This is a genomic window from Sphingobium sp. CFD-1 (assembly GCF_024611115.1).
Lineage (GTDB): Bacteria > Pseudomonadota > Alphaproteobacteria > Sphingomonadales > Sphingomonadaceae > Sphingobium > Sphingobium baderi_A.
This window is the reverse complement of sequence record NZ_CP084398.1, coordinates 778,240-835,910: the sequence shown is the minus strand read 5'-3', so window position 1 is coordinate 835,910 and position 57,671 is coordinate 778,240. Positions and strand designations below refer to the sequence as shown.

At 59.1% G+C, this 57,671-nt stretch carries 49 protein-coding genes, 1 tRNA gene and 1 pseudogene (1 of these 51 running past the window's edge); 27 read left to right on the top strand and 24 right to left on the bottom strand.

Features of this window, described 5'->3' with window-relative positions; translation table 11 throughout:
* Both istA and LDB26_RS04130 read right to left on the bottom strand, forming a co-directional pair.
* Positions 1-514 carry the 5' portion of an IS21 family transposase gene (istA, locus tag LDB26_RS04135; RefSeq protein WP_257541944.1) on the bottom strand. It extends 980 nt beyond the left edge of the window, so the window shows 514 of its 1,494 coding nt (coding positions 1-514); the start codon lies at positions 512-514; its stop codon lies beyond the left edge, outside the window.
* Between the two features lie 76 nt (positions 515-590).
* Positions 591-1,613 (bottom strand): TonB-dependent receptor plug domain-containing protein, encoded by a 1,023-nt coding sequence (locus tag LDB26_RS04130; RefSeq protein WP_257540520.1) that lies wholly within the window; start codon positions 1,611-1,613, stop codon positions 591-593.
* Here LDB26_RS04130 and LDB26_RS04125 point away from each other — a divergent pair.
* The 3 genes from LDB26_RS04125 (at position 1,600) to LDB26_RS04115 (ending at position 3,642) form a co-directional block, all read left to right on the top strand.
* Complete coding sequence (locus LDB26_RS04125; protein ID WP_257540518.1) at positions 1,600-1,800, top strand: hypothetical protein; 201 nt, start codon at positions 1,600-1,602, stop codon at positions 1,798-1,800. The two genes, LDB26_RS04130 and LDB26_RS04125, sit on opposite strands and share 14 nt — an antisense overlap.
* Before the next feature lie 323 nt (positions 1,801-2,123).
* Positions 2,124-2,888, top strand: coding sequence for an IS6 family transposase (locus LDB26_RS04120; RefSeq protein ID WP_006949122.1), 765 nt, complete (start codon positions 2,124-2,126; stop codon positions 2,886-2,888).
* Between the two features lie 28 nt (positions 2,889-2,916).
* Positions 2,917-3,642 carry a TonB-dependent receptor gene (locus tag LDB26_RS04115; protein WP_257540516.1) on the top strand — a complete coding sequence of 242 codons (726 nt, stop codon included), beginning with the start codon at positions 2,917-2,919 and terminating at the stop codon, positions 3,640-3,642.
* Positions 3,643-3,991: 349 nt separating this feature from the next.
* On the opposite strand, the gene LDB26_RS04110 is transcribed toward LDB26_RS04115, so the two are convergent.
* Positions 3,992-5,269 (bottom strand): MFS transporter, encoded by a 1,278-nt coding sequence (locus LDB26_RS04110; protein ID WP_257541968.1) that lies wholly within the window; start codon positions 5,267-5,269, stop codon positions 3,992-3,994.
* Between the two features lie 242 nt (positions 5,270-5,511).
* Between LDB26_RS04110 and LDB26_RS04105 the strand changes: the two genes are divergently transcribed.
* Positions 5,512-6,909 (top strand): phosphotransferase, encoded by a 1,398-nt coding sequence (locus LDB26_RS04105; RefSeq protein ID WP_257540514.1) that lies wholly within the window; start codon positions 5,512-5,514, stop codon positions 6,907-6,909.
* Positions 6,910-6,936: 27 nt separating this feature from the next.
* On the opposite strand, the gene LDB26_RS04100 is transcribed toward LDB26_RS04105, so the two are convergent.
* The gene (locus LDB26_RS04100; protein WP_257540511.1) at positions 6,937-9,153 is read right to left on the bottom strand and encodes a molybdopterin-dependent oxidoreductase; all 2,217 of its coding nucleotides are present in this window, start codon (positions 9,151-9,153) and stop codon (positions 6,937-6,939) included.
* Positions 9,154-9,245: 92 nt separating this feature from the next.
* Here LDB26_RS04100 and LDB26_RS04095 point away from each other — a divergent pair, with 92 nt between their 5' ends.
* A complete protein-coding gene (locus LDB26_RS04095) occupies positions 9,246-9,632 on the top strand; it encodes a nuclear transport factor 2 family protein (protein WP_062064300.1) in 387 nt (128 codons plus the stop codon).
* A gap of 78 nt (positions 9,633-9,710) precedes the next feature.
* Here the strand turns inward: LDB26_RS04095 and LDB26_RS04090 are convergent, their stop codons facing one another.
* The 5 genes from LDB26_RS04090 to LDB26_RS04070 form a co-directional block, all read right to left on the bottom strand.
* On the bottom strand, positions 9,711-12,110 hold the full coding sequence (locus tag LDB26_RS04090) for a TonB-dependent receptor (protein ID WP_257540509.1): 2,400 nt from the start codon (positions 12,108-12,110) through the stop codon (positions 9,711-9,713).
* A gap of 181 nt (positions 12,111-12,291) precedes the next feature.
* Positions 12,292-12,735 carry a limonene-1,2-epoxide hydrolase family protein gene (locus LDB26_RS04085; protein ID WP_257540507.1) on the bottom strand — a complete coding sequence of 148 codons (444 nt, stop codon included), beginning with the start codon at positions 12,733-12,735 and terminating at the stop codon, positions 12,292-12,294.
* A gap of 52 nt (positions 12,736-12,787) precedes the next feature.
* Positions 12,788-13,222, bottom strand: coding sequence for a limonene-1,2-epoxide hydrolase family protein (locus LDB26_RS04080; protein ID WP_062064295.1), 435 nt, complete (start codon positions 13,220-13,222; stop codon positions 12,788-12,790).
* A gap of 117 nt (positions 13,223-13,339) precedes the next feature.
* On the bottom strand, positions 13,340-14,209 hold the full coding sequence (locus LDB26_RS04075) for a helix-turn-helix transcriptional regulator (RefSeq protein WP_257540505.1): 870 nt from the start codon (positions 14,207-14,209) through the stop codon (positions 13,340-13,342).
* Between the two features lie 170 nt (positions 14,210-14,379).
* A complete protein-coding gene (locus tag LDB26_RS04070; protein ID WP_257540503.1) occupies positions 14,380-16,785 on the bottom strand; it encodes a TonB-dependent receptor in 2,406 nt (801 codons plus the stop codon).
* Positions 16,786-16,908: 123 nt separating this feature from the next.
* Here LDB26_RS04070 and LDB26_RS04065 point away from each other — a divergent pair, with 123 nt between their 5' ends.
* The 3 genes from LDB26_RS04065 (at position 16,909) to LDB26_RS04055 (ending at position 18,470) form a co-directional block, all read left to right on the top strand.
* Positions 16,909-17,064 carry a hypothetical protein gene (locus LDB26_RS04065; protein ID WP_257540501.1) on the top strand — a complete coding sequence of 52 codons (156 nt, stop codon included), beginning with the start codon at positions 16,909-16,911 and terminating at the stop codon, positions 17,062-17,064.
* Positions 17,065-17,136: 72 nt separating this feature from the next.
* Positions 17,137-17,268 (top strand): hypothetical protein, encoded by a 132-nt coding sequence (locus LDB26_RS04060; protein WP_257540499.1) that lies wholly within the window; start codon positions 17,137-17,139, stop codon positions 17,266-17,268.
* Positions 17,265-18,470 carry a cytochrome P450 gene (locus LDB26_RS04055; RefSeq protein ID WP_257540496.1) on the top strand — a complete coding sequence of 402 codons (1,206 nt, stop codon included), beginning with the start codon at positions 17,265-17,267 and terminating at the stop codon, positions 18,468-18,470. Before LDB26_RS04060 ends, LDB26_RS04055 begins: the two co-directional genes overlap by 4 nt.
* Before the next feature lie 156 nt (positions 18,471-18,626).
* Here the strand turns inward: LDB26_RS04055 and LDB26_RS04050 are convergent, their stop codons facing one another.
* The 4 genes from LDB26_RS04050 to LDB26_RS04035 all read right to left on the bottom strand — a co-directional run bounded on the left by LDB26_RS04050 (position 18,627) and on the right by LDB26_RS04035 (position 26,276).
* Positions 18,627-20,795: a PKD domain-containing protein gene (locus LDB26_RS04050; protein ID WP_257540494.1), complete on the bottom strand. Its 2,169-nt coding sequence runs from the start codon at positions 20,793-20,795 to the stop codon at positions 18,627-18,629.
* 98 nt (positions 20,796-20,893) lie between these two features.
* Positions 20,894-22,564, bottom strand: coding sequence for a tannase/feruloyl esterase family alpha/beta hydrolase (locus LDB26_RS04045; RefSeq protein WP_257540492.1), 1,671 nt, complete (start codon positions 22,562-22,564; stop codon positions 20,894-20,896).
* Between the two features lie 49 nt (positions 22,565-22,613).
* Positions 22,614-24,710, bottom strand: coding sequence for a PKD domain-containing protein (locus LDB26_RS04040; RefSeq protein ID WP_257540490.1), 2,097 nt, complete (start codon positions 24,708-24,710; stop codon positions 22,614-22,616).
* A gap of 114 nt (positions 24,711-24,824) precedes the next feature.
* Positions 24,825-26,276, bottom strand: coding sequence for a TonB-dependent receptor (locus LDB26_RS04035; RefSeq protein ID WP_257540488.1), 1,452 nt, complete (start codon positions 26,274-26,276; stop codon positions 24,825-24,827).
* A gap of 56 nt (positions 26,277-26,332) precedes the next feature.
* On the opposite strand from LDB26_RS04035, the pseudogene LDB26_RS04025 reads away from it, so the two are divergent.
* Positions 26,333-27,114, top strand: a pseudogene (locus LDB26_RS04025) (IS5 family transposase).
* Here the strand turns inward: LDB26_RS04025 and LDB26_RS04020 are convergent.
* Entirely contained in the window at positions 27,101-28,213 is a 1,113-nt protein-coding gene (locus LDB26_RS04020; protein ID WP_257540484.1) for a TonB-dependent receptor, read from the bottom strand. The pseudogene LDB26_RS04025 and the gene LDB26_RS04020 sit on opposite strands and share 14 nt — an antisense overlap.
* Positions 28,214-28,848: 635 nt before the next feature.
* Between LDB26_RS04020 and LDB26_RS04015 the strand changes: the two genes are divergently transcribed.
* The 7 genes from LDB26_RS04015 to LDB26_RS03985 all read left to right on the top strand — a co-directional run bounded on the left by LDB26_RS04015 (position 28,849) and on the right by LDB26_RS03985 (position 38,858).
* A complete protein-coding gene (locus tag LDB26_RS04015) occupies positions 28,849-30,099 on the top strand; it encodes a GntR family transcriptional regulator (protein WP_257540482.1) in 1,251 nt (416 codons plus the stop codon).
* Positions 30,100-30,323: 224 nt separating this feature from the next.
* Entirely contained in the window at positions 30,324-31,427 is a 1,104-nt protein-coding gene (locus LDB26_RS04010) for a phosphotransferase (protein WP_062064279.1), read from the top strand.
* A gap of 8 nt (positions 31,428-31,435) precedes the next feature.
* Positions 31,436-32,431, top strand: a complete 996-nt coding sequence (locus tag LDB26_RS04005) for a zinc-dependent alcohol dehydrogenase family protein (RefSeq protein ID WP_082635158.1) — start codon at positions 31,436-31,438, stop codon at positions 32,429-32,431.
* A 167-nt stretch (positions 32,432-32,598) separates the two neighbouring features.
* Positions 32,599-33,513 (top strand): AraC family transcriptional regulator, encoded by a 915-nt coding sequence (locus LDB26_RS04000; RefSeq protein WP_257540480.1) that lies wholly within the window; start codon positions 32,599-32,601, stop codon positions 33,511-33,513.
* 502 nt (positions 33,514-34,015) lie between these two features.
* Positions 34,016-36,571: a TonB-dependent receptor gene (locus tag LDB26_RS03995; RefSeq protein ID WP_257540478.1), complete on the top strand. Its 2,556-nt coding sequence runs from the start codon at positions 34,016-34,018 to the stop codon at positions 36,569-36,571.
* A gap of 352 nt (positions 36,572-36,923) precedes the next feature.
* Complete coding sequence (locus LDB26_RS03990; RefSeq protein WP_062064273.1) at positions 36,924-37,709, top strand: NAD(P)-dependent oxidoreductase; 786 nt, start codon at positions 36,924-36,926, stop codon at positions 37,707-37,709.
* Positions 37,710-37,784: 75 nt separating this feature from the next.
* Positions 37,785-38,858 carry a serine aminopeptidase domain-containing protein gene (locus LDB26_RS03985; RefSeq protein ID WP_257540476.1) on the top strand — a complete coding sequence of 358 codons (1,074 nt, stop codon included), beginning with the start codon at positions 37,785-37,787 and terminating at the stop codon, positions 38,856-38,858.
* 282 nt (positions 38,859-39,140) lie between these two features.
* Here LDB26_RS03985 and LDB26_RS03980 read toward each other — a convergent pair whose 3' ends face one another.
* A complete protein-coding gene (locus LDB26_RS03980) occupies positions 39,141-39,341 on the bottom strand; it encodes a hypothetical protein (RefSeq protein WP_257540474.1) in 201 nt (66 codons plus the stop codon).
* 93 nt (positions 39,342-39,434) lie between these two features.
* A complete protein-coding gene (locus LDB26_RS03975) occupies positions 39,435-41,024 on the bottom strand; it encodes an NAD(P)/FAD-dependent oxidoreductase (RefSeq protein WP_062064268.1) in 1,590 nt (529 codons plus the stop codon).
* Positions 41,025-41,147: 123 nt separating this feature from the next.
* On the opposite strand from LDB26_RS03975, the gene LDB26_RS03970 reads away from it, so the two are divergent.
* Together LDB26_RS03970 and LDB26_RS03965 are read left to right on the top strand one after the other, a co-directional pair.
* Positions 41,148-41,825 (top strand): TetR/AcrR family transcriptional regulator, encoded by a 678-nt coding sequence (locus LDB26_RS03970; protein ID WP_082635157.1) that lies wholly within the window; start codon positions 41,148-41,150, stop codon positions 41,823-41,825.
* 64 nt (positions 41,826-41,889) lie between these two features.
* Positions 41,890-43,137, top strand: a complete 1,248-nt coding sequence (locus LDB26_RS03965) for an FAD-dependent oxidoreductase (RefSeq protein WP_257540472.1) — start codon at positions 41,890-41,892, stop codon at positions 43,135-43,137.
* 44 nt (positions 43,138-43,181) lie between these two features.
* On the opposite strand, the gene egtD is transcribed toward LDB26_RS03965, so the two are convergent.
* From egtD to LDB26_RS03935, 6 genes are all read right to left on the bottom strand, one after another.
* A complete protein-coding gene (gene egtD, locus LDB26_RS03960) occupies positions 43,182-44,168 on the bottom strand; it encodes an L-histidine N(alpha)-methyltransferase (RefSeq protein ID WP_257540470.1) in 987 nt (328 codons plus the stop codon).
* A complete protein-coding gene (gene egtB, locus LDB26_RS03955) occupies positions 44,165-45,448 on the bottom strand; it encodes an ergothioneine biosynthesis protein EgtB (RefSeq protein WP_373886188.1) in 1,284 nt (427 codons plus the stop codon). The genes egtD and egtB overlap by 4 nt, the downstream gene beginning before the upstream one ends.
* Before the next feature lie 341 nt (positions 45,449-45,789).
* Positions 45,790-46,122 carry a flavodoxin family protein gene (locus tag LDB26_RS21510; RefSeq protein ID WP_306812049.1) on the bottom strand — a complete coding sequence of 111 codons (333 nt, stop codon included), beginning with the start codon at positions 46,120-46,122 and terminating at the stop codon, positions 45,790-45,792.
* 80 nt (positions 46,123-46,202) lie between these two features.
* The gene (locus LDB26_RS03945; protein ID WP_257540465.1) at positions 46,203-47,156 is read right to left on the bottom strand and encodes a cation diffusion facilitator family transporter; all 954 of its coding nucleotides are present in this window, start codon (positions 47,154-47,156) and stop codon (positions 46,203-46,205) included.
* A gap of 76 nt (positions 47,157-47,232) precedes the next feature.
* A complete protein-coding gene (locus LDB26_RS03940) occupies positions 47,233-47,469 on the bottom strand; it encodes a hypothetical protein (protein WP_257540463.1) in 237 nt (78 codons plus the stop codon).
* A 21-nt stretch (positions 47,470-47,490) separates the two neighbouring features.
* Positions 47,491-47,634: a hypothetical protein gene (locus LDB26_RS03935; protein ID WP_257540461.1), complete on the bottom strand. Its 144-nt coding sequence runs from the start codon at positions 47,632-47,634 to the stop codon at positions 47,491-47,493.
* Positions 47,635-47,830: 196 nt separating this feature from the next.
* Between LDB26_RS03935 and LDB26_RS03930 the strand changes: the two genes are divergently transcribed.
* The 9 genes from LDB26_RS03930 (at position 47,831) to LDB26_RS03890 (ending at position 55,616) form a co-directional block, all read left to right on the top strand.
* Positions 47,831-48,826 carry an aspartate carbamoyltransferase catalytic subunit gene (locus LDB26_RS03930; protein ID WP_257540459.1) on the top strand — a complete coding sequence of 332 codons (996 nt, stop codon included), beginning with the start codon at positions 47,831-47,833 and terminating at the stop codon, positions 48,824-48,826.
* A gap of 32 nt (positions 48,827-48,858) precedes the next feature.
* On the top strand, positions 48,859-50,082 hold the full coding sequence (locus LDB26_RS03925) for a dihydroorotase family protein (protein ID WP_257541966.1): 1,224 nt from the start codon (positions 48,859-48,861) through the stop codon (positions 50,080-50,082).
* Between the two features lie 222 nt (positions 50,083-50,304).
* The gene (locus LDB26_RS03920) at positions 50,305-51,222 is read left to right on the top strand and encodes a YihY/virulence factor BrkB family protein (protein WP_062064254.1); all 918 of its coding nucleotides are present in this window, start codon (positions 50,305-50,307) and stop codon (positions 51,220-51,222) included.
* 53 nt (positions 51,223-51,275) lie between these two features.
* Positions 51,276-51,351 (top strand) — tRNA-Trp (locus LDB26_RS03915).
* A gap of 169 nt (positions 51,352-51,520) precedes the next feature.
* Positions 51,521-51,727 carry a preprotein translocase subunit SecE gene (gene secE, locus LDB26_RS03910; RefSeq protein WP_062064252.1) on the top strand — a complete coding sequence of 69 codons (207 nt, stop codon included), beginning with the start codon at positions 51,521-51,523 and terminating at the stop codon, positions 51,725-51,727.
* 34 nt (positions 51,728-51,761) lie between these two features.
* Positions 51,762-52,298, top strand: coding sequence for a transcription termination/antitermination protein NusG (gene nusG / locus LDB26_RS03905; RefSeq protein ID WP_062064250.1), 537 nt, complete (start codon positions 51,762-51,764; stop codon positions 52,296-52,298).
* 120 nt (positions 52,299-52,418) lie between these two features.
* The gene (rplK, locus tag LDB26_RS03900; protein ID WP_257540457.1) at positions 52,419-52,850 is read left to right on the top strand and encodes a 50S ribosomal protein L11; all 432 of its coding nucleotides are present in this window, start codon (positions 52,419-52,421) and stop codon (positions 52,848-52,850) included.
* A gap of 4 nt (positions 52,851-52,854) precedes the next feature.
* On the top strand, positions 52,855-53,553 hold the full coding sequence (gene rplA / locus LDB26_RS03895; protein WP_257540455.1) for a 50S ribosomal protein L1: 699 nt from the start codon (positions 52,855-52,857) through the stop codon (positions 53,551-53,553).
* Positions 53,554-53,879: 326 nt separating this feature from the next.
* A complete protein-coding gene (locus tag LDB26_RS03890) occupies positions 53,880-55,616 on the top strand; it encodes a DEAD/DEAH box helicase (protein WP_257540453.1) in 1,737 nt (578 codons plus the stop codon).
* Between the two features lie 183 nt (positions 55,617-55,799).
* Here LDB26_RS03890 and ybaL read toward each other — a convergent pair whose 3' ends face one another.
* Both ybaL and LDB26_RS03880 read right to left on the bottom strand, forming a co-directional pair.
* Positions 55,800-57,434, bottom strand: a complete 1,635-nt coding sequence (gene ybaL, locus LDB26_RS03885) for a YbaL family putative K(+) efflux transporter (protein WP_257540451.1) — start codon at positions 57,432-57,434, stop codon at positions 55,800-55,802.
* 60 nt (positions 57,435-57,494) lie between these two features.
* Positions 57,495-57,632: a hypothetical protein gene (locus LDB26_RS03880; protein WP_197413711.1), complete on the bottom strand. Its 138-nt coding sequence runs from the start codon at positions 57,630-57,632 to the stop codon at positions 57,495-57,497.
* Positions 57,633-57,671 lie beyond the last annotated feature (39 nt).

Sequence of the window (57,671 nt, the reverse complement as noted above, 5' to 3'; positions counted from 1 at the left end):
GTCCGTCAACCCAAGCCTCCGCCACCGCCGCCGGATAGGCCCGCACATAGCAGGCATCACTGTGCGGCAGATCGAGTGCGAAGAAGTAGGCCTTCTGCTGCACCCCGCCGATCTCCACCAGCGCTTCCCCGAAATCGGCCTGCGCATCCCCCGCCGGGTGGGCCAGCGGCACGAACATCTCCCGGCTGCGTTGCTCACGCTCGCGGATGTAATCCTTGATGATCGTATAGCCGCCGGTGAAACCATGCTCGGCGCGCAAGCGGTCGAATACCCGCTTCGCCGTATGGCGCTGTTTGCGCGGGACGCAGCGGTCCCCTTCAAGCCATCCATCAATGATCGCCACAAACCCGTCCAGCTTCGGGCGCTGCGGGACAGATTGACGCCGGTAACCCGGTGGCGATGAAAACGACAGCATCTTGCGCACCGTGTCGCGCGACACATTGAAACGCTTCGCCGCCGCCCGCTGGCTCATGCCATCCGCGCAAGCCAAACGGACCTGAAGATAAAGTTCCACGCTGTAGATCCCCACACCTCCCTGACTTGGCAGAAAGGCTTCAAGGTGGACGACTTTTACGCCGCCCGCAGCAGGACTATCCCGCCGCTAGCGTGGTCGAATATTGCTCCGCCGTTCTCATGCTGCCAAGAATTTCCAGTTCATGGGTGTGCTGGCGCGATTTCGATTCATTATCACCGACAATGACTGGCAAGGCGATCGACAACTGGCTGGTAAACTGATCCTGCTTGTTGCCGCCATAGCCAGCAATATATTTGAACGTGATATCCCCGGCCTGTGCGGACAGGATATTTGTAAGCAGCCAAGGTTCATCATATTGCCGCGTATCGAGTGGGATGGATACGGTTCTGATGCCACGAGCATGCTGGTCCAGCAGTTCTTCGTTATATGTAGCGCCATAGACACAACTGGGGATACTGGTCGGACAGGAGACGACAACGCCATCGGACCCGCTGATCTGGGCCAGCGGCCGCTCATCGCGGTGCGAATAGAGGAACACGGTATAGTTGGAAAGCCAACTGTTCGGTTCGAACAATACCGAGGCCCGCACGACCGTCCGATCTTGCGTGTTCATGTCCGGGCCGGAGATATTCTTCGTCAAGGCATCGCGCTTGGTACGCTGAACGCCGAGACGGACCTTCAACACATCAGCGATCGGGACATTGATCACACCCGTCACTTCGCGCAAATTATAGCTGCCGATCCGGCCATCGACATAGCCGCCAAATTCATCCTTTGGCCGCTGCGGAACGAACAATACCGCGCCGCCAGTGCTGTTGCGCCCGAACAATGTGCCTTGCGGGCCCGCAATCGCCTGAACGGATTGCAGATCCCAGAGCTGGAGATCAGCGGCACTGGTCGAAACCGGCACTTCATTGAAATAGGTCACCACTCCCGTTCGAACGCCGCGCAGGGAATATTGCTGACTTGAACCGAAGATGCTTACCCCGACGTTCAGCGTGGGGACCAGCTTCTGAAGGTCGGTGCCGGTGGTGACGGTGGTCGCTGACAATTGAGCGTTGGACACGGCGGTAATGCTGAGTGGAACGGATTGCAGCCGTTCCTCGCTACGCCGTGCGACGACTATGATGTCAGCCATCGGGTTCGCCGGATTGGTGGCGTCGGCCGGCGTCTGCGCCGCGGACGTGTCCTTCGAAGCCAACGATCCGGTTTGCGCCGCCGCACCGACCGCAACGACCGAACAGCCGGCCATCAACGCAAGCCTGGCGATCATACTTGAAGAAAGTGCTGCATTCATCATGATTTCCCTTCAGCCAAATGGCTGACCGGTCGTCGTCCTGTCGCAGGCACGGCTTCGCAGCTCGAAAAACCGAGTTCCGTTGCGCGGCGCCGTCGGCATTGTCGCCGGTCAGCCTTCCTCACCTTGTCCGTGGAGGTCACCGCCAGTGGCGGCGCCTCCCTTCATTCATTACGCCAGATATTTATTGTAGTTCGGGCGTGGGTATCAGCCGCCATAGGCTGCGTCGTTGAGGTCTCCGCCCTGTTTCTTCAACAGGTCCATCATGTCGAGATATTCGCGCCAGGGCTCTGTTGCAAACTCTGACACGGTTTCCAAGATTGGGCTCATGTACTGTCAAGGTCAGTTGCGATGAACGATTTCAAAGGACGGCATTTTACCGGCGAGGTCATCCTATGGGCGGTGCGCTGGTATTGTCGATACGGCATCAGCTACCGTGATCTCGAGGAAATGCTGTCCGAGCGTGGGATCGATGTCGATCATACGACGATCTATCGCTGGGTGCAGCGCTACGCGCCGGAGATGGAGAAGCGTCTCCGCTGGTTCTGGCGGCGCGGCTTTGATCCGAGCTGGCGTCTGGATGAGACCTACGTAAAGGTGCGGGGCAAATGGACCTACCTGTACCGGGCGGTCGACAAACGGGGCGACACGATTGATTTCTATCTGTCATCGACACGCAGCGCCAAAGCGGCGAAGCGCTTTCTGGGCAAAGCTCTTCGTGGCCTGAAGGACTGGGAAAAGCCGGCCAAACTCAATACCGACAAGGCACCCAGCTACGGCGCAGCAATCGCTGAGCTGAAACGCGAAGGCAAACTGGCGGCGGAAACCGAGCACCGGCAGGTGAAATATCTGAACAACGTGCTCGAGGCCGACCACGGCAAGCTGAAGATGCTGATCAAGCCGGTACGTGGCTTCAAGTCGATGCCAACGGCCTACGCCACGATCAAGGGCTTCGAGGTCATGCGCGCCCTACGCAAAGGACAGGCCCAGGCATGGTGCCTGCAGCCAGGTATCATGGGGGAGGTGCGCCTGGTTGAAAGAGCATTCGGAATTGGACCCTCGGCCCTGACCGAAACCATGATTATGCTCAATAAGCATTTCGCCAATGCTGCCTAATCCCCCAACTGGGTGACGCCGCGCGGCCGTGCCCCATGTTTGCAACAGAGCCCACACATGGAAATCGGACGTTCAGGCCATCGTCAATGCCGTCGGGCCAGCAGGCGTGACGCAATATCTCCAGAATAACGGTAACGCACGCATCTGGGGCGCCGAACTCGAAATCACCGCTGTGCCTTGGAAGGGCATGGAGATCACGGCGAGCGGCAATCTTTCTGACGGCAAATATGAAAAGGGTACCTTCACCGAAACCCAGGTGATCAACGGAGTGACGGGAGCAACTCCCGCAGGATGTGCACAAGGGGCAAATGCAACCCAAATCCTGTGCACCGTCGACTTGAGCAATCTGCCGCTGATCCAGTTGCCGAAGAGGCAGTTCAATATCAGCGCGACGCAGACGTTCATCCTTTCCACCGGCGAACTGTCGGTCAATGCCAGCTATGCTTATGTAAGCGGGCAGCAATTCTTCGCCTCGCGCGCTGCCGACGCCCAGTCGGATGCGGTGAAGGCACAATATGCTGCGGAAAACGAGTTGGGACGGATTCCGGGCTATGGTCTGATCAATGGCCGGATTTCCTATAAGGTTGAAAATCCGAACGTCGAAATTTCGATTTTCGCTCGCAATCTGGCGAACAAGAAATATCTGACCCGCCGCTTTTCCGATCTCTACCGTTCACTGGGTATCGCAACCGAGTTCTCCGGTGAATCGCGCACCTACGGATTGGGCATGACGTGGCGGTTCGGGCAGAACTGACAACCTCACGATCTTTTGATTGCCGAGGGATTTTTAATGTGGGTTACAATGCCGGGGTAAAGTATCGGAAAAACCTCTCCCTTAAATCCTAAGGCATCAGATCGCTCTATCGCATCGGGGCGGCCAGTTCGGTCGGCATTTCGCCGTCTCGATCTGGCCGCCCCAGATTATGTGGCAAGACTGACAGGAGAGTATGCTGCCGGGCGATATCGCCGCAGAAACATCATCGATAGGCTCTTTTGTGTCAAAGCCGCCGCCGATACGATAGGAAACCTACTTCGCCACTATCGTCCTCATTGCGGAGTGGAGCCTCATCCGCGTCGGTTTACCGGCTCGGCCCTCGTTGGCGCTAATCGCGAACGGCAAGCGCCGCGCGAATGACAGCATGACGTGCGCCGGTCAGTGGATAATATAGCAGATTCAGCGCCGCGACGAGAGATAGCGACAGCGGCACGAAACAGTAAAGCAGTTGCAAGCGCTCAAGGGCTTCAACGGTGTTTTTCGCATCCAGCGCGGGATTGAAATCAATCCATTCGAGGATCGAGAACAGCAAGCCGACCGACAGCGCCTGCCCGATCTTCCAGATACCGATCAACAAGGCGAACAGCAGACCGGTGCTGTCATGCCCAGTATCCAACCGATTCGCGTCTGCACAGTCCGCGATCATGGCACGCGGCAGCATCGCTATCGCACCATAGAAAAGCCCCACCAGCGAAAAGATGGCAATCGCTATCAAAAGATTGCCGCCTGGCATCAGGTAGAGCGGGATTTGGACGAAACCGGAACCGACCGCTGCGAGTGCGAGGGCGCGATGCTTGCCGAGACGACCGGCGAGCCGTGTCCACATGGGCGTCACCAGTAAGGCCACAGCAAATTGCCCGATCAGGATAAGTCCAACATCGGCAGGCGCTATTCCCTTGCCAAGCGCGAAGAAGAAGATCGCCAGCGTCGTCGTCGTGCCCGCCGCCAGCCCAAGCAGCAATTCCCCGAGGAGCACGATCCTGACGTCTGCGCGCCGCGCGAGGCGAAGATAGACCCCTATGCCACCGCCATGGGAAGCCCCGGCTTCGCCCCGTTCACGAACCATAAGAAGGGTAAAGCCTGTCATGAGTGGGGTCACGACGAACACGAACCATGCCATCATGCTCATCGCGCTGGCTTGCCCCGGCCGCCCCGCAAGTGCCAGAAGCTTGGGGATCAACATGGTCGCGACCATGCCCAGCATGAAGGCGAACTGCCACCATGCATAGATGCGCGATCGTTCCTGATAGTCGGGTGATGCATTGGCGGCCAGCGCCAGTTGCGCGAGGCCCAGGATGGACCAGCCACCATAGGCAACGATAAGCCAGCCCATGAGATAGATCGGCCCCACACCAGGCGATGCGGTAAAAAGCATCAACATACCGACCATGATCATCGGTGCTCCCGCGGCGAGCCAGGGCCGATAGCGGCCCATACGGGTGCGGGTCCTGTCCATCGACCCGCCAATCAGCGGGTCAAACGTGATATCGATGATCCTGACGATCATGAATACCGCCCCTACAACTCCAAGGTCGAGATGGAGGCTGCCCGAATAGTAGCTGGGCAGGTAGACGACGAGCGGCAGGCTGAGCGCCGAAAGCGCAATACTCGGCGCTGAAAGCGCCGCTAATGTGCAGGCGGGCAGCGACGAATTCTGCGGCTGGGACTGGATGAGTGAAATCGCTGGAGCCCTTTCGGCGCTGAACCTGTGAATCCACAGTGCACATCGGCCAATGTGAATCGGAAGCTTTGCACGTTTCTCTAGGATACGGATTCCATCGCCGACATACGGAAAGAGGCGACAGCGAGCGAAGCCATGCTAACCTTAAAGGCGAGAGGATGTTCGAAATGACCGACAGCAGCGTGGCCGAAGATGGAAGAACCACAGGGTTCGATCCAACTGCACTGGAACCGTTCGACCGGCGTGTGTTTGACTGGCTCACCAACAATCTGGGCATCGTGACTCAATTTGAACGTCATCCGCGCTGGCGGCCCGGCTGGGACGTCGAAGTCGTCGCAAATGGCAAGACACTACCGCTTTATATTCGCGGGCCGCGTGGTGACAGTTATGTGTCGCCTGTGGACATGATGCAGGAAGGCGCGATCCATCGCGCGCTGGAAGCGCAAGGCATCCCCGCGCCGCGCCTGCTGGGCGTGATCGACGATCCGCTATCGCTGGTGCTGGAACGCCTCCCCGGAACGATCAACACCGCAACCATTGTCGATGAGGAGATACGCCGCAAGGTGCGCGAGGACTATGTCGCTCTCATTGCGCGCCTGCACCAGTTACCGCTCGAAGCCTTTGCCGAAGTCGGGCTTCCAGCCCCGACATCGGCCGAGGATATTGCACTGGGGCTTTACGAGCCCGCGATCCGCATCTTCCACGACACGATCGGACGCCCGTTCCCCCTGATGCGCTTCATCGCCGGCTGGCTTCGCCGCAACGTGCCGCGGGATCGGATGCGAGCCGCCTTCATCAACCCGGATGCCGGCCAGTTCCTGTTCGATGGCGATCACGTGACCGGCCTCATCGATTTCGAAGTCTCCAGCTTCGGTGACCCGGCAGCCGAGCTGGCTGGCTTGCGAATCCGCGACACGGCCGAGCCGCTGGGCGACATCTCCGCCCTGATCGACCATTATGAGACGCTGACCGGCGACAGGATTAGCAAGCAGTTGATCGAATATCATACCGCTGGCTTCTGCGGCGTAAACGGCTTCCTTCTGTGGCCACTCGCATTCCAGTCCTCACCCGAACAGGATTATGTCGCCTATTTGCAGTTCGCAGTGTCCGCCACGCGTTTTTCCATCAGCGCGATGGCCGAGCATGACAGCGTGACGCTGATCGACCCGGCCCCGCCGGTGGCACAAGCGATCGGCTATGTCGAAGCCGGCCGCAAGCTGATCGAACAGATCGACGCCTTTCCCGGCGATGGCGCGGGGATGACGTATCAGCGCAATTCCGCGGCGGCGCTCGCCCGCTACATGCAACGCTGGGCGACCTATGGCGCTGCGGTCGTAGCGGCGGACATGGACGATGTCGAACAGCTACTGGGTCACCGCCCGGATAATGGCGATGCCGCGATGGCGGCGCTCGATACGTTCGTCGCTAATGCCGGACCAGCGGACGATGCGCGGCTGATCCAGCATTTCCATCGCTGGCTGAAGCGCCAAAACTTCCTGCTGCGGGCATGTGGCAAGGGATATGACTATATCGACATGGATCTTCAGCCAATCCCGCCCCGCTGACAAACGGAGCATCGGTCAGGTCATATTTCATGCCTGCGCCTCTATTCGTCGGACCGTGACCGGAATGCCGTTCAGTACGGCATTGCCTGACGCGGCATCGAGCATTCTGGCCGGGCTGAGTTCATTGATATTCGTGCCCGCGTGCAGTCTCGCAATGCCGAGGCGCGCGTCCCGGCGATCATGACCCCAGCCATGCGGCAGACTGACGACGCCGGGCATGATATCGTCCGTAATTTCGACCGGTGCGGTGACCGTGCCGCCCTCGCTCGCCACTTCGCAAATGTCACCGCTGGCGATCTCCAGCCGCAGCGCATCCTGGCTATGGATCTGGAGCGTGCATCGCTCCTTACCCTTCACCAGCGTATTAAGATTGTGCATCCAGCTGTTGAGCGAGCGCAACTGACGCCGACTGACCAGAACCAGGTCGGCATCCGTATCGTCCATCGCCGCTTCCAGCCGGGAAAGATCGGCCAGGAAATGCGGATGGGCCAGTTCGATAAGGCCGCTTGGGGTTTTGATAGCCTTGCCGCCCCACGGCACGGCGGGTCCGAGCAATATGCCATCCGGTGCGGCCTTGAAGTCGTCGAGCTTCAGCCCCTGCGGATTCGCGCCAAACCGATCCCCGAACGGTCCTGAACGGATGCACAGGTCGAGGACGCGTTCGGGACCGTTTACGGGCAGCGCATCGAAAGCGACCTTCCGGTCGATCCCCGCACGATCGCACATTCCAGCGAAAAATTCGTCGTCCAGTGCGCCGAGATCAGGACCATCCACTCCGCCCATGATCGCGCCGACCCGCGCCATCACCTGCCATTCTGGCGGGCGATCCACCGGATCGAACAAGGCTGGCGAATAATGGCCGCCGCTCGTCAACGCCCAGGGCCAGCCCCAAACATCCCAATGCGGCTGTTCCAGCAGCGATGGGCTAGGAAAGATGACATGGGCATGTCGTGTGGTTTCGTTGATATAGATGTCGATGCTGATCATGCATTCGAGCTGTCCGAGCGCCGCATCAAGCCGGGCTGTGCCAGGAACGGACAACACCGGATTGGCGCCTAGCGTCATCAATGCATGAATCTGTCCCGCACCCGGCGTATCAATTTCCTCGGCCAGACAGGACGCCGGATATTGCCCCAGAATCGCCGGCACACCACGCACACGCGATGGTTTGCCGGTAACGGATGCGTTGCTGGGATAGGGCGGCGCGAGATCCAGATGGGGAGCGACCTGCGTGCTCCACATCGATCCGCCGGGACGATCCAGATTGCCCGTCAGGATTGCGATCACGTCCACAAGCCAGGATGCCAATGTCCCGAAAGTCTGAGTACAGGTACCGATCCGACCATAAATGGCGGCGGCGCGCGCATTCGCGATCTCCAGCGCTAGGTCGCGAATAATCTTTGCCTCGACACCACAGAACCGCTCTACGCGTTCGGGCGAGAAGTCGGCAGCGACGTCGCGCAACGTCTCGACCCCCGCCACCAACGACGCGAGATGGCCGAGACGAACCCTGTCCTCGGCGAACAGCACATGAACGATAGCCAGCAAGAACGCTGCATCGCTGCCGGGACGCAGCGGCACCCATTGATCGGCCGCCGCCGCCGTCCGTGTACGCACGGGGTCCACCACCACCAGCTTCCCGCCCCGCGCGCGCAGATCACGGAGCGCGCCCATGACATCGCGATGCGAGAAGATGCTGCCTTTCGATTCCGCAGGGTTCGCCCCAAGCATGACGAAGAGGTCGGTCCGATCCACGTCTGGGATCGGGATCTTCCACATATTGCCGTAGAGCAGATGGGAGCTGACATTCTTGGGCAGTTGGTCGACACTCGACGAAGAGAAGCTCTGCGCGAAGCGAGCGAGGCCATGAAGCAGCATCATGTAGCGGCCGCTCGCAAAGCCCTTCCCCGACATATTGCCGCCGAAGCTGGCAAAGGCGGATTGGCCATATTTCTCGCGAACGCCGCGCGCCAGGCACTCCGCATGCGCGAAGGCTTCTTCCCAGGAAGCTGCGCGCCATTCTGTCCCTTCACGGATCATTGGCGTGTGCAGACGGTCGGGATCATGGTGCAGATCGCCGAGTGTCGTGCCCTTGGGGCAGATATGGCCCCGGCTCCAGACATTCGCCTTGTTCGGACGGATCATCGTCACCTTGTCACCCTCGACACTCACGTCGATTCCGCACATCCCTTCGCATAAAGGGCAGGTGCGCTGATGTAGACCAACCTTCTCTGCCGCAGTCATACCATGTTCCCTCTCCTCAAGCTTCGGTCCCTACGATAGCGCAATGGCCTCTCCTTGTTGACAGACCAATGCGCCATAGGTTCAACAGTCGCATGAATATCGGTATCCCCCCCACGCAGACCGGACCCAGCTTTCTGGAAGCTATTGCGGCAGGCGATCTTGCCACTCTGGACGCCATGCTCGCACCGACGGCGACCTGGTGGGTTCAAGGTTGGGGCGAACTGGACCGCAACGCCCTGCTGCAGGGGCTGGCCAACACGATCCGGCGATCGAACGAACGGATGCTCACCATATCGCGCATGACGGCCGAGGGCGACCGGATCGCGATAGAAGCGGAAGGTCGTTTCAGCTTTGCCGAGGGCCTCTATTGCAACAGCTATGTCTATATATTCGTCATCGACCGGCTGGGCCGGATCGTGGAGGGCCGGGAATATCTCGATACCGCCGTGGCCGCCCAATTTTATCCGGGGAGCGATTGAACAAGATTGGCCGACAAGGAAGCGGGGCAAAGATGTCCCGCTTCCTCGACAATGGAAGGCGCCCAATCCCGGCATCATTTAGAAATCATAGCGCACCCGGACACCGTAAGTGCGCGGCGGCGCGTAGCTGCCCGAATTGATGCCGAAGCTCGTCGCGCTGATGATGATGTTCTGGATATATTGATGGTTCGTCAGATTATCCACATAAGCGGTGACAGTGATCGGCAGGCCCTTCAGATTACTGACCTGTGCATTGAGACTGATCAGATTATAGCCCGGCAGGCGCACCGGCCCCTGTAGATAATGATCGATATGGTAATAATCGCCGTGCAGCGACATCTGACCAAAATCACCCAGATCGAAGCTGTAATCGGCGGCGAACTGATAGCTCCATTTCGGCGCCCCGGTGAAGCCGCCCGGTGAATGGAAGAAGGGTGTCAGAATGGCCGGCGCTTCCAGACGGTCGAACTTCTGAAGGAGGTGTGCGCCGGCGAAGCTGAACGTCAGGCCGCGCATCGGCGAAATATCACCGTCGAACTCGAAACCCTTGGAGGTCGCCGTGCCCGCATTGATCTGCAGAGCGGAGCCCGATGGCGCATTAGTGGAATCCACACCGGGCAGGCCGGAGCCAGCCGTTATCCCAGTTGCCTGCAATTGCAACTTGTCGAAATGGCTGATGAACCCGGCAATATTGAAATGCCCGCTCCATGAACCGGCACGGAACTTCGTATGGGCACCCATTTCATAATCGGTCACGGTTTGCGGATCGAAGGTCTGGAAATCGCTCAGGACTGGCGCGAGGACGGGCGCATTCAGGCCGCCGGCGCGATAGCCGCGCCGGGTCGTGAAGTAGAAGAAAATGTCATCGCTCGCCTTGTAGTCGATGCCCAGCGTCCATGTCGGTGCCTTCGATTTGGCTGCCCCATCGAAGCTCGCGCGGCCATATGGGCTTCCGGTATCGGCACGACATGCAGCCAGACCCGAATATGGCGGAACGATCGTGTTGCCTGTCGCCAGTGACACGGATGCACGGCTGTTGCTGCAAATCGACTGCTTGTCCCAAGTGTAGCGAAAGCCGCCATTGAGTGTGACACCCACTAGCCCAACATCATCAAGCGCATAGGACAGGTTTGCGAATACGGCATGGCTTTCATCGCCATAAAGCGTGTCTGACAGCGATCCGACCGGCCATACGCCACCCAGAGCGCCATTGACGATCGCCTCGGTAGTCGGGCTGGGCGGTGTCGGCCGGAAAAGATCGAGCACCAGATAGTTTACGCCAGCGGGCTGGGCCTTGAGATAGAAGGCACCGGCGAGCCAGGTCAGCCGGTCGTTGAATAGCGATCCAGCGATCTGCAACTCATTCGAATATTGTTCCGACACGCTCTTGTTGCGGGTCGTGATGAGCGTTCCGGGCTGTCCCGGAATCAAGCCAAGGGCGGCCAGACCGGGCCCCAGATCAGGGAGGGGCGCGGCCGGCAACCCGATCGCATTCTGCAGATTGTCGACCTTGGTATAGCGATAGCCGAAGATATTCTTGATCGTGATGTCCCCGACGTCGATCGATGTCGTGTTCGAAATGCCCCAGAAAGTTTCATTGTCGAAGGGATCGACCGTGCTGGCTGCAGTTCGCCGTCCCAGCGCGCGCAGGGAATCGACCAGCGGCTGAAGATCGGGGCGCAGAACAACCACAGGGAAATATGCCTGCGCTCGACTCTCGATCCGCGTATGGTCGATCACCAGGCTGTTACTGATCCCATCCGTTGGCTCGAACAGGATCGACGCCCGCAGCGCATCCATGTGCAGGTTGTCCTGACGCTTGCCGGTACTGATATTGGGCGTGAAGCCCTTGTTGCGTTCAATGTCCGCCGCAAGACGGATAGCCAGCTTGTCGGCGATGATGGGGATGTTCACCGCGCCCTGAAAGGAATGCTTGTTGTAATTGCCGACATCGACCTGCACATAGCCTTCGAATGCGTGGGATGGCGCACGAGTGTAAACCAGAACGGCGCCGCCAGTCGTATTGCGGCCAAACAGCGTTCCTTGCGGCCCTTTGAGGACCTGAACATTGTCCAAATCGAATGTCGGCGTGAAGCTGCCAATAGGCGGCAGTGGCACTTCGTTAAGATAAGTGATAACCGACGGCAGGCCCGGACCGGTAACTGCCTTGCCTTGCCCGCGGATCGTGTAGGTCGTGTTCGACATGGAACCCGCACCATTCAGGATGACGCCGGGAACAAGCCGCTGTAGATCGCCAGTGGTTTGAAGTCCAAGCTTCTGTATATCCTCCCCACCCACGGCGGTAATGGAAATTGGCACGGTCTGCGCGGATTCCGCCTTGCGCCGGGCAGTGACCACGATGTCGCGAGTCATATCGTCCTGCATGGACGGCGCCGGGCCAGTATCCTGTGCAGCAGCCGTGGACGTCACCATCAACGCCAAGGTCGAGATGGCGCCCCCCATTTTCCACATGGTCATATCGATTCCCCTCGCTCCGTTTATGGGCCGCTCTCTACGGGCGGCCTCATTTTGATCACGTTCAAACTGATTTGTCTGCGCGTAGCCGACAGTCCAAAGGACGGAATTCCCAGCCGAAAATGGATCGGCTGACCCGCACTGCGGGTAGCAGCCATATGCTGCTATGATGAAATTCCGGCTTTCAGGCAGATGCGGAATTCAGGTCCAGATCCAGCGATTCGATCATCTGATCCACAGTCAGGCTATGCGATTTCGAAATGTGGACCAGATCCAGATATTCGCGCCAGGCAACGATCTCGCCGTCATCATTCAGGTCGAACACGGCCACCAGCGGGACCGGGGACCATTTGCCGTTCCGCAGCGACCAATCCACGCGCTCCGTAAACACCGTATTGCCATGCGAACCCCAGGATTTCATGTCATGGCGTTGGTCCAGCACCTTCTGCTTCATCAGCTCATGTTCGGCCAATATTCTGTCGCGGCCGACAACGGGGGGGATCGTCGGCACGACAATCTGGTAATAGGCGTCCTCGGCCAGCGGCTCCAGTGCCGCTGCCAGATCGGCGGGCCAGCTCTTGCCGTAGGCGCCGATGAAATTCAGCACGATCTCTTCCTGTTTGGTCAACGCTCATTCTCCATTGTCTGATCTGCAGAGGACACAGACCCAACGCCCGCTTTCAGGCCGCTCCCGACCGCAGCGATTGTTCAAGGTCGTTCACATCCATGCCAATCTGGCGTGCAACATTTCCGCCATCGAGATACTCCCGCCAGGCGACTATCTTGCCCTCCGGCCCGATCTCGAACACCGCGACCAGCGGAATCGACACCCATTTTCCATTTGTGTGAGACCAGTCGGTCCGTTCGGTGAAGACCAAAGTGTCGCTGGATGCGACGCCCCTCATGTCATGGCGCTGATCGCCATATTCGGCTTTGATCCGTTCCCACTTAGCTTTGATCGCGGCCTTGCCGCATATCCGATCGGTCGTCGGAACTATGCTCTGATAATAGCAGTCCTCCGACACCAGCTGAAGCGGCGCGTCCAGATCCTCGGGCCAACTGTCCCGAAAATAGCCGATGAACTTCAACGCTATCGATTCTTCGCGCTCGCCCAAGGCACCTCTCCATGTCCAATTCTTATTGGAACAGAGCTAACAGGAGCGCGAGTTGGCGTCTTACGCCAGGAACGTCGCCAAGAGACAGAATGTTTAGCTCAAATGCAGGGCTAGCTGTTATTGCAGGGATACCGATGCGCGAAAATTCTGGGGAGTGAAGCCCGTGCTGCGCTGGAATGCCGCAGCAAAGGCCGCGGAACTCTTGAAGCCGCAATCGAACGCAACCTGCTTGATCAGCAACCGATGGTCGCGGAGCAACAGCTTTGCGCGCTCCAGCCGGCTTTCAGCCAGGAAGTTTCGCAATGTCTGTCCGGTCGTCGCTCGAAACCGAGCGGCCAATTGCCTTCCGTTCATGCCGATGACCTGAGCCAAATCGGCGATACAGGGAGGATCACCAACTGTATCGAAAGCCATCGCTCGCAATGTAGCCATCTGCGCGCGCCCGAGCTTTCCTGCCGATGCCTGGGCCGCGACCTGCTCACCATTGAACTGGCGCCGCAATTCGAACGCCACGCCGAGCAGCATCGTTTCGATCTGAAGCTCGCTTGCAAAACCGGGATTAAGCGTCTCTGCCGCGACCCGCCTCAGCGTCGCGCCAATATAATCGTTGCGGATCGCAAGAGCCGAAGCCCAGTCGAATGTGGGCCAATCCCAGCCGACCGCCGATCTCGCCGCAATCGCGTCAATGTCGAACATGCAGGAAATGCTACGCTGCGCCCCTCGGCGCCAACGACATTGCAATGGCTCGTCCTTGGCGATGAAGGCGATGTCGCCAAGGTCGACATGGTGGCCCGCTCGGCCGAATCCATCGCGCGCCCCGGTGACAAGTCGCGAAGTATTGCAGAACATCTCGATGAAGGACCATGGCGAACGGAACAACCCCTCGCCCGGCTCCGGCCAATTGGTATTGTGTATCTGAACATCGAAGCTTGATGAACGGCACTGCCCTTCCACACGATCGATAACTGGTGACAAAGATTGCAACAAGTCACTTCGCAAGGAATTCATCTCCAGATCATCCCGCTCCCAGCCATCGCCGCTTCGGGCGATCTATATTTTAGATAGTGTGACAGCGGCCGTCGCAAACCCCCTATCTTTTGGCAGGGCGGCCGCACCGATGGACGTATCGGTAAACGGCACACCATCTATACATTCGCTTAGTCCCCGAAATGATAGCGCAGTTCGATACCATATGTGCGAGGCGCGCCATAGAAACCGCTGAGGATACCCAGCTGAGCCGAACCGACATTGCTGGACGCCAGATATTTCGTGTCGAACACGTTACGCATGAACAGCGCAGCGTCGAAGCCGGAACCGCCCACACGCCTCAGGTCGAAACGCGCATTGACCAGATCATAGGCCGGCAACACGTTGTCGGACGAGCGCACCTTGCTGGAATGATAATAGTCGACCGCCAGCGTGCCTTCACCAAAGCTTTCGGGCAGCGGCAATGTCCAGCGAGCGCCAGCCGTCAGCGTCGTCTTCGCGACCAGATTGAACGGCACTTCGGCGATCTGCAGATAGGGCAGCAGTTGCGTGGGCACGGTGAGCGAGCGCGACTTAAGGTCAAGGAAGGTCGCGCCTGCATCGAAGGACAATGTGCGGGTCGGCGCGATGCGGCCTGTCAGGTCAATGCCCGCAACTCGCGTCTTGCCAGCATTCACCAACAGCGTGCCGCCGGCAGGATCGTTAGCAGCGTCGCAATCACCGTCGGGTGAGCGTGGCGCATCTGTGCCTCCAGGCGCTGTCAGGCTGCACGTCGCCTGAGTGTTCAGCCCCGAAATCGGCACCTGGACGCCACTGTACCAGCCAACGAACGGTGAAGCGTTCAGGCGGATGTCGACATCACCGGCGCGGAAGTCGGAGCGGATGCCAATCTCCACGTCGGTAACTTTTTCTGGCGCGAAGGATTGGAAGGGCGCGAGCCGTCCTGCAAGCGTAGGCCCGTTGATACCGCCTGAGCGATAGCCACGGCGAGTGACGGCATAGAGAAACAGATCATCGGTCGCTTGCCAATCAAAGCCGACCGTCCACGTCGGTGCCTTGGACGATGTCTTGTTGACGCTGGCATTGCGTATCGCAGGCGTACTGGTCCGGCAATCACGAGGCGTCACGGTAGGATCCGGCGTCGTACCGCCGCCAACACAGGCTGTGATATTATCCCAGGTATAGCGAAAACCTGCGCTGAACTTCAGGCCTTCCACCAGGGCGCTAAGATCATAGCCGATATTGGCAAACACCGCCTTGCTGCGTTCAGCGTAAAAGCTGTAGTTGAACGGCGCATTGGTGATTCCCGGCAGGATGAAGGTAGGAATATAGGTGCCGCTCGGTCCGACAGGGTTGCTCGCCAGATAGAAGCCGCCGATCAACCAGTCGAGCTTGTCATCGAACAGCTTGCCCCGCAACTGCAGTTCTTCGGTATATTGCTTGACGTCCGATTTCTGACGGCCGCCGACTACAGTGACCGGCAGACCCCCAGGGATGGCGCCAGTGCCGTCGGAAATAAGCGTCGGCAAACCGTCGACGCTGGAAAAATAGTCGACGTCCGTGTGACGGAAGCCAAAGATATTGACGACCTCGACATTCGGACCCAGTTCGATTTCAGTGCGATTGGTGACGCCAAAACGCTTCACCCGCTCGAAGGCATCCACGTCGGAATCGATCACGCGAATACCGCGCGCGCGCTGAAGCGCGAGTTGCGCCTGTGCGGCAGCCAACGTGCCAGTAGCGGTTAGCGCATTGGGCCCCGGAAGAACGTCGATCAGAACGGAGCCGCCACCGACCGCGCGATTGCGGTAATAATCGACGATCGTCGTATTGGTCAGCCCATCGAACGGTTCGAACAGCAATGATCCGCGCAGCGCCCGTGAATTGAGGTCATCGGCATCGCCGCCGACGCCGATATTCTTCGTCCAACCGTCGCGCTTCTGATATTGGCCAGCCACACGCAAGGCCAGCTTGTCCGCGATGATCGGTAGATTGAGCGCACCCTCCAGAAGCCGAGTATCGTAATTGCCGTAGGTTCCCTGGATATAGCCTTCCCAATCATAGGACGGCGCAGTCGGGTAATAGAGGATCGCGCCACCGGTCGTGTTGCGACCAAACAATGTGCCCTGCGGCCCTTTCAGCACCTGCACCGATCCCAGGTCATAGGTTGGAATGCTGGAACCAACCGTAGGCGATGGAACCTCGGCGAAATAGCTGATGACGGCGGCCGCGCTGTTGCCCGCCAACGCTTTTGACTGCCCACGGATCGAGAAGTTCGTATTTTCGCGGCCACCGGACCCCGCCAGAAACACGCCCGGCGTCTTCACCAACAAGTCCTGCGTGTCACGGATTGACGCCTGGCGAAGCGTCTCAGCACTGAACGCCGTCACCGAGACCGGCGTCGATTGCAGGCTTTCCGACACGCGGCGAGCCGTCACGACAATGTCGTCGGTCGCGCCCGCACTATGCGATACGTCATTGGCAGAGGAAGTTTGCGACATGGCCGCCGAGGACAATGCAGCGATCATGCCAACCGATGAAACGGCAACCAGGCGTGAGATTTTCAGTCCGTTCATTTGTCGTCCTCCCAAGTCGTGGCGCAACGCCATCTTTTCGCGAAGGGCTTGAAGACAAGACGATCGTCTTACCGACCTGTCAAAAGAAAGGGATGCACCAGGTTGGCCGATTGGCGGTATAATTTGGCCGATAATCGTCAAACAGGGGGCAACAATCCGATCGAAGAAATATTGAAGGCGCCTTTGCATTTTGCAATGATCCTTAATGCTGCCAAAACCTATCGCGGCCAGGCCCGCAAGGTGACGCGCAGCGCTTCCCACCTTGCCGTTGAGGTATGATGGTTGCATTGAATGCGGCACGCCGCGCATGTTTCAACGAGCGCGCGACCGATGGAGCGATGAGGAAAGAGCATGAAGTTTGTATGGATTGGGCAAAAGCTGGCGGGTTTGCCAACAGCGGAGACTGCCGTCACGGGCCACGCGCCCGCATTGATCGACAACATCCTGTCCGCTGGGTATTCCCGACTGGCGGCTGACGCATGAGCCAGCTTCCTGACAATGTCCCCGCCGATCTTGCGATGACGTTTCCGCTCACACCGCGGACGGCGACGACGATCAATCCCTATACGGACATCATTCCCCGGCTTCACGAAGGGCCGCCGATTTTCTGGGGAACGGATGTGTTTCCGGGCCGACAGGGCGGATGGGTCGTTCGCCGCGCCGAAGACCTGCGAAAAATCTACGCCGACACCGAGAATTTCCACAAGCGGGGCAATACGGGCTTTGCGGCCGGCATCGGCGAGAGTTGGGATATCATCCCCACCGAGCTTGACCCGCCGCGCCACACGGGGTTCCGCAATGCGCTCAATCCTGTCTTTTCACCCAAGCGCATGGGGGAGTTGGACGGCAAGGTGCGGCTGCGCGCGCGCGAATATATTGACCGCTTCAAGGACAAGGGCAGCTGCGATTTCGTCAAGGATTTCGCGGTTCCGTTCCCCGTATCGATCTTCCTCGACTTGCTGGGATTGCCGCAGGAGGAGATGCAGCAGTTTCTCGACTGGGAATTTTCCCTCCTGCACACCGACGACATGGAAGATCGCGTTCAGGGCACGCGCGCGGTCAAAGCCTATCTGCTCAATGCGATCGATGAGCGGCGCCGGACCCCGGGCGATGACCTGATCAGCATCGCGCTTCAACTGGAAGTTGACGGCCGCAAATGGTCGCCGGAGGAAGTGTTCGGCCACTGTTTCAATCTATATCTGGGTGGACTGGATACAGTATCGGCCAATATCGGCCTGCATTTCTTCCATCTCGCAACCAATCCGGCACATCAGAACCAACTACGCGAGAACCCAGCGGGCGCGACTCTCGCGATCGAAGAATTGCTGCGGGCCTACGCTGCAGTCACCACCTTCCGCATCTGCACGCACGATATCGACCTGTATGGCGTGAATATCCGCGCCGGCGACAGGGTGGCGATGTCGACGCCGCTGGGATCAAACGACCCTGAAGCGTTCGAGGCGCCGACAGAAGTCCGCTTCGACCGTCGTCCATCCCATCTGACCTTTGGTTACGGCCCGCACCGTTGCTTGGGCGCCCATCTTGCACGTCGGGAACTGCAAATCGCGATGCAGGAAATGCTCGCCGCACTGCCCGAATTCTCCGTGGAATCGGGCTTCGAGGTACCCTTTTACCTCAGCAACATCATCCATGTGGACAGCCTTCCCCTCATCTGGAACCGATAAGGGGACCGAACGCCATTTGCATGGTATACGACCAACCGGATACCGACCAAGAGCCTGCCGGCGAAACTCGGCTGCCTCATTCATTATAGAGAAGATTGTGACCCGGATGCGGCGAATGACTATCGCCGCTCCGGGCATGACCGAAGACGGAAACCGTCAACTGACCACCACGCGCGCGGAGGCGACGTTCGAAACGCGACGAAACTTCGCATTGACCTCGCCTTCACGGTGCGATTCTACCAGTGCCGTAACGAAATAGGTGCCCGGCCTATCGAAGCTGTGGCTCGTACTGAGCATGAGCGCGGTGCGTGTGCCATCCACGACTTCCTCGCGGGGATAGCTTCCCGTTCCATCGAAATCCCATTTCACACCGATGATCTTCCCGGTTCCCTCAGGCACTTCGGCCTTCACGATCAAGGCGACGCTTTCCCCTACGCGCACATCCGCGCGCACTCCGCCATCGGCGGTGACTGACACGACCGGCTGGATTCCACCGCGCTCCCTCGCTGTCGGCGGCAGCGTTATCTGACCATCAACCAGCGAAAAATTGCTATCGATCGGCTCGATGTCATTTTCCACCCAATCGACGAGATCCAACAAGCACTGTTCAATCACCGGCTGATAGTCGATCAGCCAGGTGGTGTTGGCGCGGCCCGGCGCAGACGCCGCCATATGAGGCGGGACATGTTCGGCATTCTCGGTCCAGCGCAGCCGGAACTTCTTTCGCGCCTCGACCGCGCCATATTCACGCTCGACATTATTCTTCATGCCGACGCCCTGCACCGGCCAGAGAGACGCATCGTGGGTGTGATGGACCCACATCATTTTACCCTCGAACCGACCTGTGTGTAACACGCCCATGAAAGGTGACGCCTCCGGCTGCCGATATTGCTTGTAAATCGGTTTGCCACCGATCCGCAGCGCGTCCCATTCGACATGGTTCATGATGTGGTGGCGATAATAATAGCAATAAGCGAGAAAGGCGCGGTTATCGAGTTGGACCTCATCACCTGCCTGAACCCCTTTGAAGCGCAGATTCTGCGCCTCGCCAGCGCCCGCTCCAAGCCAGACAGTGCGGACGCCGGACATATAATAAAGCTGCCGGCCATTCGCCTTGCCACTCAGGAATTTGATACCGGCCCCCTGTGGATAGCCGCCCGGATCCTGCTCCAGTTCGACTGCCATCGGCACGTCCCACATATTCTCCATGCCCGCGAACACGCTGGCCAGCGCGACGACGCGGGCATATTCGGGCGCGCGAAATTCCGCTTCCTCAGCGAGTTGACGTGCAAAAAGAGGGCGTTTGATTCGGGTCTTGAGGTTTATGATGTCCTTGCGAACCAGATCCGGCTGATCGTGGCCGACATGGCCGGGTTCAGTCCAGAAGGACTTGAAATAGGGATCCTCGGCCTCCAGCCGCTCGGCCATAGAGGCCCACAACCAGGCTTGCCCCATGGGCTGCATAATCATGAACTCGTCGCCGCGCGGATAACCAAGGCGATATAGCGTCGCCAGTTCTTCTGCCTGATGCGTGTCCAAACCTGCGAAGGGATTCCCACTGCCGCCCGGTTGCATCGCATCGATGACATCGAGGAGCTTCGCACCCAGCACGCGTTGCACGTTAAACATGGATGAAAAGTTTGGCGTGCCCGTGCGAAGCCGACGCATGTCGCCATGCTCGCCGTCCATGGCATCGCCCATATAGGGGAGAGCGGCGTCCCATGTACCCTCCCCATAGGCGAGGCACAGCGGCGACCGGCGCGCGCCACCGCTGCCGCCATAAACATAAGCGTGATGCGGAGCCTCGCCATAAATCTGCCTGGCCACATATTTAGAAAAGCGTGCAGATTCCGCCGCAGCGCGAAAACCGTAGATCGTCGGGTCCGGTCCAGCCTTCGGGTCTTCGACATCCCCGATATGGCCCATATTGGATTCCACGCAGTAACCACCTAGCCGAAACGTCATCTCCAGGCCGCCTGTGATCGGCCCGAGGGGACCGGCATTCACATTCTCATGCCCGGCGTTCGCGCCTTCGAGAGGCTGAAAAAGACGCCCTCGGTAATGCTCAGTAGACGGAAAGCAATATGTGAAGCGCGTATCCGTCCCTTCGAAGCCGCCGTGGATATAGCGATAGGGAGTCCCCTCCCCCCGTTGCTCATCCGCATCGATAAAAGGTCGACCAAAGAACGCGTCAGTCACCTTGTAGCCATCAAGTTCGATCGGCTTGGCGCTGAGGCTAGCGGCGGGCTGCGCTAACAGTGATCCCGTAGCAGCCAAGCCAGCTATGCCTACGCCGCCGGCGATCACTTCTCTGCGTTCCATCATGTGGCGTTCCTATCCCGAATATGCGGCCTGTTCTGTATGTCCGCTCCGCCAGCGGTCCCCTATTCACCCACCGGCGGAGCGGACGACTGCACCGGCCGCTACTTGCGCGGCTTGCAGGTCCAGTTTTCGCTTTCGCTCTCGCCGCCAGGCTTGCCGTTGAAAGTGGCGACCGTCGGATCGGGGCAGAGCAGGAAGTCGCGCGGCGTGCCCGTCGACGGCGGCACGATGACCCCTGAAACAGTGCCCGTCTTGGGATCGGCGAAGGCCATCTTCGCTCGGTCACCGCGATGAGTCACGATGCTGGCCGGCGCCTTCTTGTTCTCCACCCAGTCGATCAGCGATGCCAGCATGGCGTCGGGTGCATCCTGCGGGCCAGTTCCGCTGCCGCAATGGGCCATACCAGGCACCTGATAAAAGCGAGCGAAGGCGTCGAGCATGCTCGGTCCCCCGACGGCTTTTCCGACAGCATTGTAATAGCTGCGTAGATCCTGGACGAGGCAACAGGGGTCGCTTTCCCCATTCCAGAAGATGATCTTGCCACCCTGCTTCTGAAAAGCCGAGATATCAGGAGAATAACGCGTGTAACCCAGGCGGTCGCCAGCCGCCCACCAAGCATCGAGATCGGACTGCTTGTTGAAATCAAACTGCTTGATCGCCTGATAGTCCTTACCGAAATAGGCCTGGGCCAGCGAATTTCCCATAAGATAGCCGATCGGCAATGCTTTCATCTGGTCGAACGTCATCTTGTTGGTATCGACATTCAGATCCCATGGCGGCGGCCCGCCGATGAAACCGGACCATACACTGATATTGCTGATCGGCAGGCCATCCTTGATCTGCTGCCCATTGGGGCCACGAGGCCCGCGCAGCAACGCCTCTACCGTGCGCCGTTCTGGTGCGGTCAGACAGTCGGCGCCGTCGCCGGCCTTACACTCGAACTGCTTCATGTCGACCTTGCAGGCCTTGTTATCGGCTATGATGCCATCCTCAGCCCCATCCAGGCCATCGCAGATCGCCGTAACCTTCTTGTCAAGCATCCCAAGCTTGGCAGGCGACACCCATGCGCCGGGTTCGCGCAACATCTGCTGCCCCATGTAAATGAAGGCCAGCATCGTTTCAGAGCCGAAGGTCGGGCCGATGCCGGGTGCACCGAGAAGGATACCGTCATAGTCGCCGGGATGATGGGCCAAAGCCTCCATGCCCATGCGTCCGCCGCCCGAACAGCCCGAATGATAGCGCCAGATCTTCTCCCGCCCATAATATTTGCGCGTAATCTGTTGCGTCGCAGCGGCGGTCACATGGCCGCCGCGATGAATATAGTCGATGGCCTGGGCCGGGTTTTCACCAATGAAGCGCCAGTTGGCACGGTTCTGCTGACCCGTATCCGTGCCAGCAACCGCGAAACCCTTGATCAGCGGATTGCCCGCCGGAACCTGCGAATCCGTGGGGACGAAGCCCGCAGTGGCCCCCATGCCGATGAAATAATAGCGCCCATTCCAACCTGTATCGGGCAATTGCAGGCGGAAGTTTACGCGGTTCGGTCCAGGGTTCGTGGTCGTCACATAGCCGTCGACGCGGCAATGAGGCACCGGCGCAGCCGTCGGGACCGCCGAGGTAATCGTCGCGTCCGGCGTCGTCATCGCCTGGATGGTGGCGACGCTGCACTGTCCGGCTCCTGTCTGAGTCAGAGCCGGGCCCGCCAGCAGGCTGGCTCCCGCCGCTATCAGACATTTGAATGCAACCGCATCGCGTCTTGAAAAGCGCATCATATCGATCTTCCTCGCAAGGTGAGAAGGGAAGGATGAGGGGAACGGGCCATCAGGACACCACTATGCGGGCTGCGGCGAGATTTTCGACCTGGCGCGCCGCAGTCGGATCGCCTTCCCGATTCAATCGAACACGGGCGACAGCGAAATAGGTGCCTGGCTGGTCGTAGGCGTGGGTCATCGACAGGGAGAGTTTGGTCTCCCCCTGCATGATCGGCTGCTCGATGGCGAAACGGCCGGAATTATCGAAGTCCCACTGGATCTGCGTGATCGTGCCTGCGCCCGGCGGTGCTTCCGCGTCGAGTTGGATCGTGACGGGCTGCCCTGCCGCCACTTCCGTCCGCGCGCCGCCATTGACAGTGACCCCCGCGACCGGCTGTGTCCCGCCGCGTTCGGCGGCGGTGGGGGGCAGGCTGACCTTGCCGTCCACCATGGTGAAATTGGTCTCCGCAGGCGGGATCCCTTTCTCAACCCAGGCGGCGAGATCAGCGAGGCCTTGCTCAACACTTGGCAGGTAGTCGATCAACCACGTATTTGTGGCGCGCGCCGGATGGGTTGGCAACAACAGCGGCGTGACATGCTCCGCATTTTCGGTCCATTGCAGACGGAAACATTCGCGTGCCTTTTCATGACCTTGCGCCGCTTCGACTGCCTGCTTGTAGATGATCCCCTGCGGTGGCCAGAGCGACGCGTCGTGCGTATGATGTATCCAGAGCAGCTTGCCTTCATAGCGGCCGGAATAGGGGACACCCATCAGCGGCGAGGCTAGCGGCACATCATGCTGAGGATAGATCGGCACGCCATCGAGACGCAGGAAATCGTTCAGCGCATCGCTCGACAGATGATGCCGATAATAATAGCAAAAAGCGAGGAACGCATGATTGTCGACATGTATCTGGTCGCCCGGTTTCACACCGGTGAACCGGATAAGGTTTGCATCCCCATGCCCGTCGCAGAACAACAGGTTCCCGACGAAACCCGTGCAATAGAGCTGCCGTCCAGCAGCATCGCCATTGGTGATGCGGACCCCCGCGCCCAGCCGGTAGCCCGGCGGGAGGTCAGCCAACTCGATCGCAATGGGCAGGTCCCAATTGCCGCTACCCGATGCGCTCAAGGTCATCCGCGCGCGCATCTCTGCATATTCGGGCGCAGCAAATGCATCCGTCGTGAGGTCGCGCGGCGTGACGACCCGGACTATCGTGCAGTGCTGGTCGATCAGGTCTTCCTGCACATGCTGGGGCTCATCGAAGCCCAGATAGCCTGGCTTAGTCCAGAAATTTCGGAAATAGTCGCCATCCTCGGCGATCAACATGTCGGCAATCGAAGACCAGAGCCAAATCTGCCCCATGGGCTTGGCGATCATGAACTCGTCACCACGAGGATAGCCAAGGCGGTAGAGGTTCGCCAATTCTTCCCGTTCGTGGGCGGAAAGGCCTCCGAATGGATTACCGCTTCCACCGGGCTGCATGGCGTCGATCACCCGATCAAGCTTATCGCCTTCCAACAGCCTCTGGACATTGAACATCGCGCCGAAATGCACTGGCTGTTCGCTGCGGACACGCGCAGTCGTACCATATTCGGCGATGTCGCCGCCGCCCATGAACGGCAACGCACCATCATAAACACCGGCCCCATATTCCAGATGGAGGGGTGATCGCCGTCCTCCCCCGCTACCGCCCCAGACATAGCTATAAGCGGGCTCACGACCATAAACCTGCTTGCAGACATGCTTCGAAAAACGCGCTGCCTCAACACCAGCGCGATGGCCATAAAGAGTCGGGTCATCACCCGCACGCCGGTCGATATCATCACCGATATGACCGCAATTCGATTCCACCATATAACCGCCGAGCCGGGCAATCATGGGAAGGCCACCCAGCAACTGCCCCATCATCCCGGCAAAAGCTTCTTCATGTCCGGCATGGGCACCTTCGATCGGATGATACATCCGCCCCTCCCACGCTTCGATAGCCGGGAAATAGAAAGTAAAACGCGTATCCGTGTTCTCAAAGCCGCCGTGGATATTGCGGTGCGGGTAGGGCTGCTCACGCCATTCGTCGCGATCGATATAGGGCCTGCCGAAATAGGCGTCTGCGACTGCGTAACCGTCCGGGTTGATTGCTGATGCCGTCAGTGCTTCCGTTGCCATTAGCCCATTGTCTCCCGAGTTGCTTATCGCGCTTCACGTCCTATCATGTCGCCCGATCCGTAAATGTGGCTTGTCCACAGGGCAGACGCCGCCGCGCGACGCCTGCCCGGTTCATCAGTTAAATTGCATGCGAAGTTGCAAGCCATAGGTCCGGGGCTCGTTGTAGGTCGCCTGGCTTGCCCCGAGTGAAGTCAGCGTGTTGCCATAGCCAACATAGTGCGTGTGGTCGGTAATGTTGCGAATGAAAAAAGCCAAATCCAGTGGCGATCCACCGATTTTATTCCAGTCCAGACGCGAATCTGCCATAGCATATCCGCTCTGAAAACCCAATTGCTTTGGATCTTGTAGAACGGAATCATCAAATAGTGTCCTCGACTGATAGTATATATTGGTAGATATAGCGATCTCGCCTATAGATTCATCAACCGGCAATACATAACGACCGCCAAACGATATTTGATGCTTAGGAACCCCGACATAAGGCGTCTGAATATTTGGCGTGCATACGCCGAGAGTATTGGTCGTGCAACCGGGATATTTAGTATATCGGGCATCGGTGTAGGCGTAGTTGATGAAGGCAGACAAGTGTCGGCTGAACTGGAAATTACCTTCCAGTTCGACGCCACCGATCTTCGCCTCCGCAATATTATTCGTCTGCGTTGTTACACCGCCGCCCAGCGAAACCGGCAACGCAATCGTCTCTGCCCGCTGAACATTACTGTACCAGCTCTGATAAGCCGCCAAGTTGATACGGCCGCGCACGCCACCCAGCAGCCAATCCCATTTAACACCGCCTTCGACATCCTTCAGTGTTTCAGGGTCAAAAGTCGGGCGTACACCGGGAATGCCAGCGCTGGCCGCCGTGCCATTGACGCCACCCGGCTTAAAGCCTTTGCGTGTTGTCACATAGACGAGCAAGTCATTGTTGGCCTTATAATCCAGCGTAAACGTGTAGCTCGACGCCTTTTCCCTGAAATCCTGGATTGAACTGATCGTACCGGGCTGCAATCCAGTTGGCGAAGGCGTAAAATTCCGGAAAACCTGATAGGTTGAATCTTTGGTCAAGCGGTAACCGGCTGTCAAATGTAGCCCATCGAGCATCAAGTCCGACAGGTCTGCTGTGAACTGTCCATAATAGCCCATCTCCTTGCGCTTGCTGTACGTAGTGGTCGTGGGGAATATGAAGTTAAGGCTGTCCAATGGAACCGTCAGGGCGTTGTTGAAAGTCTGGAATATGGGCGGCATGCCAACATTGTTGTTTGATGCCTGAGCCAGAAAATAGCCCAATATCCAACTGTGCTTGCCATCTATATCTCCGAGGACCTGAAATTCCTCAGTGAAATTTCGATGAAATGGAGATTTCTGAGCCTGATCTGACACAGATATTTCTTGTGGCATCCCGATGAGATCATATTGATTGATAACGACGCCATGATTTTTCGAGTTTGTCCCGAATTCTCGGATGACGTTATTTTCTAATACTCGAAACATCGACCCGATATTCTTAAATGTCACATCCCCGATGACCGGCACCTCGCCGATATTGACACTAGGCTGTGTTGACAAAAGGGATTCCCATTTGCCCCGAGTTCTGATTCAAGAGCGCTTTTTGAGGAGCAGTCATGGGTCGTGGGGACTTGTCGGATGCGGAATGGGAGTTGATCGGGCCGCTGCTACCGCCTGAGCGTGGTCGCTGGGCGCGTCCTGCTGGCGATAACCGGCGCTTCCTCAATGGCATGCTCCACGTGCTGCGAGTCGGCTGCCCCTGGCGCGACATGCACGAGCGATACGGCAAGTGGAACTCGGTCTATGTCCGGTTCCGGCGCTGGGCCGAACAGGGTGTCTGGGATGCGCTGCTGCAAACACTGGTCGATCTGGGTCTAACCGACGACTGGCAGCACATGATCGACAGCACCAGCGTTCGCGGCCATGTCTCGGCAGCGGGCGGAAAAGGGGGGCTTGTGCGAACGCTCTTGGTCGATCACGCGGCGGCTTTACGAGCAAAATCCACGCCCGCTGCGACAATCAAGGACTGCCTCTCGGCTTCATCCTGACCGGCGGGGAGGCTTCCGATTACACCGCTGCCGAGCCGCTGATGGAGATCCCCGTCGCCGCGCCCAAGGCGCTGCTGGCGGACAAAGGCTATGACGGTGATCGCTTCCGGGAAAGCCTGCTGATCCGGGGCATCCTGCCCATCATCCCGCCCCGCTCAAACCGCAAGGTGCCCGACCATCCCGACTATCGCCGCTACCGGGACCGCAATCGCGTCGAGCGCATGTTCGGAAAGCTCAAGCAACAGCGCCGAATCGCCACCCGCTACGACAAGACCATCCTATCCTTCGAGAGTTTCCTCAACCTCGCCGCCACTCGCCTATGGCTGAAGTCTTTTGTCAACACAGCCTAGTGGTATTCGTGATCTGCTGGGTCTTGAAATTCTGATAATCCCGTCGAGACGTCAGATTCCGGCGCTTTGAGCCACCGGCTGCAAGTCGCGCCTGTTCAGCCTTAAGCTCCGCAACCAGATCCGCGATCCTGCCGGTTCGCGTCGCGATGCACCCCGGCACGGCGGTCGGCGCGGATATGCTAGCACAAAGGCCCGCCACCGCGAAATAGCCGACGCCTACGCCGGGCGTCGTGTTGAATAGGGCAAAGTTCGGATTGAAATCCGTAAAAACTCCGCCGACGGATGCTTCGTCCGCTTCAAACTGCTGCAGCATGAAATAGCTTTCCAGCCATTCGGTCGGTGTCAAATTGATACCTAGACGAAATGTTTCACGATGCTTCTGATCGAGCTTCTGGCCAGTGCTCTGGCTGACGGTAAAACCATCGCGGCGGGCAATGTCAAATGCGAAACGCACTGCGATCTTGCCCTCGATTATCGGGATATCAACGGCGCCCTGAAACTCTCGCAAATTATAGTTGCCCACTTGAACATCGAGATAACCGCCGAATTCGTCCTTGGGCTTTTGCGGACTGAACAATACGGCGCCGCCGGTACTGCTCTTGCCAAACAGCGTCCCTTGGGGCCCTTTCAACACCTGCACTGACGCCATATCGAAGATCATCAGATTGGCAGCAGCGCTTTGCAGATTGGGATTGAGGCTGCCAAGCGGCACTTCGTTGAAATAGACGAGCACCCCCGGATTGCCCGAGAACGTGTTGCCCTGCCCGCGAATAAAGTAGTCGGGCGTCTCACGCGTGGCGCCCCCGACGCGGACGTTCAGGCCCGGCACGGACATAGTGAGGTCATAGGGATCATTGACCGCCTTTTCGCGCAACTGTTCCGGCGTGATCGCAGTAATCGATACGGGCACATTTTGCAGCGCTTCCTCACGCCGGCGGGCAGTGACGACGATGTCTGAAAAAGCTTCAGACGCCGCCCGATCGCTTCCCACCTGAGGCACACGCGGCGAAGCCGATTGCGCGGCAGCAACGGCCGGCATGAGCCAGCAAATCCCTCCAAGCGCGGCCATCCGTGCCGCGGACGAGTGCAGTAATTTCATCCCAAGCCCCTCCCCTGTTCGACATGATCGCACATTTGCGAACCGTCATTTTATTGCGCGCGGTGTATCGACACGACCCCTCCGAGAATCGCAGGACACAAACCCATGCTATTTTATCCCGGAATGATTTGATTATTATGGATAATATACAGCTATTTCAAATCACTCACGAGAAAATCTTATAAATTATGCTCCAATTTTTTGAATTTTACTTATATATCTGGAACAAAAATATTCTCAACCGATCCTTCGATCAAACGGGATTTGGATGTCGTCGATCATCAATCCATAGCAATGGATTTTGTCGGTTAGAATTGCCGCGTGAATTGACCGCCTATTTATCAATTCCTATCTTCCGGCGATTTCCGCAGGCAATACATGTTGCAGCGCATTATGTCGCTTTGTCAGATCGCGAAAAATCCAAATTAAATTAGCATTAACATAGATAGTGCCTGGCATAATAGAATATTGCGCCGCATCAATTTCCCACCTGACACGGGCCAACCTTAGAATTCCGCTCCTGTTTGCTGGCATTTCTCCGTCAGACTCAATAGGCTGGGTCCATCTTGCGCGGTTCAATGCGGAGGCAAGAAAAGGAGAGAGCAAAAACATCTCCGAAGAAAGAGAGGATGCCCATGGAGATTCGATTCGACTGGCCCAAAATATATGATTCCGTGCTGTTCGAAACGGCGACGCGCGAGAAGTTCGCACAGGTAATCGCACGGCGCATCGAACAGGCAATCGACGAAGATGGCGTAACACCGGGCGAATCCCTGGGAACGTCACCGGGTCTGTGCGACCAATTCGGCATCGGCAAGGAAACGCTGCTCGAAGCGACACGTCTGCTGGAGGATCGCGGCATTGCCCGCATGCGACGCGGAGCGAAGGGCGGCCTGATCGCCCTGGGACAACCGATCCATGATGCTTCTTCGCTGCTCCAGCGCTACCTCCCCGGCGCAGGCATCACGGTTGATCAAATTGTCGAAGCGCGCCGGGCCATCGAACTGCTGCAGATACATGACTATCACGTCGGCCAAGGCCGAAGCGCAGACTTCGAAAGCCTTTTCCAAAGCCTGTTGCTTGACGGCCAGTCTGCGGTCAGCAAGGCTCTACCCTTGGGGCCCTGGGCCGACGCGGCAGTTCATCCTTGCTTGAAGCCCTTTGTCACAGCGCTCGATGCGCTTCTGGCGGCGAACGATGCTCCCGAGACGCCCGGCTGCGCCCGGGATCAGGGCCTGGTTGGTCTTTCGGCCGAATTCCTGGCTGGCGAAGTAGCGCGATTGCGTCGCATGGGAATCAAGAAGTTGGGCAGCGAACAGCAATTAGCCGAACGCATCGGCGTCAGCCGGCAGGTTCTGCGGCAGGCGATGCGATTGCTGGAGGATCGAGGCTTGCTTACCTGCCGCCGGGGCCGCAGCAACGGAATCGTCACAGCAGCGGCGCATCCGGCCAATATCGTCCGCAGCCTAAGCGATGCCTTCGCAAGGCAGCGTCTGGCCGACGACGATTTTCGGCACATATTGGCGACGCTTGATCGCATCAATCGCAGCCTGTTTGCATCAAAGGCCGACGTTTCGCGCTTCGACGCGCTACAGCATATGATCAAACGCAAGGATTGGCGCAATCCGGCTACCCATATCCGGCGCATGCATATCGAATGGCCCGTGATCAACAATCCGGCCCTCAGCTTGCTGGAACAGGCCTTATCCGCTTATCGCGCGCGCCGTGCCGGATTGAAGATCTTTGTCGGGATCAGCGACATCGATTTATTGCAGCAGAAGGCGCTCGAGCATGTCGACTTCATGCGCGGCCGCAATCTCTTGGCCGCCGACCGGCATTATATGGAAATGCACGGCCAGATCGCCATACTGCTCGGCGGACATTGAGGTCGACATGGATGGTTTGCCCGGTGCATAGATCGGTGCTCAGAACGTAAAGACGGTCATAATGGACCGGTCTCAAATGCTGGCTCCGATCCGGCAAGTGGTAGGCGAGTGCGAAACATTTGTTGAGATGGACGCCTTTTCCTGTCGATCGGATAACGGCAAGGACACGATGCGGCCCGAGAGATCGCGCGCAATGACTGAAATTGCAAGGAGAGAGGGAAACCGTGGCATCCTTTGAAAAATCCCGCGGCGAACCGCGCCGGACCGAACGCCTGCCCCTCTCATTCGACGCCATTACCCCGGCATGGCTGACCGAGCTGTTGCGGCATCAATATCCAGGTACAGTCATTAGCGATATGCACCTGCTCAGTGAGATCAAGGGCCACACCAGCAAGGCACGCTATGCCATCGATCGCAATCAGGCCGCGCTGGATGCGGGATTGCCCGATCAGATCTGCCTTAAGGCCAACCTGACCGGCGATCCGCTCAGCAGCAATGCCTGCGTCAATGAAGCACGCTTTTACGGGTTGTTTAGCGGCACGCTCGACCTGCCGGCACCGCGCTGCTTCCTTGCCGACTGGGATGATGATGCGGAAGGCCAGCAGGGGCTGGTCATCCTTGAGGATCTGGTGCCATTGGGCGGCGAATTCGGCACGTCGGGACAAAGCCTGACGCACGATGCCATGGCCAGCGCATTGACGGAAATGGCTCGGCTCCATGGTATGACATGGGCCCTGCCCGATCTTGATCGTCAGCGATGGCTTCTGACAGGGACCACGCCGGCAACCGCAGGCGACGACTATTGGACGTTAATGCGCGACTATGTTGCGCGGCACAATGAAAAGCCGGAACATCTCGCGGTTCTTCCCGCCTGGGCCAGTGCTGACCCGCAACGGCTTCATAAGGCCTATAGGCAATTATGCGAAAGGGAAGCTGGCGACCACAGCCCCCTTTGCCTCGTTCATGGGGACGCGCATATCGGCAACAGTTATCTGCGTCCCGACGGAGCGAGGATGTGGTTCGACTGGCAAATCGTGCGTAAGGCGCGTCCTTGGCGGGATGTCGCCTATTTCATGGTCGGTTCGCTTGGCATCGATCAGCGCCGGGCATCAGAGCGCGCGCTCATCCGCCATTATTGCGATGAAATGTCGGGCCACGGCGTCAGGCTGGATTTCGATACGGCCTGGGACGATTACCGGCGCTGGATTCTATGGGGACTGATAGCCTGGCATCTCAATATCAACCCCAACGAGGATACGGTCGCCAGCCTTGACCGCTTCGGCACGGCAGCGAAGGATCTGGATACCGGATCTTTCTACGGCTTCTAACGGAAGGAATGCCGATCATGGCACAGGTAATACGCTTCCACGAGACAGGCGGCCCGGAGGTTTTGCAGATTGAGCGGATCGATGTCAGGCCGCCGCACCAAGGCGAGGTCCGTATTCGCGTCGAAGCCGTGGGACTCAACCGATCGGATTCGATCTACTATCATGGTCAGCATCCGGTAATTCCATGCCTGCCATCCTTATTGGGTCAGGAAGCGGCAGGTAGGATCGAGAGCATTGGTGCCGGTGTGACCGGGCTGGCTGTTGGCGACGCCGCAAGCGTCATCCCCCGTATGGCACCGGAGTTCGGAACGATGGGATCTTTGATCGTCGTTCCGGCTCGCTATGTGATCAGGCATCCCGAAAATCTGAGCATGATCGAAGCAGCCGCCCTCTGGGCGCCATTCCTGACAGCACATGGATGCCTGTTCGGGGCGGGGAATGTGAAGCGAGGCGAGCATGTCGTCATCACCGCCGCATCGAGCAGCGTGGGCCTGGCAGCGATCCAGTTCGTCAATCTGGCGGGCGCCATCCCGATTGCCGTGACACGCAATCGAAGTAAGGCTGACCAACTACGGACGGCAGGCGCTCGCCATGTGATCGTAGCTGGAGAGGAAGAAATCGGCACCGCGATCCGGCGGTTGACGAACGGCAAGGGAGCCGAACTCGTGATCGACGCAGTTGCCGGGGCTGGCATAAACGATCTTGCCGCGGCCATAGCCTTTCAGGGACGTTATGTCCTGTATGGCATATTGAGCAGAGAACCGACGCCCCTGCCCGTGGCGGCGCTGTTCGCGAACCATCTAACGATCCGAACATCGGTGCTGGACCCGTCCATCATCGACCTGAGCGGGGCGATCGCCGACATCGTAAAAGCTGTCGAAGAAGGTGGCATAAGGCCCAACATTGATAAGGTCTTTGAACTCGCCGACATCGTGGACAGCTTTCGCTACCTGGAATCAAATGAGCAGTTCGGCAAAATCGTTCTGAGAATGCCAGCGCCATAAAGAACTAGAAAGAGGCACAGCTTCGGGGGCAAGTCACGATCAGCACCGGCGGCATCGGCAGGAAGCATCAAAATGGGGATCACTGATCACCAATCTTCATCGACGAGCTTACAAGCCAGTCGGCGATATTTCGCGCAGGACGCGATGCGCGAACTACGCTATGCGGAATGCAGATCAAAGACAGCAGGTGCACAGAGGGCAAGATGTTCCGACCGGAGAGCGACTGGACTAAACAGGAGAGATTCGGCGTAACGGATTTTAACATCGAAGCCACGGCCAGCATCCTGGACACACGGGTCGACATTCGGCATTTCAACTGGGCACTGCCCAGCAGCGGGCCATTCAGTCCCGAGAAGCACTATCTCGATTATTCTTTGGACCGGCAACCCCGGCGAAGCCTCATCACAATGGGTCGGAACGACAGGCGCGCGTTGAGTGGGGACGTGCTTTATCTGCCACCTCACCGGCCATATATCGGTCAGCCTGCCTTGCAGGAACGACACCTCGTTTGCGTCGCAATGGGCGAAGCTTTTTTGGAAAACATATTCGATGGCCAGCGCCCTATGCAAAAGCTCGATCCCTGCGCGGATATCCAGAATGTCGTGATGCGCCGCTTGTTCGAGGGGATTGCAATCGAATTGCGATCACCGGGCTTCGCCAGCAAGACCATAATCGAATCCATGCTCATGAACCTGGCCGTCGAACTGGTGAGGCATGTTGGGTCGGAGGAAACGCGCAGCCCCGCCTCTCGATGCACGCGCCAGGTGCGACATATCTCTGACTATATAATGGGTAATCTGTCGGGACCATTGGGCGTCGCCGACATCGCGCGGGGCTGCAACATGAGCGTTCGCCACGTGTCGCGCGTATTCAAGGAAGCTACCGGTATTAGCTTGGGCGATTTCGTTGCGCGCAGCCGTATCGCGATGGCCAAGGAAATGCTGCGCTCCGAGGACACCCGGATAAAGGAAATCAGTTGGCGTTGCGGATTCAGCAGCACGTCGGCTTTCTCGGCAGCATTCCGCACCGCAACCGGACAAACGCCGAAGGAATTCCGTCAACCTCCGGCCAGCATGCACTGATAGTAAACAAACGAAAATCAACCATCAGCCCAAACCGACATCATAGACAGGTAACGAAACGAACTAAGGTTCGCTTATCGGGCTTGCGGTAGATTGTTTCCTACATACCTGCGGCATCACGATCAAAATTCTTGAAATTCAGTCAAGCAGTCATTCTAGAAGAATATACCACTGTTTACTTGCCCATACTCAATGTTGTTTCCCGTCTGCGTCGATCCGGTACGCCCCCATCTTTCATACACTTAGTATGTCGACCAGCATTGCGACAGGTGATTGAGGGCGTTGTCGATGGCACCCTCAAGTCTCACCTTATTTTAGAGAGTCGCCGAAGAAATTGCCATTTTTGGTACAAATTAAGCGACATGTGCATTATCTGCTTGGGTTGCAATAATTTCTCGCTGTGCTACGTTCGACTTGTTTGATTTGATCTGCCTCGCAGTTAGCGCAATCACAGATCGAATTGAATGAAAGCTGCAATAAAGCAGCGATGGGGGAGAATGACATGAACAGGCAGTTGCTTGCTGCATTTCTGCGCGCATCCGTTACTTCGACAGCACTTATCACAGCGGGCCATGCCTATGGCCAGAGCGGACAGGCCGCTCCTGAGGGCACAACATCCGCTGGAAGTGAGCAACGCCCAGCGGCTCGACAGGCACGAACCGCCTCTGAAAGCGGATCGCTCGACGATATCGTAGTGACTGCCCGCCGCGTCGGTGAAAATCAGCAGACGGTGCCGGTCGCAGTGACCGCCCTCTCCAGCGCACTGCTGCAAGAGCGGCAGGTTTCGCAAGTGACCGATCTTGCCCGCACGGCACCAAGCCTCAGCATCGGCACCGGTGGCACAGGTCCGTCCACTATCGTCTATCTCGCCATTCGCGGTCAGGCGCAGAACAGCCCGAATTCCTTTTCCGACGCGGCAGTCGGCATCTATATCGACGGCGTTTATGTCGCCCGGCCAATAGTAGGCAATCTCGGCTTTCTAGACCCTGGCTCGGCCGAAGTGCTGCGTGGTCCGCAGGGAACGTTGTTCGGTCGCAACACGACGGGCGGCGCGCTTAACCTGACCTCGGCGCAACCAACCGACACTTTGAGTGGCTATGTAAAGGCCGGCTATGGGGATTATGACGCGGTCAATATCGAGGGCGTGTTAAACGCGCCTCTCAGCGACGAGGTCGCGGTGCGTTTCGCCGGTCGCTATGATCGCCATGACGGCTATTTCCCCAATCCCGCGCTCGGCTACGCCAATGGCGGCGTGAAGGGCGAATATTATGGCCGCGGATCGCTGAAATGGGAATCGAAGGCGCTCCCCATAACCTTGAACCTGATCGGCGACTATATGCATTACCGGGACACCGGAAACGCTACAGCGGTCGCCGCGATCAATCCTACAGGTCCGCTCGCCAGCTTCTACGGTATCTCGCAGGGTGTTCGGTCGGGTGCGATCCCTGGAGACACGCCGATCCCACTTTCGCCGACCTTTTCGGTGCCGGCATCTACCTTCACCAACTTCTCTCAGGGACCGATCGGCCCCGTTACTCAATATCTCAATCCGGAATTTGCCACTGACGCCCAGAAAGCGACGCTGCTCGCCAAGAACTGGAAATATAATTTCGGCGCCCCCTCCACCGGTGAACGCCGGATCGATGAACTGGGTAATTTCAACGAGGCCTGGTCGGCAACCGCCAATCTGGCTATCGATCTCGACGCGGTAACCATAAAGTCGATCACCGGCTATCGCTGGTCGAACACCAGCAGCAACCTGGACCTGACTGGCACCAACACCGGCGTGGGCGCCTTCATCAGCCAATACCGTCAACATCAGTTCAGCGAGGAACTCCAGATCTCCGGCGATGTCGGTAAGCTGCAGTATATTCTCGGGGGCATATATTTCCGCGAGTCAGGCACGGAACTTTCCGATTCCGCCATTTTCTACAACACCCCGGTCGCCACCGGCGGCGACCACACGCTCGGCGATTTCGAAAGTACGTCCAAGGGGCTGTTCGCGCAGGTGAACTATAATTTCACCGACGAATTGCGGGTGACTGGCGGCATCCGCTATACATGGGATACGCGCTACATCAATCGCCGTGGCACGACGCCTCGCCTGTCCGCCACGCCGAACTGCCAAGCTGGTCCGAACGCCGGCCTGCCGGTTCCAGCTGGGGGGTGCCAGAACCCGGAAACGGCGCGCTTCTCTTATCCGGCATGGACAGCCGGCGTCGATTACAAGCTGTCGCCAGACATTTTTATCTACGCGAAGACCAGTGGCGCTTCCAATTCCGGCGGCTTCAACTCACGTCCTGTGCCACCGCCTTATTCCAGCTCCTTCAAGCCCGAAGACGTGCGTGACATCGAAGCCGGCTTCAAGGGCGAGTTCATGAACCGGCGCATCCGCACCAACCTGGCCTTTTTCCACGCCTGGCAATCCAACGTGCAGCGGATCATCAACACGACCTTCGTCGACAGCGGCGGAGCGACCCGCCTGACCCAGTTCGTCAGCAACGCTGGCAAGGCCCGCACCTACGGCGTCGAGTTCGAAGGCACTGTGCTGCCGTGGGAGGGCATGGATCTGTCAGGCAGCTTTGCCTATCTGCATGCATCCTATGTGAAGGGTAGCCGGTTCGAGACCCAATTGGTAAGCGGGTCCGCCGTCCAGGTCGATCGGTCCGGAGAACCCATTACGCAGGCGCCGAAGTGGACGGCGAATCTCAGCGCGACACAGACGATAATGATGGATTCAGGCAAGCTAAAGTTGCACGCCGACTATGCTTATGTCTCGTCGCGCTACTTCGACTACTTCACCACCGGCGATCCAGCCGCGCAGGCGGCGGTAGCCATTGCCAACGAGGCGTCGCGCATCCGCGGCTATGGCCTCGTGAATGCACAGGTCAGTTACACGTTCAACCAACCCCAGCTGGAGCTGGCATTCTGGATGAAGAATGTGACCGATCAACCCTATTTCACCAATGTCTTCAACAGCTACACCGGCCTTGGTGCCACGGTGCAATTCCAGGGTATGCCACGCACTTTCGGCGGTTCCGTCTCGTTCAGTTTCTGATCGAACGCTTAGAAAAAGAAGGAAAGGGGCGGTCGCGTTACGGCCGCCCCTTTCCGCGCACTATGGCCATCGCCATTAGAGAGAAAGAATGGGATGGTCTGTTTCATAGCCGGGACTGTTGATGCCGGATCAGGCGCTCTTGCGGACGGCGGCTGATATTAGTGGGGTACTCGGCCGCCAACCCGCATGGGATGAGCTTCGTTGCCCATTGATGCTGCCAAAGACTATCGCAATTGGGCCTCAGGGGCCCACGCGACGCCTCACGGGTTTTCGTTGAGCCCAGATCGTTGCAAGGGTCGGCGCTTCACGACTCCTGATCATGGAGTGAGTAATCATTGTACGAGGAGAGAACATGAAAGTCGCATGGATCGGCCTTGGCCAGATGGGCCTGCCAACAGCAAAGACCGTTGCCGCCGCCGGCCATACCGTCCGAGCGTTCGACGTGAATGCTCCTGCAGCGGACGATGCTGGCGACCTCATCCTCTGCGCCTCTCCGCGTGAGGCCGCAATCGATTGCGACCTGCTGTGCATCGCCGTCTTTTCCGACGATCAGGTCGAGGATGTGCTGAACGGCCCAGAAGGCGTGATGGGCGACCTGAAGCCGGGTACCATCGTCGCTGTATTCACGACCGGCAGCATCGAATCGATCCAGCGTATCGCCGCCGCAGCGCCGGCTGGTATTTCGATACTGGACACTTGCTTCAGCCGGATGCAGTCGGAACTGGCATCGGGCAAACTCACTCTTCTCGTGGGCGGCGACGCAGACGCGATCCAGCGGGGACGGCCTGCTTTCGATTCCTTTGCGCGCGCGATCTTCCACGTCGGCGCTAGCGGCGCCGGCCGGGCGATCAAGCTCGTCAACAATATTCTGTTCGCGGGACATCTGCAATTGGCGGCGGATGCGATCAAGCTGGCTGGCGCGCTGGGGCTGGAGCGGGAATCGACCGCGGCGGCACTCGTCCAGTGCAGCGGCGCCAGCGATGTCATGGCACATTTCATTCATGCCGATCCGCAGGGCATGCTTGATACGTCGCATCGTTACATGGTGAAGGATGTGAATGCCGCGCTTGCTGCCGGCGACAAGGCCGGGATCGAGCTGAAAGCACTTGCCGCATCAACCGCCGCCTATCAAAAGTAATGATAACCAACGGGCGGCGGTGACCTAGACAGGTCGGAAAATCGCCGACGATCAGCAGGTTGAAGGAGGGGTGATATGGGCACGCCAATCGAACTGACCATCGATGTGACGGAGGCAGCGGGGCTAGGCATGCCGGCGCATGTCGCGGTCAGCGTCTTCCTTCCCGATGCCGATGGCCTCGCGCAACCACCCGTTGTCTGTTTCGCCTTTCCAGGCGGCGGCTATAATCGCCGCTATTACAGCTTCGATATGCCCGACGGATCGGGCGGTGGCGAAGCCGGCTATCATAACGCAAGAGGCTGGATCGTCGTCGCCTGCGATCATCTAGGCTTCGGCGATTCCACCATTCCCGACGACGACAAGCTTGACCTCGATATTGTTGCTGCCGCCAATGACGCGACCGTGCGTGCAATCATGGACCGGATCGAGGCGGGTACGCTTGTCGACAACTTCCCGGCCGTCCCGGGTGCAACACGGATAGGTATAGGCCAGTCGATGGGTGGCTGCTTCGCAATTGTGGCGCAAGGCAATCACGAGACTTTCGATGGCATCGCTACGCTGGGCTATAGCGGCATCCATACCATCGTGCCCACGCGCCCTGGCCAGCCTGAGGCGACATGGCCGTGGATTTCGCGGCGCAGCCCGCTCGCCGCGCCAAAGATCTACAATCTCGCCGCACTTGCCGCCTCCAAGGGACCACAGCTAGGCGATGCCGAGGCGCTTAAGGAAGCTGCGCGCAAAGGCGAGCATCCATTCCAATGGTCGTTCCACTGGGATGACGAGCCAGCCGACTGGGTGACGCTCGATATGGAGGCTTCTGCCGGGCTGCTCGATACGCTGCCTCCATGGCGTTCGGCGACCACGCCTGCCTGCGGTGTCTATATGGTCGCTCCCGGCGCGGTGGCGCTCGAAGCAGCGTCGATCCGCGTACCCGTCCTGATTGCGGTTGGTGAACGCGATGTCGTCCCGGATCCATGGGCCGAGCCCAAGGCATTCAAAAGCGCCAGCGATGTCCAACTGTTCGTATGCCCACGGATGGCGCATATGCATAATTTCGCGCATACCCGCACGCTGTTCTGGGAACGCATCCAGAATTGGGGCGACGGCGTGGCGCGGATGCGAAGCCTGACCGCAACCATCGCCGATTAGTCAGTTCCGTCCTATCTGACCTTTTGCTTCCTTGCGTCGCTGATGCGCCCGACCACATATCCAGCACCTTGATAACGTAACCAGACTGACTGGCATCTCCGCAGGCGAATTTGACGGACAATATTGGCACTCGCCCGCCGAACGACGCTCATTCATCGGGTCAAACTTATCCGCCGAACCTGCGTTAAGCTCCACAGGCGCCATATATTGCGCCCTGAAGCGGTGCCACCGGTAGCGCAGGTTCCAGCGACCCCGCTTTTTCTGGCAGCACCGCTGTCGTTTTCAGTCGCTTTTTTTCCGGCTGGCGCGCCAGCCCTTCCACAAAAGACCTGGCATGCGCAGCTTGACGCTGATCGGAAAGAGAGCGAAAGCCTCCCACATATCTTCAGGTTTGATATGGATGACGGCCGCCATCGCGCCCATCATCTTCCCTTTGACGACCAATTTTTCGCCTTCAAGTTCGATCGTCTTGACGTCCATCATCTCGACGCCGTCCTTGCTGTATACCTTCATGCCCTGTTCCTATCACGCCCGGCGCGGCGCCGAACCGACAAATCCCGCGCCGTGCCCGGTGGCTTAGTTCGACGAAACCTTTTCGAAATCCAGTCCCAGATCCTCCATGATGACCTGCACTGCATTGCGACCCGGGCCGCCTGTGACGCCACCGCCCGGATGAGTGGAGCCCGCCGTCATGTAAAGCTTGGGCACGGGCATACGGTACTGGCCCCAGCCCGGCACCGGTCGGTTGCCGCCCAACTGCCAGCTGAAAAAACCGATATGCTGAATATCCCCGTTGACCAGCGACGTATTGTAGCGCGTGATGTCCAGCGGCGTCATGAAATGCGTTGCGATGATATTGTCATCGGTGAGGTTGGTGACCTGTTCGCGCAGATCGTCAATGAAGCCCTGAGCAATCTCCGCGCCAATCTCGTCCCACTTCTCGCGGCCGCCTTCCTTGAGGTCGAGCGGCATGAAGGCATAAATATGGACGGTTCCCTTGCCCTCCGGCACGCGGCTGGGATCGGCCCGGAACTGCTGGACCCAACAAGCGAAATTGCGATCGGGAATGCCATATTGCAGATTCTGGAAACCCCGGCGGAATTCCTCCACATCGGAATGGCAGCGTTCGACCCAGAAATAATCCTCGATCCCATTGCCATATTTGAAATCCAGCGGCTCATTGAGCGACAGATGGACCGTCATCGGTTGAAAGTCGGCATATTTAAGCGTGTCAACGCGGTGCTGGAAACCGGGCGGCAGTTCAAAGCCGGGCACCATATGCGGGAAGATTTGCGCGATATGCAGGCCGGCCACCACTGCTTTGTTCGCCCTGATCGTTTCGCCATTGGTCAGGATCAGGCCCTTCGCCTCGCCGCTTTCGATCAGGATTTCCTTTACTTCGCTGTTGAGCCTGATGACCCCTCCATGAGCAATGAAACAGCGCCCCAGCGCTTCGGCAAGCGCACCTGATCCTCCAATGCAGATGCCGGTGCCGAAACGATACATATAGGGTAGGATCACGTAGAAGCCGAAGCCCGTCCCATTATCAAAGGGATTGAGCATAGCTTCCGACGCATAGCGGGCGAGCGCGATCCTGATCTTTGGATTTTCAATCCATTCACAGATCAAGTCCCAGGCGCTGATCGCCTGCAACCGCATCATCTCCTGCCCCTCAGGCGTTGCATCCATCATCATTGCCTGCATGCCGGGGGATGGCGGCACCGAATACATACCCATCACCAACATATCCATGGTCTGGTCGACCTGGGTACAGAAGCGGCGGAAATTGTCCGCGTCCTTGGGTGAAATCTTCGCCATCGACGCGCAGGTGCGATCGAGATCGCTCCAGAATTCCAGATGTGTGTCATCGTCGAAATACAGGACCGTCATCTTTTCCGGATTGGCATATTCCAACCCGAACTTCGAAATCAGCTCCAATTCATCATTACGGATAAGCGGGTTGCCCATGAGCATCGAGTGCGACACCGAACAGACGTCCTGATGAAAGCCTTTGCCGGTAAAGTCCTCCGTGGTCGCGACACTACCGCCAGCCTTTTCCTTGCGCTCAACAATGCAAACGGACAGACCAGCTTTTGCGAGGTAGCTCCCTGTTATCAATGCGTTGTGGCCAGCGCCGGCAATAACGACATCATAGGACTCAGACATATATTCTACTCCCGACTGGATGGCCGGATGCTAGCGGTGGATTACGCATAAGGGAATAAAAAAGCGACAATATGTCGCGTTTATCGCATTGCAATCTTTTGCCTTGCTGTGACAGGTGAGCCGATGCCCGAAAAATCTTCTTCCAGATCGATTTCAGTTCGCTCAGTCCCCGCAACGACCCGGCGGCGCACAGGACGTCCATCATCGCATGAGGCCAGCGACCTCGATCAAGCCGTGTTGAAGGCGGCGCTAGCGGAATTTCGGGACATGGGCTTCGCCGGAGCTTCGATCGAACGAATTGCCCGCGCGGCGGGACTAACACGCAGCGCGGTCTATCGGCGACATGGGGACAAGCGGCAATTGTTCGACCACGTTCTTCGCCTGCAGATCGCACAACTGGAAGCACAGGCCGACGCTGCCATCCTGCCATCGGACGATCCGCTGGTGGCGCTACGCCGGACAGCCGAAGCCTATTGCCGTTTCGTGACCAGCCCTACCGCGATCGACCTGCAGCGTATCGTGATATGGGGAGCATCCGCCGCCATGCGGAAGGAGATGTCGGCGATCCCGTCTTTGCCGAGTGAACTCGCCGACCAGGTGGATCGGCGCATCGCATCCGCGCAGGCGGCCGGCATGTTGAAACCGGCGCCCATAGACCTGTGGCGCACCGCGCTCTTGCGGCTAGTGACGGAGGGCCCCCGTTGGCAGGCCCTCACCAGTGCGGAACCCTGGACCGAAACGCGGATCAGGGAGGATTTCGACCGGATGTGGGATATCTTCATCGCCATGGCAGGCACTTGAGTGAAACGCAGGTGTAAGCTTCAGGCCATGGACCAGAAAGCAAAGGCGACGTAAGCTTGTTTTCGTGACAAAGGACAGCGCTCTTCCGGTCATAGTCGTTGGCGGCGGCCCAGCGGGGATGATGGCTGGACTGCTGTTTGCGCGGGCAGGTGTTCGCACGTTAGTCCTGGAAAAACACACCGATTTTCTTCGGGACTTCAGGGGCGACACGGTCCATCCCTCGACACTCGACCTCTTTGACGAATTGAACCTCCTCAACATATTGCTCGCTCGCAATCATGATAAGGTGCCGTCCATCGGAGCCGTTATCGCCGGCCGGGCCTACCAGATCGCCGACTTTCGTCGCCTGCCGGGCCGGGCAAAGTTCATCGCAATGATGCCGCAATGGGATTTCCTCGATTTCGTGGCCGAACAAGCGCACACGCTGCCTGCCTTTTCCATGCAGATGGGCGAAGAGGTGACCGGCTTGCTGCACGGGCCGCAACGGATCGAAGGCATACGGCTCGCGAGCGGCGAATCGATCCGGGCATCCCTGGTGATCGCTGCCGACGGGCGGAACTCCGTTCTGCGAGACGCCGCCGAGCTTCCCCGTCGGGACCTAAAGGCGCCCATAGACGTGTTGTGGTTCCGAATACCCAAGGAAAGGACGCCGGATAACCGAACGCAAGGCTATGTCGACCGGGGCGAGATGATCGTCACAATCGACCGAGGCGATTATTTCCGATGCGCGCGCGTGATCGAAAAAGGGTCGGCCGAAGTCGTTCGTGCCGCTGGCATCCCACGCTTTCGAAACGACGTTGCAGCGACCGTCCCAGCACTTGCAGGGTATATCGGGGCGATCGACCAATGGGATGACGTCAAACAACTGACCGTGTCGCTTGATCGCCTGACGCGCTGGCACCGCCCCGGCCTTCTGGCGATAGGCGATGCCGCACATGCCATGTCACCGGTTGGCGGCGTCGGCATCAATCTGGCGATTCAGGATGCGGTAGCTGCCGCCAATATCCTTGCGGGGCCGCTTTCCAAAGGCGCCGATCCCGATCCGCTTCTGCATGAAGTGGAGCGGCGGCGAATGTTCCCGGTGAAGGTGATACAGGCCGTCCAGCGCATCGTGCACCGCAGCGTCATCGGTGCGGCGATGCGTAATCAGGCCCCCCGTGCGCCTGCCATTCTGCGCCTTCTTCAAGCCATTCCGCCATTGCAGGGCCTACCGGCGCGTCTGCTGGGTCTTGGCATCCGCCGTGAACATATCCGGTCGCCTGATGCGACCCAAGGGATGCTCAGCCCGGCCGACAGCCTTCCCAACCATTGAAGCTTGCCTTGGGCACAAAAGCCGACCGTGTCGCGATACTCCCTTTAGGGCGCTGAACGGAACTGCGTTGCTTCAGCGAGAAACAGCAGGAAATCGTCCTGATCGTCCGTCCAGCGAACAAGAGGTGACCAACCGCTCGCGTGCAACAACAAGATGGCCTGCCGGGGGCTATATTTGTGACTGTTTTCGGTATGGATTGTTTCGCCTACACGCATGGAAAAGCTGCGCCCGCAAAGCGAAAAGCGAACATCCTTCACCGCCTCCAGATGCATTTCGATGCGGCTCCACCCTTCATTCCAGCGAGCGACGTGGCGAAACTGGTCTACCGGAATGTCGGCCCCCAGTTCACGGTTGATCCGGTGAAGCAGGTTTAGGTTGAAGGCAGCCGTCACCCCTTCCGCATCATCATAAGCGTCAAGAAGGCGATCCACTTGCTTGATACGGTCGATGCCGATCAGCAACTGGGCGTTTCTCCCCAGCGTATTGCACATCGAACGCAGAAGATCGATGGCGGTGTGGGGCACGAAATTGCCTATGGTCGAACCGGGAAAGAAGCCTAACAGGCTCTCGCCTATCAGGCGCGGGGGTAAATCGACCTTTCGCATGAAGTCGGCCTCCACCGGGATGACCGGCAGGCCCGGAAATTTTTTCGCCAGATCCCGGCTCGACTGCCGCAGAAACTCGCCTGAAATGTCGATGGGGACATAGGCACGGGGGGCGATGGCGCTGAGCAATAGAGGCGTCTTGACCGAACTGCCCGATCCGAATTCCACCACTGTCCGATCGGGGCCTGCCATTTTCGCGATTTCTGGCCCACTGTCCCGCAACAAAGCGGTTTCCGTGCGGGTCGGATAATATTCGGGAAGGCGGGTGATCTCCTCGAAAAGCTGCGATCCGCGCAGATCATAGAACCAGCGCGCGGGTATCGCCTTCTGGGTCTCCGCAAGGCCCGTCACCACATCCTCACGGAAGGCGATATTCACGCCCTCTGCATCGATATCCACAATCCGAAGACCTGCGCCTGCAGTCATGTCAGATCCTTCGCAAGGCGAAGACCCGTGAACTGCCAGCGCTTTTCGGGTTGAAAGAAATTGCGATAGCTCCCGCGCATATGGCCCCGCGGAGTGACGAAGCTCCCGCCCTTCAGCACGAACTGGTTGCTCATGAACTTACCATTATATTCGCCGACGGCGCCCTTTGCCGCGCGAAAGCCGGGATAGGGCCGATAAGGCGATCCCGTCCATTCCCAGACAGAACCGAACATCTCACTGAGTCCTTTCGGGTCTGACGCGGCGCTCGGCCCTGCTTCATATTCGCCATCGAACTGCATGCCGCCATCGGGATCGAGACCTTGGGCAGCATGTTCCCACTCCTGCTCGGTCGGCAGGCGCGCGCTTGACCAGGCCGCAAAGGCATCCGCCTCGAAAAGGCTGATATGAACGACGGGTGCGGCCGAATCGACTGGTTGCCAGCCCGCCAGCGTGAAATGCATCCAATGCCCGTCGTCTTCGCATCGCCAATAAAGCGGACTTTCGATTCCTTCCGCCTTTACCCAGTTCCAGCCTTCGTCCAGCCACAATGCAGGATTGCGGTAACCCCCATCCTCCATGAAGGCGATCCATTCGCCGTTGGTGACGGTTCGCCGGGCCAAGGCATAGGGATTCAGAAAATGCTTATGGCGGGGTTGCTCGCAATCGAAGGCGAAGGCATCGCCATCGGTCCCGACTTCGACGAGTCCGCCGGAAAATTCACGCCATGCTGACCCCGAGTCCGCAACATCCCCGACCATCGGCACGGGAAGCATGGGCCATAACGCAGGGCCCAATGGATTACAGGAAAAGAGGTGCTTGACGTCGGTCAGCAGCAATTCCTGATGCTGCTCCTCATGATGCAAGCCAAGCTCCAGCAATTCACCGCAGCGTTCCGCCAAAAAGGGGATCGCAGTCAACACGGCTTGATCCACATATTCCCGGAACCGCCTGACTTCGCCAAGAGCGGGTCGCGTCAGCAGCCCTCGCTGCGATCGGGCCTGACGCGCGCCCTCCGCTTCATAATAGCTGTTGAAAAGAAAGGGCCATCTCTCATTGAACAGCCGATAACCTTCCAGATGGTCGCGTAAAATGAAGGTCTCGAAAAACCATGTCGTGTGCGCCAGATGCCATTTGGCGGGGGAGGCATCTACCAGGGATTGCGCGCTGGCATCTGCATCGGAAAGCGGGGCGACAAGATCGAGCGTGCGTTCGCGAACCGTCTGGAAACGCTCAGCCAGATCCTGTTCGGGCAACGATGCGGGACGAAGAGTGGAACTTATGTTCAAGGCGGCTAGCTCCTCCTTTCCAGCTTCGATAGCTATGAGTGAGGAGGCCAATCCCCTCGACCCGATCAATACGCGCGAGCGGGCAAAAAGGTCGCACGAAAAGGGAAAATTCGATCCTCGCTTCCCACAGGGGGCGACTAGCCCGGGTAGGGCTGCGACTTCAGCGATGCGGCAAGGGGCGCCGCATTGGACGCCACCATCTTCGCCGTCTTTTCGACCATTTGGGCTACCTTCCGAAGATCCTTGAAATCGGTCGATCCCATGGCTTCACCAACCCAATAGCAGGCCGCAACCGACGGAATAGTCCAGCCGACATCGTTGAAAGCCTGGAAAATCTAGGCCGAACAGAAGTGAGCGCCATATTCATTGCCAACGACCGCCGCCACGGCGACCTTGCCATAACTAGGCATCCGCCCTTGTTCATCGGTTTCCGAAAAGAAGGCATCCATACGCTCAAGCACCCGCTTGCCCACGCTGTCGACCTGCCCCATCCAGATCGGGCTACCGAATAGCAATATATCATGGTCGAGGATTTTCGATCGCAAGGCGGGCCAGGCATCTCCATCGCCTTCATCGGATGTGACGCCCGCTTTTATGTCGAGGGTAGCGACCCGGACGGCCTGGCTGACCTCAACCTGCCGATCTGCGAATGCCTTCCAGAACGGCAATCATGGCATCTGTGTTCCGACTGAAAAATCAATGGTCGGGATTAGGGTCTTGAGACCGAATGGCACATTTCATCACCCGATCACGTCGGGCGCGACTGGACGACTGCGTTTTCGCGCTTTTCGGGCCGGATGTAGATGGAGGTGAGTTCGGGAACGGCCTGCTTCATTGCGCTTTCCATTTCCTCGATAAGGCTTTCCGCCTGCCCCATGGGCAAGTCGTCGGCAAAGTCTGCGCTGATCGCTACGAAAACGGCATCGGGCGCGGTATGGATGGTGCGGATATGATTGACTGCCGTGATTTCCGGCCGCCCATCAAGCAGTCGCCAAACAGTCCTGATAAGAGTGCCATCGGCGCTTTCGCCGATCAGCAAGCCTTTAGCTTCGCGTGCCAGCAATATGGCTACGCCCCCCAGAACGAGGCCGATAGCGATCGAAGCGATCCCGTCCAAACGCGGATTGCCATAATGATGACTCGCCCAAACTCCAATTGCCGCGAACAGCAGACCGACCAATGCGGCGCTATCCTCAAACAGAACGATAAAGCCTGCCGGATCTTTGGATCGCCTGATCGATTGCCACCAACTGCTCGACCCGCGCTTGCGGCCGAACTCTCGAACGGCGATCGTCCAGGATGTTCCTTCAAGTAGAAAGGCAACCGCAAGAACGGCATAGTTCATATAGGGATCTCGGAGCGGCTCGGGCTTTCCGACATGCACCCAGCCTTCATAGACGGACACCCCCGCGCCGATGGCAAATATCAGGATCGCCACCACAAACGCCCAGAAATATAATTCCCTGCCATAGCCAAAAGGATGTATCGTATCGGATGGCTTTTTAGCTTTGGCCTGACCATAGAGCAACAGCACCTGATTGCCGCTGTCGACCAGCGAATGCACACCCTCCGTCAGCATCGAAGATGAACCAGTGAAGGCCGACGCCACGAATTTCGCGACCGCAATTCCGATATTGGCGAGCAACGCGCCGTAGAGAACGATATTCTCTCGGAAATGACTGACGCGCTCAGCTTTTGCCATGTAGTTCAGCCGATATGGAGGGTGGATTTGAGCAGGCCGGGTGTGGCGGCACGCGCCCATCCTTCCGACATCCGCGTCAACTCCCCGCCTGCGTATTTACAGGCGGGGCCAGCGGGTTCGGATCTTTATCCTTTCCCTTCTCAATCCGCCTGGCCGCCTCGTCATGATCATTGTCTGTATCTTCTCCGGGCGAGCCCTGCTCCGGCGGAGGCACATCATCACGACTTGCCGCAGGATTGCGGGCAGATTTGTCGCCTTGTTCCTTCTGCATATCAATCTCCTTGGTAAACCGGACGATGAACGCGACGATCAACTCGCGTCGCTCGCAACGGGTTTAGCTGCCATTTGCCTCTGCGACGTTCGCCATGTGGGAATTGTCCGCCCCTGTCTGTGCGGTGTTGAAAAATCCCGTAGCCAGCAGGATGGCAAAAAGGATCACAACCAGACCCAGGCTGATGCTCAAAACATAGCGGGTCACATGAGTGGAAGCCCCGCCACGCGCCTCCACCCGCGAAACATGGGTAACGACATCGCCATCTTACTCTTCCTTATACATCGAAATTTCCTTTCACAGAGGACAACAACGCGCGGGCATGCCGGTTCCGGTAGGGCAGGACGGGTAGAATTTTGGATCGGCTTGCCCTCCCTTGCGCCCTCGCTTAAAGGATCGGTTCATGCCCGAAATCACCATTCCATCCGCAACGCTCGAGCTGACAGGCCGGGCGTTGTTTCCGCATAGGCACCTGCTGTCGATTGCCGATCTCAAACCGTGGGAAATCCGGTTCTTGCTGGACGAGGCGGAGCAATGGGCGAAGGCCAATCGCGGCAATGCACGCAAGCATGATGACCGGCTTGCGGGGATGACGCAGATCAACGCCTTCTTCGAAAATTCGACCCGCACGCTGCTGTCCTTCGAGATCGCGGGCAAACGGCTGGGCGCGGACGTCGTCAACATGCACGCGGGCCAGTCCAGCGTAAAGAAGGGCGAAACGCTGATTGACACGGCCATGACGTTGAACGCCATGGCCGCAGACGTGATCGTCATCCGTCATGCGAGTTCAGGAGCGGTTGCGCTGATCGCGGACAAGGTGGACTGCGCGGTGCTGAATGCGGGCGACGGATGGCATCAGCATCCGACGCAGGCACTACTCGACGCGCTGACCATCCGCCGGCGCAAAGGCGGTTTCGAAGGGCTGATCGTGGCGATCTGCGGCGATATATTGCACAGCCGGGTGGCGCGATCGAACATGCTCAGCCTTGCCGCGCTGGGCGCACAAGTGCGGGCGGTGGCGCCGCCAACGCTGATGCCGCCGGAGGTCGAGATGCTGGGCGCGACGCCCTACACCCGCATGGATGAAGGGCTGGACGGCGTGGACGTGGTGATGATGTTACGCCTTCAGAACGAGCGGATGGACGGAGCCTTCATCCCCTCCCCGCGCGAATATCATATGCTCTACGGACTGACGCCGGAGCGGCTGGCGATAGCGAAAGCCGATGCGCTGGTGATGCATCCGGGACCGATGAACCGGGGCGTCGAGATTTCAAGCAGTGTAGCGGACGATCCTGAGCGATCCGCGATCACCGAGCAGGTGGAAATGGGCGTGGCGGTACGCATGGCATGCCTTGACGTGCTGACCCGCGGCGCGCGGGGCGTGGAGGGTTGGTCTTGAACATCCCGGCCGACAACAAGGACTTGATGGGCATGAGCAAGCTCGCCATCATCAACGGGAAACTGGCCGATCCGGCGGGCGACAGGCTGACCGAGGGCTCGATCCTGATCGAGGGCGACCGGATCGTCGCGGCGGGCGACGTCACACTGCCGCAAGATGCGGAGAGGATCGATGCTAAGGGATTGGTGGTCGCGCCGGGACTGGTGGATCTTGGGGTGTTCGCCACGGACAAGCCCGCCTTTCATTTCGGAGGAATTACGCGGGCGGCGTTAATGCCGGATCAATCCTCACCTCTGGACGACGTGGGACTCATCCAGCAAGCGACGCGAGCCGGGAAGCCCGATTTCTGGGTGCATCCCATTGCGGCGGCGACGCGGGGCCTGAAAGGCATGGAACTGGCCGAGATCGGCATGATGCAGGCCGCCGGCGCGAAAGCCGTGGGCACAGGACGCCAGTGGATCGCGGATTCCGGCGTAATGCTGCGGGTGCTGTCCTATGCTTCGGGGCTGGGGCTGACAGTCATTACACACCCCGAAGATAGCGGCTTGACGGGCAGAGCGGTGGCGACCAGCGGCGAGACGGCGACGCGTCTGGGATTGCCGCACGCGCCTGCCTGCGCCGAAGCGATGGCCATCGCGCGCGACCTCATGCTGGCGCGGGAAACGGGCGCGGCGGTGCATTTCCGGCTGGTAACGACGAAGGCCGGCTTCGATCTGATCCGCGGGGCGAAGGCAGAGGGACTGAAAGTTACATGTGGCATCAGCCCGGCCTATCTGTTCCTGAATGATCAGGCCGTGACGGATTTCCGCACCTTCGCGCGCCTGTCTCCTCCACTTAGGTCGGAGGATGATCGCAAGGCCGCGCTGGAGGCGATGCGCGACGGGTCTGTGGACGTCATCACCTCCGGCCATGATCCGCGCGGACCGGAAGACAAGCGGCTGCCCTTCGTCGATGCGTCGCCCGGCATGGCGGGGGCGGAAACGCTGCTGGCGCTATCACTCAATCTGGTGCGGGAAGGGCTGGTGTCGATCAATCGGCTCATGATGCTTCTAAGCGCCAATCCTGCGAAGATATTGGGCGTGAATGCGGGAGGATTCGGCACTGGGAGCGCGGCTGATCTGATCTTCGTCGATCCTGATGCGCCGTGGATCATCGATTCGGCAAAGATGGCGGCGCAGGCGGGCAATACGCCCTTCGACCGCGTCCCGGTGCAAGGACGCGTACGGCAGATCATGAAGGGCGGAGTTTTCCTTTAGGGATTATGCGACCTGCAACTCTGCTGTCTTGCAAGGATTGCTCCTGCCAAGGGTGGACATTCTCCATCGTCATGCTGAACCTGTTTCAGCGCCCATCAAGGCCACGCTATCGGCTTCCCCATAGCTTGCGACTCTGGAGAGGAGACGCAACCGCCATGGGAAGGGAACTCCCCGCTCCCTTGCGCGCTTGCTTATGGGAGATGCCGTAACAAGGGGGAGCCGATGAGAGAGATGATCGCGCAGCAGGTCCATGTCGATGCCCCATGGAAGATTCCACCGCGGGCATGGTGGGAAATTTTGAAACGGGTCTACGCCGCCATTTCCGGGAATCATCTGACGCTGCTGGCCGCCGGAGTGGCCTATTATGCCTTCCTCAGCCTCGCGCCGCTGTTGGCGGCTGTCGTCATGACCTATGGCCTGTTCGGCGACCCGCAACTGGTGAGCCGCCATATGCAAGCGATCATCACCGTGGTTCCCGCCGACGCCGCATCGCTCATCAACGACCAGCTGCTGGGGGTGGTGACGACCGCGAAAGGCGTGGCGGGCGTGGGATTGGCGGTCGCGCTGGCGCTGGCGGTCTATGGCGCGACGCGGGCGGCTTCGGCGGTGATGGAGGCGCTCAATGTGGTCTATGGGGAAAAGGAAGGGCGCGGCCTGTTCGCATTTTACCGGGTGTCGATGGGGATCACCTTTTCCGCCGTGCTGATCGTGGTCGCTGGCGTGTTCACCGCGACGGTCATCGGCCTGCTCCAAAAGCTGCTTACGGGATGGGGGCCAGGCGTGTTGTTCGCGATCAAGGCGACAACATGGCTGAGCGCAGGCCTGCTCGCGAGCGCAATTTTCGGCCTTATCTACCGCTTCGGCCCGAACCGGCGACGAGCACAGTGGCAATGGCTTACCGTGGGGTCGGTGGCCGCGACGCTGTGCTGGCTGGGCGCGACGCTGGCGGTGTCACTCTACGTCTCTCATTTTGGCAATTACAACGAAACATATGGATCGTTGGGCGCGGTGGTGGTGCTACAACTCTGGCTGTTCGTCTCCGCCTTCGTCGTGCTGCTGGGCGCGCAGATCAATGCGGAGGCCGAGCGACAGACCAGTGCCGATACGTCCGTTGCAGACGCTGTGCCAATGGCGGCATAATCCTGCTTGCTCTGCCCGCCTGCCCACGCTAAAGCGCCCTCCTTCGCCAGTACAGGAGTGTAGCTCAGCTGGTAGAGCGTCGGTCTCCAAAACCGAATGCCGGGGGTTCGAGTCCCTCCACTCCTGCCACGCGAACCGCCGCTTTCTCTTGTTTTCATAGGGATTTGCGGATAGGAGCGCGGGCGAAGAATTGGGTCGCGGAGCGGCGGCCGCACCCCGGGACGCCGACATGGCGGGGTCCGGAGGGCGGACTGTTGCTTCGCGAATTGGTGTTGTTACGAAGGTTTTGAGGCAGGCGATGGCGAAGGTTTCTCCGGGCGAATTCGTCAATCAGGTGAAGACTGAGGCGTCGAAGATCGTGTGGCCAACGGGCCGCGAAACGGTGATGACGGCGGTGATGGTGGTCATTATGACGACGCTGCTGGGCCTCTTCTTCTTCGGCATCGACACCTTCTTCGGCGCGATCGTCCAGTGGTTGCTGGGCTTTGCGTCGGGTCGGGGCTGATATTTCGGCTTTTTTGGGAGTTTGAGACGGTAACATGGCGCGCTGGTACATCATCCACGCCTATTCGGGCTTCGAGAACAAGGTGAAGGAATCGATCCTCTCCGAAGCCGAGCGCATGGGCCTCTCTCAACTGGTCGAGCAGGTCGAGGTGCCGACCGAGACGATCACCGAGGTGAAGCGCGGCAAGAAGGTGCAGGTCGAACGCAAGTTCATGCCTGGCTATGTCCTCGCCAAGCTCGCCATGAACGACGACATCTACCACCTGGTCCGCAATACGCCCAAGGTGACGGGCTTCCTGGGATCGAGCGGCAAGCCGCAGGCGATCAGCGAATCGGAAGCCGCCCGCTATTTCGGCGCGCAGCAGGAAGCTGCCGCTGCGCCCAAGCATCAGGTCAGCGTCGATTACGAGATCGGCGACAGCGTCAAGGTGCTGGACGGTCCCTTCGCAAGCTTCAACGGCACAGTCGAAGAACTGGATTTCGAAAAGAACCGGGTCAAGGTGTCGGTGTCGATCTTCGGCCGCGCCACGCCGGTCGAACTGGATTTCGAACAGGTCGAACTGTCGAAATAAGGATTTTCGGGCTTCTGGCCCGGAAGTGCCGCGGGAGGATCGCTTCGGTGATCCGTCAACACCGCTAAACTTGAACCGGAAGGCCGGATTTTCGTCCTTCCAGCAATAGAGTGAGTGAAAATGGCCAAGAAGATTACGGGCTATATCAAGCTCCAGGTGCCCGCTGGAGCCGCCAACCCCTCGCCGCCGATCGGCCCTGCTTTGGGTCAGCGCGGCGTGAACATCATGGAATTCTGCAAGGCGTTCAACGCCCAGACGGAAAAGGTGGAAAAGGGCACGCCGCTGCCGACCATCATCACTGTCTATGCAGACCGCAGCTTTTCGTTCACCACGAAGCAGCCGCCAGCCACCTACCTCATCAAGAAGGCCGTGAACCTCAAGTCCGGTTCGAAGGAACCCGGCAAGGTCGTCGCCGGAAAAATCAAGCGTTCGCAGCTCACCGAAATCGCGCAGGCCAAGATGGCCGACCTCAACGCGAACGACATCGACGCGGCGACGAAGATCATCGAAGGCTCCGCCCGCGCGATGGGCCTCGAAGTGGTGGAGGGCTGAGATCATGGCAAAGCTGACGAAGAAGGCGAAGGTCCTGGCCGCTGCCGTGGACAAGGAAAAGCTGCACAACGTTGACGAAGCGCTGGGCCTCATCAAGACCCACGCGACCGCCAAGTTCGACGAAAGCGTCGAAATCGCGATCAACCTGGGCGTCGATCCGCGTCACGCCGACCAGATGGTCCGCGGCGTCGTCACTCTGCCCGCAGGCACCGGCAAGACCGTACGCGTGGCCGTGTTCGCCCGTGGCGACAAGGCTGAAGCCGCGACTGCTGCCGGTGCCGACGTGGTGGGCGCCGAAGACCTGCTAGACAGCATCCAGGCTGGCAATATCGACTTCCAGCGCGTGATCGCCACTCCCGACATGATGGGTCTGGTCGGTCGTCTGGGTAAGGTTCTTGGCCCCAAGGGCCTGATGCCAAACCCCAAGCTGGGCACCGTGACGCCGAACGTCGCCGAAGCCGTGAAAGCCGCCAAGGGTGGCCAGATCGAATTCCGCGTCGAAAAGGCGGGCATCATTCACGCCGGTCTGGGCAAGGCCAGCTTCAGCCAGGACGATCTTCGCAAGAATTTCGACGCTTTCGTCGATGCGATCGTCAAAGCTAAGCCTGCTGGCGCCAAGGGCAAATATGTCCGCAAGATCGCCCTGTCGTCTTCGATGGGTCCGGGCGTGAAGGTCGATGTGACGGAAGTCGCCGCGGCCTGATTGGACGTTTACAAGCTACAGGGGAGCCTCCTTCCTCCGCGTGAGGAAGGAGGCTTTCTTCTTTTTCGGGACGCCCTCTGCTAAGGACGTTCCGACTTCGCCTTCCTTCGGGAAAGCGCCAGGATTGCCTCGCCGAAACTGAGCGGGGCCAGAGGTCGTTCCACCTTCTGCAACTTCAAAAGAAAGAGCGGAGCCTCCAGAGGTTCAGCCCGAACGGATGAGGGGGGATGGGATGTTACCCGGATGGGACGCTGGGAACCTGGCCCGGCACAGATCAAGATACCGTCGGCAGAGGCGGGTCGCTTATTCCGACGGACAAACAGAACATGACTTTTGAACATCTCCCTCCCCTGCTCGCCGACGCGCTCGGCAAGAAAGGCTATGAAAACCTGACTCCGGTACAGGCTCAGGTGACGCAGGCCGAAGCGGAAGGCCGCGACCTGGTGGTTTCCGCGCAGACCGGATCGGGCAAGACCGTGGCCTTCGGCCTTGCCATGGCGGGGGAATTGCTGGACGAGGCGGGGAAGCTGCCTGTTCCGGGCAGACCGCTGGGACTGGTGATCGCACCGACGCGCGAACTGGCGCTGCAGGTGAGCCGGGAACTGGAGTGGCTCTACGGCGCAGCGCGGGCGCGGATCGCGACCTGTGTGGGCGGCATGGACGCTTCCAAGGAGCGGCGAGCGCTGTCCCATGGCGCACATATCGTCGTGGGCACGCCAGGGCGTCTGCGTGACCATCTGGAACGCGGGGCGCTGGACTTGTCAGCTCTGGGGACAGCCGTGCTCGATGAAGCGGACGAGATGCTCGACATGGGATTCCGCGAGGATCTGGAAGAGATACTGGACGCGACGCCGGAAGGTCGGCGGACGCTGCTGTTCTCCGCCACGATGCCCAAGCCCATCGTAGCGTTGGCCCGGCGTTATCAGAAGGATGCGCTACGCATCTCCACCGTCAGCGATGAGCGCGGCCATGGCGACATCAGCTATCAGGCGCTGACGGTCGCACCCGCCGATATTGAGAATGCAGTGGTCAACCTGCTGCGCTTTCACGAGGCGGAGACGGCGATCCTCTTTTGCGCGACGCGGGACAATGTACGGCATCTGCATGCGAGTTTGACGGAGCGGGGCTTTGCCACCGTGGCCCTGTCGGGGGAGCATAGCCAGAATGAACGCAATCATGCATTGCAGGCGCTACGTGACAAGCGAGCGCGGGTGTGTGTGGCGACCGACGTGGCGGCGCGTGGCATCGATCTGCCGAACCTCTCCCTCGTCGTCCATGTCGAGCTGCCGCGCGATGCGGAAACGATGCAGCACCGTTCGGGCCGCACCGGGCGCGCGGGGAAGAAGGGAACGGCGGTGCTGATCGTGCCCTATCCGCGCCGCCGCCGGGTTGAATCCATGCTGCGGGGCGCAAAGATCCCCGTCGAGTGGGGCACACCGCCCAGCCGCGAGGCCATTCAGGAACAGGATAATGCGCGGCTGCGCGCTGCCCTGATGGAAAGGGCCGAACTGGACGAGGCTGACTGGGCGCTGGGCGCGGAACTGCTTGAGGAAAAGAGCGCGAAGGAAATCGCGGCCATGTTGGTGCGTAGCGCCCGCGCCGCCCTGCCCCAGCCGGAGGAACTGCTCGACGCCAGCGAAGCGCCGCCTCGGCGCGATGGGCCGCGTCCCGGTTTCGAGGATACGGTCTGGTTCCGCATGGACATCGGACGACGGCAGAATGCCGACCCCCGCTGGATATTGCCGTTGGTCTGTCGCCGTGGCCATGTCAGCCGTGGCGAGATCGGCGCGATCCGCATCGCCGCCAACGAGACGTTGTTCGAAATTCCCTCTGCCATCGCATCGCGCTTCATGGCGGCGGTAAAACGGACGGGGCAGGCGAATGACGAGGGCGCGGAAGTCGCAATCGAGCAAATTGAAGGCACGCCGCGCGAGCAAGCCCGCGAACATCGCAAAGGCGGCCCGCGGCCAGGCAATGGCGATCGCCCTCGGGGCGGGGCACCACACAGCCCGCGGCCGTTCAAGGGACCAAAGCGCGGCGGCCCGCGCAAACCGCGCGGGTAATTCACCCTTTCGCCATCATGGTCACTTCCGGCGCGGACTCCGCCCGGAACCAAGAAGCAGTTATCGGCGTCCGCGATTTTTCGCTGGACGCCGATGACATCTGCCGGGTCGCCGCGCAGGATGCGGCAGGCGCCCAATTAAGCCATATCGACCGCCCTTGGCATAGCGTCAGCCTGAAGAGCTTCAGCCAGCCCCGCAAAGAGCCAGCATGCGCGATGCAAGTTCCCGTTCGCCCATGACGATGTGGGGCACGCCCAACCCTTCCAGATGCGCGACCTCCGCATCGCTATGGGCGCGGGCAATGACCTGCAGATCGGGGTTGAGGTGGCGCGCATGTTCGTGGATCGCGCCGCCTTCGAAGCCTTCGGGCACGGCGATGAGCAAGCGGCGCGCTTCCGTTATGCCTGCCGCCTTCAGGTGCCGGTCCTCCAGCGCGCTGCCGCGCACTACGGATAGGCCCGCCTCCTCGGCCTCCCCCGCCCGGTCAGCATCACCTTCCATCACGACGAAATGGACGTTGCGTTCGGCGAGGCGCGACGCGATCAGTTTTCCCACGCGCCCATAGCCCACCAGAATGACATGGCCCATGCGGGGCGTTTCTGGTGTCGGCTCCTCATTTTCTTCCCTTTCCTCCTCCTTGCGATCGCGCACGACCAGGGAAAAGATTATCGGGTTGAGCAGGATCGACACGATCGCGCCGGCCAGTATCAAATCGCGCCCCTCGGCCGGGAGCACGCCCAGACCAGTGCCCAGCGATGCAAGAATAAAAGAAAATTCGCCAATCTGCGCGAGGCTCGCCGAAATGGTGAGCGCCGTGTCCGTAGGATGACCGAAGGCGCGCACGATAGCGAAAGCGGCGATTGTTTTGCCGATGATAATGATCGCGACGGTCGCAAGCAACAGCAGCGGCTGCTGCACCAAAACGGCAGGATTGAACAGCATTCCCACTGACACGAAGAACAGCACCGCAAAGGCATCGCGCAACGGCAGTGTTTCCTCCGTCGCCCGGCGGCTGAGCGGCGTTTCGCCCAGGATCATGCCCGCGAAGAAAGCGCCCAACGCGAAAGACACGTCAAAGGCGACCGCCGCACCGAAGGCCACGCCCAACGCGATGGCGAGCACAGCGAGACGGAACAACTCACGAGAACCAGTATGAACAACCCAATGTAGCGCCCATGGGATGACACGGCGCCCAACTATCAACATCAGCGCGACGAAGCCTGCTACCTTGAGCAGGGTTCCGAACAGCGGAACGAGCAACGCTTCCATGCCTCCGCCCGTTTCCGCACTATTCATCACTCCCGCGAGCGCCGGAAGCAACACGAGGGCCAGCACCATGACCAGATCCTCGACGATCAGCCAGCCCACTGCTATCCGCCCGCGCTGCGTTTCGACGAGGTCAGCGCCTTGCAACGCACGAAGCAGGACGACCGTGCTGGCGACGGAAAGCGCAAGACCGAAAACAAGGCCACCCATAATAGACCAGCCCTGTGACCAGGCGAGCGCCATACCGAGCAACGTGGCGACCGCGATTTGCCCGATGGCGCCCGGCACGGCGATCTTCCGCACGGACAACAGGTCGCGCAGAGAAAAGTGGAGGCCCACGCCAAACATCAGCAGGATGACGCCTATTTCCGCCAGCTCATTGGCAAGGCTGGCGTTCGCGACGAAGCCGGGCGTGAACGGACCCACCATGATGCCGGCGAGCAAATAGCCGACCAGCGGCGAAAGTTTCAGACGATGGGCGATAGCGCCCAGAATGAACGCAACGACAAGACCTGCAACGATAGTGCCGATCAGCGGCGTGTGATGGGGCATAGAAATCCTTTGTTTCTGTCCACCGGCGGATGGCTCAGCCATCCGCCGGCACTATATCCTTCATTCCATGGCGGTCAGCAAGGCGGCAGACATAAGAGCCGCAGCCGCGCCAAGACCGGACATGACCGCTGGCATGAACCACCAGGGTGGGCGACGGCGGGAACGACTGCCCCCGCGCCGCACTCTCTTGCGGGACATCAGCGCACTCCTTCTTCAAGAAAGGACGAGCCGGGCCGC

What these genes read in the sequence shown, in the direction of transcription:
- LDB26_RS03990 (WP_062064273.1), top strand. Translation starts at nt 36,924, where the DNA reads ATGAAAGTCGCATGGATCGGCCTTGGCCAGATGGGCCTGCCAACAGCA.
- LDB26_RS04105 (WP_257540514.1), top strand. Translation starts at nt 5,512, where the DNA reads ATGACCGACAGCAGCGTGGCCGAAGATGGAAGAACCACAGGGTTCGAT.
- LDB26_RS04050 (WP_257540494.1), bottom strand. Translation starts at nt 20,795, where the DNA reads ATGATGGAACGCAGAGAAGTGATCGCCGGCGGCGTAGGCATAGCTGGC.
- LDB26_RS04015 (WP_257540482.1), top strand. Translation starts at nt 28,849, where the DNA reads ATGGAGATTCGATTCGACTGGCCCAAAATATATGATTCCGTGCTGTTC.
- secE (WP_062064252.1), top strand. Translation starts at nt 51,521, where the DNA reads ATGGCGAAGGTTTCTCCGGGCGAATTCGTCAATCAGGTGAAGACTGAG.
- LDB26_RS04095 (WP_062064300.1), top strand. Translation starts at nt 9,246, where the DNA reads ATGAATATCGGTATCCCCCCCACGCAGACCGGACCCAGCTTTCTGGAA.
- LDB26_RS03970 (WP_082635157.1), top strand. Translation starts at nt 41,148, where the DNA reads ATGCCCGAAAAATCTTCTTCCAGATCGATTTCAGTTCGCTCAGTCCCC.
- LDB26_RS04125 (WP_257540518.1), top strand. Translation starts at nt 1,600, where the DNA reads ATGATGTCAGCCATCGGGTTCGCCGGATTGGTGGCGTCGGCCGGCGTC.
- LDB26_RS04130 (WP_257540520.1), bottom strand. Translation starts at nt 1,613, where the DNA reads ATGGCTGACATCATAGTCGTCGCACGGCGTAGCGAGGAACGGCTGCAA.
- LDB26_RS03920 (WP_062064254.1), top strand. Translation starts at nt 50,305, where the DNA reads ATGAGAGAGATGATCGCGCAGCAGGTCCATGTCGATGCCCCATGGAAG.
- egtD (WP_257540470.1), bottom strand. Translation starts at nt 44,168, where the DNA reads ATGACTGCAGGCGCAGGTCTTCGGATTGTGGATATCGATGCAGAGGGC.
- LDB26_RS04070 (WP_257540503.1), bottom strand. Translation starts at nt 16,785, where the DNA reads ATGAACGGACTGAAAATCTCACGCCTGGTTGCCGTTTCATCGGTTGGC.
- LDB26_RS03930 (WP_257540459.1), top strand. Translation starts at nt 47,831, where the DNA reads ATGCCCGAAATCACCATTCCATCCGCAACGCTCGAGCTGACAGGCCGG.
- rplA (WP_257540455.1), top strand. Translation starts at nt 52,855, where the DNA reads ATGGCAAAGCTGACGAAGAAGGCGAAGGTCCTGGCCGCTGCCGTGGAC.
- LDB26_RS04100 (WP_257540511.1), bottom strand. Translation starts at nt 9,153, where the DNA reads ATGACTGCGGCAGAGAAGGTTGGTCTACATCAGCGCACCTGCCCTTTA.
- LDB26_RS04000 (WP_257540480.1), top strand. Translation starts at nt 32,599, where the DNA reads ATGCAGATCAAAGACAGCAGGTGCACAGAGGGCAAGATGTTCCGACCG.
- LDB26_RS04090 (WP_257540509.1), bottom strand. Translation starts at nt 12,110, where the DNA reads ATGACCATGTGGAAAATGGGGGGCGCCATCTCGACCTTGGCGTTGATG.
- LDB26_RS03925 (WP_257541966.1), top strand. Translation starts at nt 48,859, where the DNA reads ATGAGCAAGCTCGCCATCATCAACGGGAAACTGGCCGATCCGGCGGGC.
- LDB26_RS03995 (WP_257540478.1), top strand. Translation starts at nt 34,016, where the DNA reads ATGAACAGGCAGTTGCTTGCTGCATTTCTGCGCGCATCCGTTACTTCG.
- LDB26_RS04060 (WP_257540499.1), top strand. Translation starts at nt 17,137, where the DNA reads ATGAAGTTTGTATGGATTGGGCAAAAGCTGGCGGGTTTGCCAACAGCG.
- LDB26_RS04040 (WP_257540490.1), bottom strand. Translation starts at nt 24,710, where the DNA reads ATGGCAACGGAAGCACTGACGGCATCAGCAATCAACCCGGACGGTTAC.
- LDB26_RS04020 (WP_257540484.1), bottom strand. Translation starts at nt 28,213, where the DNA reads ATGAAATTACTGCACTCGTCCGCGGCACGGATGGCCGCGCTTGGAGGG.
- LDB26_RS04120 (WP_006949122.1), top strand. Translation starts at nt 2,124, where the DNA reads ATGAACGATTTCAAAGGACGGCATTTTACCGGCGAGGTCATCCTATGG.
- LDB26_RS03880 (WP_197413711.1), bottom strand. Translation starts at nt 57,632, where the DNA reads ATGTCCCGCAAGAGAGTGCGGCGCGGGGGCAGTCGTTCCCGCCGTCGC.
- LDB26_RS04045 (WP_257540492.1), bottom strand. Translation starts at nt 22,564, where the DNA reads ATGATGCGCTTTTCAAGACGCGATGCGGTTGCATTCAAATGTCTGATA.
- LDB26_RS04055 (WP_257540496.1), top strand. Translation starts at nt 17,265, where the DNA reads ATGAGCCAGCTTCCTGACAATGTCCCCGCCGATCTTGCGATGACGTTT.
- ybaL (WP_257540451.1), bottom strand. Translation starts at nt 57,434, where the DNA reads ATGCCCCATCACACGCCGCTGATCGGCACTATCGTTGCAGGTCTTGTC.
- LDB26_RS03890 (WP_257540453.1), top strand. Translation starts at nt 53,880, where the DNA reads ATGACTTTTGAACATCTCCCTCCCCTGCTCGCCGACGCGCTCGGCAAG.
- LDB26_RS04005 (WP_082635158.1), top strand. Translation starts at nt 31,436, where the DNA reads ATGCCGATCATGGCACAGGTAATACGCTTCCACGAGACAGGCGGCCCG.
- rplK (WP_257540457.1), top strand. Translation starts at nt 52,419, where the DNA reads ATGGCCAAGAAGATTACGGGCTATATCAAGCTCCAGGTGCCCGCTGGA.
- LDB26_RS03985 (WP_257540476.1), top strand. Translation starts at nt 37,785, where the DNA reads ATGGGCACGCCAATCGAACTGACCATCGATGTGACGGAGGCAGCGGGG.
- LDB26_RS03945 (WP_257540465.1), bottom strand. Translation starts at nt 47,156, where the DNA reads ATGGCAAAAGCTGAGCGCGTCAGTCATTTCCGAGAGAATATCGTTCTC.
- LDB26_RS03980 (WP_257540474.1), bottom strand. Translation starts at nt 39,341, where the DNA reads ATGATGGACGTCAAGACGATCGAACTTGAAGGCGAAAAATTGGTCGTC.
- LDB26_RS03975 (WP_062064268.1), bottom strand. Translation starts at nt 41,024, where the DNA reads ATGTCTGAGTCCTATGATGTCGTTATTGCCGGCGCTGGCCACAACGCA.
- nusG (WP_062064250.1), top strand. Translation starts at nt 51,762, where the DNA reads ATGGCGCGCTGGTACATCATCCACGCCTATTCGGGCTTCGAGAACAAG.